This window comes from Variovorax sp. EL159 (assembly GCF_900100965.1).
GTDB lineage: Bacteria > Pseudomonadota > Gammaproteobacteria > Burkholderiales > Burkholderiaceae_C > Variovorax.
On sequence record NZ_FMUJ01000004.1, the window covers coordinates 164537 to 220324 of the forward strand.

Annotated in this window: 53 protein-coding genes (2 of these 53 only partly in view); 36 read left to right on the forward strand and 17 right to left on the reverse strand. The window is 67.0% G+C overall.

Going from position 1 to position 55788, the window contains the following annotated elements; translation table 11 throughout:
- The 7 genes from BLQ28_RS17875 to BLQ28_RS17905 form a co-directional block, all read left to right on the forward strand.
- A protein-coding gene (locus tag BLQ28_RS17875; protein WP_093242181.1) for an acyclic terpene utilization AtuA family protein crosses the window boundary here: on the forward strand, positions 1 to 1389 show its 3' portion. 447 nt of this gene lie to the left of the window's left edge; only the last 1389 of its 1836 coding nucleotides appear in the window; its start codon lies beyond the left edge, outside the window; it ends in the stop codon at positions 1387 to 1389.
- The gene (locus BLQ28_RS17880) at positions 1386 to 2390 is read left to right on the forward strand and encodes a Bug family tripartite tricarboxylate transporter substrate binding protein (RefSeq protein ID WP_093242184.1); all 1005 of its coding nucleotides are present in this window, start codon (positions 1386 to 1388) and stop codon (positions 2388 to 2390) included. The genes BLQ28_RS17875 and BLQ28_RS17880 overlap by 4 nt, the downstream gene beginning before the upstream one ends.
- Positions 2391 to 2745: 355 nt before the next feature.
- Positions 2746 to 3564, forward strand: a complete 819-nt coding sequence (locus tag BLQ28_RS17885) for a GntR family transcriptional regulator (RefSeq protein WP_093243401.1) — start codon at positions 2746 to 2748, stop codon at positions 3562 to 3564.
- Positions 3565 to 3648: 84 nt separating this feature from the next.
- Positions 3649 to 4752, forward strand: a complete 1104-nt coding sequence (locus BLQ28_RS17890) for an alkene reductase (protein ID WP_093242186.1) — start codon at positions 3649 to 3651, stop codon at positions 4750 to 4752.
- Between the two features lie 99 nt (positions 4753 to 4851).
- On the forward strand, positions 4852 to 5337 hold the full coding sequence (locus tag BLQ28_RS17895; RefSeq protein WP_093242189.1) for a RidA family protein: 486 nt from the start codon (positions 4852 to 4854) through the stop codon (positions 5335 to 5337).
- Positions 5334 to 5804 carry a GNAT family N-acetyltransferase gene (locus tag BLQ28_RS17900; RefSeq protein ID WP_093242191.1) on the forward strand — a complete coding sequence of 157 codons (471 nt, stop codon included), beginning with the start codon at positions 5334 to 5336 and terminating at the stop codon, positions 5802 to 5804. The genes BLQ28_RS17895 and BLQ28_RS17900 overlap by 4 nt, the downstream gene beginning before the upstream one ends.
- Positions 5805 to 5815: 11 nt before the next feature.
- Entirely contained in the window at positions 5816 to 6565 is a 750-nt protein-coding gene (locus BLQ28_RS17905) for an SMU1112c/YaeR family gloxylase I-like metalloprotein (protein ID WP_093243403.1), read from the forward strand.
- Positions 6566 to 6578: 13 nt separating this feature from the next.
- On the opposite strand, the gene BLQ28_RS17910 is transcribed toward BLQ28_RS17905, so the two are convergent.
- On the reverse strand, positions 6579 to 7982 hold the full coding sequence (locus BLQ28_RS17910; protein ID WP_256327351.1) for a sensor histidine kinase: 1404 nt from the start codon (positions 7980 to 7982) through the stop codon (positions 6579 to 6581).
- 7 nt (positions 7983 to 7989) lie between these two features.
- Positions 7990 to 8679, reverse strand: coding sequence for a response regulator transcription factor (locus tag BLQ28_RS17915; RefSeq protein ID WP_093242194.1), 690 nt, complete (start codon positions 8677 to 8679; stop codon positions 7990 to 7992).
- Positions 8680 to 8815: 136 nt separating this feature from the next.
- Between BLQ28_RS17915 and BLQ28_RS17920 the strand changes: the two genes are divergently transcribed.
- From BLQ28_RS17920 to BLQ28_RS17940, 5 genes are all read left to right on the forward strand, one after another.
- Positions 8816 to 9676 carry an alpha/beta hydrolase gene (locus BLQ28_RS17920; protein WP_093242196.1) on the forward strand — a complete coding sequence of 287 codons (861 nt, stop codon included), beginning with the start codon at positions 8816 to 8818 and terminating at the stop codon, positions 9674 to 9676.
- A gap of 35 nt (positions 9677 to 9711) precedes the next feature.
- On the forward strand, positions 9712 to 10014 hold the full coding sequence (locus BLQ28_RS17925) for a phosphopantetheine-binding protein (RefSeq protein ID WP_093242199.1): 303 nt from the start codon (positions 9712 to 9714) through the stop codon (positions 10012 to 10014).
- Positions 10011 to 11294: a beta-ketoacyl-[acyl-carrier-protein] synthase family protein gene (locus BLQ28_RS17930; RefSeq protein WP_093242201.1), complete on the forward strand. Its 1284-nt coding sequence runs from the start codon at positions 10011 to 10013 to the stop codon at positions 11292 to 11294. The genes BLQ28_RS17925 and BLQ28_RS17930 overlap by 4 nt, the downstream gene beginning before the upstream one ends.
- A 35-nt stretch (positions 11295 to 11329) precedes the next feature.
- Positions 11330 to 12457 (forward strand): sterol desaturase family protein, encoded by a 1128-nt coding sequence (locus BLQ28_RS17935; RefSeq protein ID WP_093242203.1) that lies wholly within the window; start codon positions 11330 to 11332, stop codon positions 12455 to 12457.
- An 86-nt stretch (positions 12458 to 12543) separates the two neighbouring features.
- The gene (locus BLQ28_RS17940) at positions 12544 to 13026 is read left to right on the forward strand and encodes a GNAT family N-acetyltransferase (RefSeq protein WP_093242205.1); all 483 of its coding nucleotides are present in this window, start codon (positions 12544 to 12546) and stop codon (positions 13024 to 13026) included.
- A gap of 7 nt (positions 13027 to 13033) precedes the next feature.
- On the opposite strand, the gene BLQ28_RS17945 is transcribed toward BLQ28_RS17940, so the two are convergent.
- A complete protein-coding gene (locus BLQ28_RS17945; RefSeq protein WP_093242207.1) occupies positions 13034 to 15280 on the reverse strand; it encodes a heavy metal translocating P-type ATPase in 2247 nt (748 codons plus the stop codon).
- Positions 15281 to 15437: 157 nt separating this feature from the next.
- On the opposite strand from BLQ28_RS17945, the gene BLQ28_RS17950 reads away from it, so the two are divergent.
- Entirely contained in the window at positions 15438 to 15815 is a 378-nt protein-coding gene (locus BLQ28_RS17950) for a nuclear transport factor 2 family protein (RefSeq protein WP_093242210.1), read from the forward strand.
- Positions 15816 to 15827: 12 nt separating this feature from the next.
- Here the strand turns inward: BLQ28_RS17950 and BLQ28_RS17955 are convergent, their stop codons facing one another.
- Positions 15828 to 16628: an MmyB family transcriptional regulator gene (locus BLQ28_RS17955; protein WP_176801156.1), complete on the reverse strand. Its 801-nt coding sequence runs from the start codon at positions 16626 to 16628 to the stop codon at positions 15828 to 15830.
- A gap of 240 nt (positions 16629 to 16868) precedes the next feature.
- Between BLQ28_RS17955 and BLQ28_RS17960 the strand changes: the two genes are divergently transcribed.
- Together BLQ28_RS17960 and cueR are read left to right on the forward strand one after the other, a co-directional pair.
- Complete coding sequence (locus BLQ28_RS17960) at positions 16869 to 17063, forward strand: heavy-metal-associated domain-containing protein (RefSeq protein ID WP_093242216.1); 195 nt, start codon at positions 16869 to 16871, stop codon at positions 17061 to 17063.
- Positions 17060 to 17473, forward strand: coding sequence for a Cu(I)-responsive transcriptional regulator (gene cueR, locus BLQ28_RS17965; RefSeq protein WP_093242219.1), 414 nt, complete (start codon positions 17060 to 17062; stop codon positions 17471 to 17473). Before BLQ28_RS17960 ends, cueR begins: the two co-directional genes overlap by 4 nt.
- Before the next feature lies 1 nt (position 17474).
- On the opposite strand, the gene BLQ28_RS17970 is transcribed toward cueR, so the two are convergent.
- Positions 17475 to 18422 carry a YcjF family protein gene (locus tag BLQ28_RS17970; RefSeq protein ID WP_093242221.1) on the reverse strand — a complete coding sequence of 316 codons (948 nt, stop codon included), beginning with the start codon at positions 18420 to 18422 and terminating at the stop codon, positions 17475 to 17477.
- Between the two features lie 567 nt (positions 18423 to 18989).
- On the opposite strand from BLQ28_RS17970, the gene creB reads away from it, so the two are divergent.
- On the forward strand, positions 18990 to 19784 hold the full coding sequence (gene creB, locus BLQ28_RS17975) for a two-component system response regulator CreB (RefSeq protein WP_093242224.1): 795 nt from the start codon (positions 18990 to 18992) through the stop codon (positions 19782 to 19784).
- Positions 19781 to 21220 (forward strand): two-component system sensor histidine kinase CreC, encoded by a 1440-nt coding sequence (creC, locus tag BLQ28_RS17980; RefSeq protein ID WP_093242227.1) that lies wholly within the window; start codon positions 19781 to 19783, stop codon positions 21218 to 21220. The genes creB and creC overlap by 4 nt, the downstream gene beginning before the upstream one ends.
- Positions 21221 to 21258: 38 nt before the next feature.
- On the opposite strand, the gene BLQ28_RS17985 is transcribed toward creC, so the two are convergent.
- The 4 genes from BLQ28_RS17985 to creD form a co-directional block, all read right to left on the reverse strand.
- On the reverse strand, positions 21259 to 21864 hold the full coding sequence (locus BLQ28_RS17985; RefSeq protein WP_093242229.1) for a hypothetical protein: 606 nt from the start codon (positions 21862 to 21864) through the stop codon (positions 21259 to 21261).
- A 192-nt stretch (positions 21865 to 22056) separates the two neighbouring features.
- A complete protein-coding gene (locus tag BLQ28_RS17990; protein WP_093242232.1) occupies positions 22057 to 24459 on the reverse strand; it encodes a penicillin-binding protein 1A in 2403 nt (800 codons plus the stop codon).
- Between the two features lie 17 nt (positions 24460 to 24476).
- Positions 24477 to 25769 carry a glycoside hydrolase family 3 N-terminal domain-containing protein gene (locus tag BLQ28_RS17995; protein ID WP_093242234.1) on the reverse strand — a complete coding sequence of 431 codons (1293 nt, stop codon included), beginning with the start codon at positions 25767 to 25769 and terminating at the stop codon, positions 24477 to 24479.
- A complete protein-coding gene (gene creD / locus BLQ28_RS18000; RefSeq protein ID WP_093242236.1) occupies positions 25766 to 27229 on the reverse strand; it encodes a cell envelope integrity protein CreD in 1464 nt (487 codons plus the stop codon). Before creD ends, BLQ28_RS17995 begins: the two co-directional genes overlap by 4 nt.
- Positions 27230 to 27432: 203 nt before the next feature.
- Between creD and BLQ28_RS18005 the strand changes: the two genes are divergently transcribed.
- The 5 genes from BLQ28_RS18005 to BLQ28_RS18025 all read left to right on the forward strand — a co-directional run bounded on the left by BLQ28_RS18005 (position 27433) and on the right by BLQ28_RS18025 (position 33111).
- Positions 27433 to 29493, forward strand: coding sequence for a VIT and vWA domain-containing protein (locus BLQ28_RS18005; RefSeq protein ID WP_093242238.1), 2061 nt, complete (start codon positions 27433 to 27435; stop codon positions 29491 to 29493).
- A gap of 37 nt (positions 29494 to 29530) precedes the next feature.
- Positions 29531 to 30460 (forward strand): exosortase Q, encoded by a 930-nt coding sequence (gene xrtQ / locus BLQ28_RS18010; protein ID WP_093242241.1) that lies wholly within the window; start codon positions 29531 to 29533, stop codon positions 30458 to 30460.
- On the forward strand, positions 30441 to 31022 hold the full coding sequence (locus BLQ28_RS18015; protein ID WP_093242243.1) for a hypothetical protein: 582 nt from the start codon (positions 30441 to 30443) through the stop codon (positions 31020 to 31022). The genes xrtQ and BLQ28_RS18015 overlap by 20 nt, the downstream gene beginning before the upstream one ends.
- 97 nt (positions 31023 to 31119) lie before the next feature.
- Positions 31120 to 32298 carry a biosynthetic peptidoglycan transglycosylase gene (locus BLQ28_RS18020; RefSeq protein WP_256327352.1) on the forward strand — a complete coding sequence of 393 codons (1179 nt, stop codon included), beginning with the start codon at positions 31120 to 31122 and terminating at the stop codon, positions 32296 to 32298.
- A 45-nt stretch (positions 32299 to 32343) separates the two neighbouring features.
- Complete coding sequence (locus tag BLQ28_RS18025; protein ID WP_093242248.1) at positions 32344 to 33111, forward strand: GNAT family N-acetyltransferase; 768 nt, start codon at positions 32344 to 32346, stop codon at positions 33109 to 33111.
- Between the two features lie 104 nt (positions 33112 to 33215).
- Here the strand turns inward: BLQ28_RS18025 and BLQ28_RS18030 are convergent, their stop codons facing one another.
- Positions 33216 to 33884: a TetR/AcrR family transcriptional regulator gene (locus BLQ28_RS18030; RefSeq protein ID WP_093242251.1), complete on the reverse strand. Its 669-nt coding sequence runs from the start codon at positions 33882 to 33884 to the stop codon at positions 33216 to 33218.
- A 127-nt stretch (positions 33885 to 34011) separates the two neighbouring features.
- Between BLQ28_RS18030 and BLQ28_RS18035 the strand changes: the two genes are divergently transcribed.
- From BLQ28_RS18035 to BLQ28_RS18045, 3 genes are all read left to right on the forward strand, one after another.
- The gene (locus BLQ28_RS18035; protein WP_093242253.1) at positions 34012 to 35436 is read left to right on the forward strand and encodes a carotenoid oxygenase family protein; all 1425 of its coding nucleotides are present in this window, start codon (positions 34012 to 34014) and stop codon (positions 35434 to 35436) included.
- 73 nt (positions 35437 to 35509) lie between these two features.
- Positions 35510 to 36409, forward strand: coding sequence for a pirin family protein (locus BLQ28_RS18040; RefSeq protein WP_093242256.1), 900 nt, complete (start codon positions 35510 to 35512; stop codon positions 36407 to 36409).
- A 129-nt stretch (positions 36410 to 36538) separates the two neighbouring features.
- Positions 36539 to 37087, forward strand: a complete 549-nt coding sequence (locus BLQ28_RS18045) for a Spy/CpxP family protein refolding chaperone (protein WP_093242258.1) — start codon at positions 36539 to 36541, stop codon at positions 37085 to 37087.
- Between the two features lie 133 nt (positions 37088 to 37220).
- Here the strand turns inward: BLQ28_RS18045 and BLQ28_RS18050 are convergent, their stop codons facing one another.
- Entirely contained in the window at positions 37221 to 37649 is a 429-nt protein-coding gene (locus BLQ28_RS18050; RefSeq protein ID WP_093242261.1) for a serine/threonine protein kinase, read from the reverse strand.
- A gap of 217 nt (positions 37650 to 37866) precedes the next feature.
- Here BLQ28_RS18050 and BLQ28_RS18055 point away from each other — a divergent pair, with 217 nt between their 5' ends.
- The 4 genes from BLQ28_RS18055 (at position 37867) to BLQ28_RS18070 (ending at position 41576) form a co-directional block, all read left to right on the forward strand.
- Positions 37867 to 38649 (forward strand): endonuclease/exonuclease/phosphatase family protein, encoded by a 783-nt coding sequence (locus tag BLQ28_RS18055; RefSeq protein ID WP_093242263.1) that lies wholly within the window; start codon positions 37867 to 37869, stop codon positions 38647 to 38649.
- Between the two features lie 10 nt (positions 38650 to 38659).
- A complete protein-coding gene (clsB, locus tag BLQ28_RS18060; protein ID WP_093242266.1) occupies positions 38660 to 39952 on the forward strand; it encodes a cardiolipin synthase ClsB in 1293 nt (430 codons plus the stop codon).
- Between the two features lie 31 nt (positions 39953 to 39983).
- Positions 39984 to 40931, forward strand: a complete 948-nt coding sequence (locus tag BLQ28_RS18065; protein ID WP_093243406.1) for a lysylphosphatidylglycerol synthase domain-containing protein — start codon at positions 39984 to 39986, stop codon at positions 40929 to 40931.
- Between the two features lie 147 nt (positions 40932 to 41078).
- Entirely contained in the window at positions 41079 to 41576 is a 498-nt protein-coding gene (locus BLQ28_RS18070) for a polyhydroxyalkanoate granule-associated phasin (RefSeq protein WP_093242268.1), read from the forward strand.
- A gap of 39 nt (positions 41577 to 41615) precedes the next feature.
- Here the strand turns inward: BLQ28_RS18070 and BLQ28_RS18075 are convergent, their stop codons facing one another.
- The 6 genes from BLQ28_RS18075 to dnaA all read right to left on the reverse strand — a co-directional run bounded on the left by BLQ28_RS18075 (position 41616) and on the right by dnaA (position 50643).
- Positions 41616 to 42863: a metallophosphoesterase gene (locus BLQ28_RS18075; protein ID WP_093242271.1), complete on the reverse strand. Its 1248-nt coding sequence runs from the start codon at positions 42861 to 42863 to the stop codon at positions 41616 to 41618.
- A 133-nt stretch (positions 42864 to 42996) separates the two neighbouring features.
- Entirely contained in the window at positions 42997 to 43482 is a 486-nt protein-coding gene (locus BLQ28_RS18080; protein WP_093242273.1) for a hypothetical protein, read from the reverse strand.
- 121 nt (positions 43483 to 43603) lie between these two features.
- Complete coding sequence (locus tag BLQ28_RS18085; protein WP_093242276.1) at positions 43604 to 44119, reverse strand: hypothetical protein; 516 nt, start codon at positions 44117 to 44119, stop codon at positions 43604 to 43606.
- Between the two features lie 1157 nt (positions 44120 to 45276).
- Positions 45277 to 47898, reverse strand: coding sequence for a DNA topoisomerase (ATP-hydrolyzing) subunit B (gene gyrB, locus BLQ28_RS18090; RefSeq protein ID WP_093242278.1), 2622 nt, complete (start codon positions 47896 to 47898; stop codon positions 45277 to 45279).
- A 134-nt stretch (positions 47899 to 48032) separates the two neighbouring features.
- A complete protein-coding gene (gene dnaN / locus BLQ28_RS18095) occupies positions 48033 to 49139 on the reverse strand; it encodes a DNA polymerase III subunit beta (protein ID WP_093242281.1) in 1107 nt (368 codons plus the stop codon).
- Positions 49140 to 49263: 124 nt separating this feature from the next.
- Complete coding sequence (gene dnaA / locus BLQ28_RS18100; RefSeq protein WP_093242284.1) at positions 49264 to 50643, reverse strand: chromosomal replication initiator protein DnaA; 1380 nt, start codon at positions 50641 to 50643, stop codon at positions 49264 to 49266.
- 307 nt (positions 50644 to 50950) lie between these two features.
- Here dnaA and rpmH point away from each other — a divergent pair, with 307 nt between their 5' ends.
- The 7 genes from rpmH to BLQ28_RS18135 form a co-directional block, all read left to right on the forward strand.
- Complete coding sequence (rpmH, locus tag BLQ28_RS18105) at positions 50951 to 51085, forward strand: 50S ribosomal protein L34 (protein WP_007834827.1); 135 nt, start codon at positions 50951 to 50953, stop codon at positions 51083 to 51085.
- A gap of 86 nt (positions 51086 to 51171) precedes the next feature.
- A complete protein-coding gene (locus BLQ28_RS18110; RefSeq protein ID WP_093242286.1) occupies positions 51172 to 51615 on the forward strand; it encodes a ribonuclease P protein component in 444 nt (147 codons plus the stop codon).
- Complete coding sequence (yidD, locus tag BLQ28_RS18115) at positions 51612 to 51899, forward strand: membrane protein insertion efficiency factor YidD (protein WP_056574909.1); 288 nt, start codon at positions 51612 to 51614, stop codon at positions 51897 to 51899. Before BLQ28_RS18110 ends, yidD begins: the two co-directional genes overlap by 4 nt.
- Positions 51896 to 53590 carry a membrane protein insertase YidC gene (gene yidC, locus BLQ28_RS18120; protein ID WP_093242288.1) on the forward strand — a complete coding sequence of 565 codons (1695 nt, stop codon included), beginning with the start codon at positions 51896 to 51898 and terminating at the stop codon, positions 53588 to 53590. Before yidD ends, yidC begins: the two co-directional genes overlap by 4 nt.
- A gap of 72 nt (positions 53591 to 53662) precedes the next feature.
- On the forward strand, positions 53663 to 55069 hold the full coding sequence (mnmE, locus tag BLQ28_RS18125) for a tRNA uridine-5-carboxymethylaminomethyl(34) synthesis GTPase MnmE (RefSeq protein WP_093242291.1): 1407 nt from the start codon (positions 53663 to 53665) through the stop codon (positions 55067 to 55069).
- 99 nt (positions 55070 to 55168) lie between these two features.
- Complete coding sequence (locus BLQ28_RS18130) at positions 55169 to 55630, forward strand: Crp/Fnr family transcriptional regulator (RefSeq protein ID WP_093242293.1); 462 nt, start codon at positions 55169 to 55171, stop codon at positions 55628 to 55630.
- Between the two features lie 112 nt (positions 55631 to 55742).
- Positions 55743 to 55788: the beginning of a zinc ribbon domain-containing protein gene (locus BLQ28_RS18135; protein WP_093242295.1), read on the forward strand. 908 nt of this gene lie beyond the right edge of the window; only the first 46 of its 954 coding nucleotides appear in the window; its start codon is at positions 55743 to 55745; the stop codon falls past the right edge of the window.

Genomic DNA, 55788 nt, shown 5'->3' on the forward strand with positions numbered 1-55788 from the left:
GCCCTGCCCGAACGCGTGCTCACCGCCAACGCTTACCTCGGCGCACGGCCCGTGCAGGCCGCGCTCGATGCTGGCGCGCAAGTGGTCATCACCGGCCGCTGCGTCGACTCCGCCGTCACGCTCGGCGTGCTGATGCACGAGTTCGGCTGGCAGCCCGGCGACCACGACCTGCTGGCGGCAGGCAGCCTCGCGGGCCACATCATCGAATGCGGCTGCCAGGCCACGGGCGGCCTTCACACCGACTGGGACACCGTGCCCGACTGGCCCCACATCGGCTACCCCATCGTCGAATGCAAGGCCGACGGCAGCTTCGTCGTCACCAAGCCCGCGGGCACCGGCGGCAAGCTCACGCCCGCGGTGGTGGGCGAGCAATTGCTCTACGAGATCGGCGACCCTGCCGCGTACCTGCTGCCCGACGTGGTGGCCGACTTCACGCAGGTGCGCATCGCGCAGGCTGGCGAACACCGCGTGACGGTGCACGGCGCGCGCGGCCGCGCACCGACGGCCACCTACAAGGTGTGCGCCACGTACGTCGACGGCTTCAAGACCTCCGCGCAACTCACCATCGTGGGCTTCGATGCGGTGGCGAAGGCCCGGCGCACGGGCGAGGCGATCCTTGCGCGCACGGGCGAACTGTTCGCGCAATACGGATTCGGCCCCTACAGCGGCACGCAGCTCGAAGTGCTCGGTGCCGAGTCCTGCTACGGACCCCACGCACAAGCCACGCAAACGCGCGAAGCCATCTTGCGGCTCGCGGTGACGCATCCGCGCAAGGAAGCACTGGAACTCTTCGCGCGCGAGGTCGCGCCGGCCGGCACGTCATGGGCTCCGGGCACCACCGGATCGGGCGGCGGGCGTGCATCGGTGTCGCCATCGATACGGCAGTACGCCTTCCTGCTCGACAAGGGCCGCGTGCAAGCGCGCGTTGTGCTCGATGGTGCACAAGTCGATGTGCCGCAGGCACAGGCTTCATCGAACAACGACGCACCACGCGCGACGAACACAGCAGCGCCCGCGCCAGCCGTCGCAACAACCGACACCGCCGACAGCATCGAAGTCCCGCTGATCCGCCTCGCGTGGGCGCGCAGCGGCGACAAGGGCGACACCTCGAACATCGGCGTCATCGCGCGCCACCCCGCGTTGCTGCCACTGCTGCGCGAGCAACTCACCGAGGCCCGCGTCGCCGAGTGGCTCGCGCATCTGGTGAAGGGCCGCGTCACGCGCTACGACGTGCCCGGCATCGACGCCTTCAACTTCGTCTGCGAACAGGCGTTGGGCGGCGGTGGCATGGCGTCGCTGCGCAACGATCCGCTCGGCAAAGGCATGGGGCAGATCCTGCTCGCGGTGCCGGTGCGCGTGAGCACGGCCTTGCTCGCTTTGCTGCCATGAACACCGCGCACCTCCAGCGGCGCCGGCTCGTGCTCGGCTGCACCGCAGCAGCGGCCGCTGCTGCAACGCTCGGTGCGCCACTGCATGCCTTCGCGCAATCGGCGTGGCCCACCAAGCCCATCCGCCTCATCGTCTCCTTCAGTACCGGCAGCGGCAACGACACCATCGCGCGCGAACTCGCGATCGCCATGACGCAGAGCCTCGGCCAGAGCGTGGTGGTGGAAAACCGTGGCGGCGGTGGCGGCGTGATCGGCACCGAGGCCGTCGCCAAGGCCCCGCCCGATGGCTACACCATCGGCCTGGGCACCAGCTCGCAGCTCGTGATGAACGTGGGCCTGTACCGCTCGCTGCCTTTCGATGTCGAGAAAGACCTGCATGCCATCGGCCTCGTCTCGCGCACGCCGCTCGTGCTGGTGGGCAGCGCGGACATGCCCGGCACTCTGAAGGAACTCATCGCGCTCGCAAAGGCCAAGCCGGGGCAGATCAGCTACGGCTCGGGCGGGCCGGGCTCCATCAGCCACATCGTCGGCGAAGCTTTCGCGAAGGCCGCGGGCGTGCAACTGCTGCACGTGCCCTACAAGGGCAACGGCGCCGCGCTGGTCGACCTCTCGGGTGGCCATGTGCAGTTGCTGTTCGACGGCCTGATCTCGACCACGCCACTCGCCAAGCAGGGCAAGCTGAAGATGCTCGCGATCTCGGGCGACAAGCGCAGCCCGATGGCCCCCACGCTGCCCACTTTCGCCGAACAGGGCCTGCGCGACTACGAGGCCTACACATGGAACGACCTGATGGCGCCTGCGGGTACGCCGCCGGAGGTGCTCGCCAGGCTGAACACTGCGCTCAATCAGGCACTGGCGTTGCCGGCCGTGCAGGCACGGCTTGCGCAGGGTGCCTCCGATCCGCTCGGGCCCACGACGCCCGCGCAGGCCGAAGCCTATGGCCGGGCTGAACGTGCGCGGTGGGTTCCGTTCATCCGGTCGCTGCACATCGACAATCCGTAGGATGACTTTCTGTTCTTCCATTCGTCGGGTTGTGTTTGGAGTGCGCTGTTCAGGGCGCGCTCACGCCGAAGGGGTACCTTGCTCCGCGAATTTCCCCCGGCCTGCGGCCTCCTCCTTTATTTCGCTGCGCAAGGCACCCCATCAGCGTGATCGTTGGGCAGTGCAGTTGTTGATCGGCGAGCACCAGAGCAGCGCTCACTGTGCACAGGGCACCGGGTGCTCCCCGCAGCGAAATAAAGGAGGAGGGGCGCAGCCCCGGGGGACATTCGCGGAGGGGAGCACCCGGTGTCCTGTGCACGCGCCCTGAAGAAAGCCCCGAGCAAGAGCCCAACCACCAAAGCAGTTGAAGACCGACATGAACCCCACAGCCCCGCCCCCCTCTTCCCCTATCGGCGGCGAGCACGGCGCGGGCGTCACGCAGTACCTGCAGCTCGCCAGCGTGCTGCGCCACCGCATCACACACGGTGAGCTGCAAAGCGGCCAGCAACTGCCGACCGTCGCGCAGCTCGCGGCCGACTACAAGCTGGCGCGCGTCACCGTGCGGCAGGCTTATGGCGTGCTGGCACGCGAGGGCCTCCTCACCAGCCAGCGCGGGCGCGGCACCTTCGTCTCGGCGCAGCCCTCCACGGGCGCCGATCCTCTGCTGCTGCGCAACGCCATCAACGACCCGCGTGCGCGCGACATCCGCTTCGACATCCTCGAACAGCGCCGCCAGCAACCATTGCCCGAAGGCCTGGCACGCGGTGGCGCCACCTACGCCGACTACGCCTTCATCCGCAAGATCCACGTGCACGGCGGCGAGCCCTTCTGCCTCGTCGAGATCCACGTCGCGTCGGAAATCCACGCGCTCTTTCCGCCCGATGGCGAGCAGCACCACAAGATCGCCTACCTGCTCGACACCTACGCCGCCGACCGCATGCACAAGGTGCAGCAGACGCTCACGGTCGCACCGGCGGACCTGCTGCTCGCGCAGTACCTGCGCTGCTCCTTTGCCACGCCCATCGCCCACATGGAGCGCCGCATCTTCGACACGCAGGGCCGCATCGCGCTCGCCGGGCGCTTCTGGTACCGGGGCGACCGCTTCGTGTCCGACGTCGAGATGCCCTTCGACACCTGGGCCAACTACCACGGCGCGCTGATCCCCGAGGCGTTGGCGCTCCCGCCGAACGCCTAGCACCAACCGGACAACCCCGTCGCAGCAGGGTTGAGGCCCCGGGCTTAGCCTTCGGCCTGTTTTCACTTCCTTTGCTCTCACACGATGTCAACCCTCTTCGACCCCGTACAGGCCGGCGACCTGAAGCTCGCCAATCGCATCGTGATGGCGCCGCTGACGCGCAACCGCTCGCCCAATGCGATTCCGCCCGACATCGCCGCCACCTACTACAGCCAGCGCGCCACGGCCGGCCTGCTCATCACCGAAGCCACCGCCATCAGCCACCAGGGCCAGGGCTATGCCGACGTGCCCGGCCTCTACGGCACCGAGCAGCTGGACTCCTGGAAGCGCGTGACCGACGCCGTGCATGCCAAGGGCGGCAAGATCGTCGTGCAGCTGTGGCACGTGGGCCGCGTCTCGCACACCGAACTGCAACCCGATGGCGGAAAGCCCGTCGCGCCCTCGGCCATCACCGCCAAGACCAAGACCGTGCTCATCAAGGACGGCGTGCCGACCTTCGTCGAGACCTCCGAGCCACGCGCGCTCGACGCCGGTGAACTGCCCGGCATCGTCCACGCCTATGCGGTCGCAGCCCGCAGCGCGGTCGAAACCGCCGGCTTCGACGGCGTCGAAGTGCACGGCGCCAACGGCTACCTGCTCGACCAGTTCCTGAAAGACGGCAGCAACAAGCGCACCGACGACTACGGCGGCTCCATCGAGAACCGCGCGCGCCTGCTGCTCGAAGCCACGCGCGCCGTGGTCGACGCCATCGGTGGCGGCAAGACCGGCATCCGCCTGTCGCCCGTCACGCCGGCCAACGACGTGCACGACAGCAACCCTCAGCCGCTCTTCACCTATGTGGTCAAGCAGCTCGCCAAGCTCAACCTGGCCTACATCCACATCATCGAAGGCGCCACCGGCGGCCCGCGCGAAATCGAAGACCGCCCCTTCGACTACGAAGCCCTCAAGGCCGCGTACCGCGAAGCCGGCGGCAAGGGCGCATGGATGGTCAACAACGGCTACGACCGACCGCTGGCGGAAGAAGCATTGAAGGAAGGCGACGACCTCGTGGCCTTCGGCAAGCCCTTCATCTCCAACCCCGACCTCGTGCGCCGCCTTCGCGAGAACGCACCGCTGAACGAGCTCGACAAGGCCACGATGTACGGCGGCGGCGCGAAGGGCTACACGGACTATCCGGCACTGGCCTGACAAGGCCCCGCGGGCGCTGCCCAGGCGCCGCGGATGTGAAATGGGCCATGGCAAGATGCGGCGACGCATCCGTCTTCCGACCGAAGAGAAAGAAACGCCATGGCCCGCATCGAACAACGACTGGCCGCACTCGGCCTCGTGCTCCCGCCCACCGTCACGCCGCCACCCGGCGTGGTGCTGCCCTTTCAGTTCGTGCGCATGGCCGGCAGCCGTGCGCTGATCTCGGGCCACGGCCCGCTCAACGCCGACGGCACCATCGCCGCGCCACTGGGCAAGCTGGGCCGTGAACTGACCGTCGAGCAGGGCTACGCGGCCGCGCGCCTCACGGCACTGGCCATGCTCGGCAGCCTGCAGCGCGCACTCGGCGATCTCGATCGCATCACCGCATGGACGCGCGTGTTCGGCATGGTCGCTTCGGCGCCCGGCTTCGACAGGCAGCCTGCCGTCATCAACGGTTTTTCAGACCTCATCCTCGAACTCTTCGGCCCCGATATCGGCGCCCATGCGCGCAGCGCCGTGGGCATGGCGGAGCTGCCGTTCAACATCCCGGTCGAGATCGAAGGCGAAGTGGAATTCGCGGCATGAAGAGCCCCGCCACCTGGACCTTGCGGCGCGCGGATGCCGCCGATGCCGATGCGGTTGCCGCGTGCGCCATCGAAGCCTTCCGTACCTACATCCCGCGCCTGAGCCTCACGCCGACCCCGATGACGAAGGACTACGGCGCGGCCATCGCGAACGCGCAGGTGTGGGTCGCCACGCAGCAGCAACAACAACAGCAGGTGGTGGCCGCGCTGGTGCTCGACATCACCGACGAAGGCTTCCTGGTCGACGTGATTGCCGTGCTCCCGCAGCACCAGGGCACAGGCGTCGGCCGCGCGCTGCTCGAACTTGCGGAGCGCGAGGCACGACGGCAGGGCCACGATTCGATCTACCTCTTCACCAACGAGAAGATGACCGAGAACCGCGCGCTCTACGAACGCATCGGCTATGTCGAATACAAGCGGCTCGTGCTCGAGCAACGCACACGCGTCTTTCTGCGCAAGCGGCTGTGACCTTCAACACCATGCAACTCGAAAAGATCCATCACGTCGCCATCATCTGCGCCGACTACGCGGTGTCGAAGCGCTTCTACACCGAGGTTCTGGGCCTGCGCATCGTCGCTGAAAACTACCGCGCCGCACGCGATTCGTACAAGCTCGACCTGGCCCTGCCCGATGGCTCGCAGATTGAACTCTTCTCCTTTCCCGGTGCACCCGCGCGCCCCACGCGGCCCGAAGCACAGGGTCTGCGCCATCTGTCCTTCGCGGTGCACGACGTGCAAGCCGCCGCCGACGAACTCACGGCGCAAGGCATCGCGGTCGAGCCGCTGCGCACCGACGAATACACGGGCCGGCGCTTCACTTTCTTCGCCGATCCGGACGGGCTGCCGCTGGAACTCTACGAGGCCGCGCCGGCCGAAAACCTTGATGCATTGCTGCTGAAACTCGAAGGCGATCTGCATTTGCGCGAGGTGCGCGCGAGCGCCGCACGGCTCGAAGAATTGCTCGAGGAAGACTTCGAGGAGATCGGTATTTCAGGCACCGCGTGGACACGCCCCACCATCATCGAGGCCCTGCGCGACGAGGCTTTTTCGGAGCGCACGATGTCGGAATTTCGTGTGAAACGCATCGCGCCCGATGCCGCGCTGGTCACCTACCGCGTGCACCGCAAGGCCACCGCAGAGCGGCCTTCGGCGGACTCGCTGCGCAGCTCGCTGTGGCGGCTGCGGCGCGGCCGCTGGCGCATGGCGTTCCATCAGGGAACGCCGCTCTGAGCACCGCGGGCCGTCAGGGCACTTCGCCGAAGGCCACGCTCACGCGCAGGCCGGTGGGCTCGGCCGCATCGAGCCGCAGCTCCGCACCCAGCAGCTCGGCATAGCGCGAGACGATCGACAGCCCGAGGCCCGAGCCCTGTCCCAGCTTTTCACCGGCGGGGCCTTGCGCCCAGCGCTGCATCAGGTCGCGCTGTGCCTCGATGGGAATGCCAGGGCCGTCGTCGATCACGCTCAGTGTCTGCCCCGCCAACTCGACCGTGATGGTGCGGCCGCCATAGCGCAGCGCGTTGTCGATCAGGTTGTCGAGGATGCCTTCGACCAGCGCCTCGTTGGCATACACCACCACGGCATCGTCGAGGCCGCGCGCGCCCAGGTCGACACCGCGCGCATCCGCCCGCATCAGGTGGCGCAGCACCGTCTGCTCGGCCAGCACGTCGAGCCGCACCGGCACGCGGTCCAGGCCCGTGCGCGCCTCTTCGGCGAGCGCCAGCGCGAGCAACTGATCGATCAGGTGGCTCGCACGCGATTGCCGTTCGGACACGCGCTCGAGCTGCTCGCGCCAGACCTTGGCATCGTGTTGCGCGAGCCCGTACTCGGCCAGCGCGCGGATGCCGGCGAGCGGCGTGCGCAGTTCGTGCGCCACGTTGCCCACGAACTCGCGCTGCGCCTGCAGGCTTTGCCCCAGGCGGTCGAACAGCGAGTTGACCGCATTGCCCAGGCGCTGCAGCTCCCGCGAGGTCTGCGCCACCGCCACCGGCGACAGGTCGCGCACGTCGCGCCGGTCAAGCGCGCGCTGCAATTCGGCCAGTGGCCGCAGGTCGCTGCGGATGCCGTACCAGAGCCACACGGCGAGCAGCACCAGCAGCAGGATCTGCGGTGCCAGCGCGTAGCCGAGCAGTTGCCGCACGAGCGCCGTGCGGCTCAGCGTGGTCTGTGCCACCACCACGCGGTAGGGCATGCTGAGGTCGGGCTCGGCGTCGTGCTCGAGCACCACCGCGCGCAGCACGCTGCCTTCGTATTCCACGTCGGAGAAGCGATAGCGCGAACCGTCCACCGGCAACGGGGCCTGCAGCCCAGCCTGGCCCGAGATCAGCGTGCCGTCGAGCCGTTGCACCGCGAAGTACACCTTGTCGACCTGGTCGAAGAGCACGGTGGCCACTTCGCGCGGCGTCAACAGCAGCTCGATGCCGCGCTCGCCCGCCTGCACGTTGGCCGACAACGCATAAGCGTCGTCGAGCATGCCGCGATCGAAAGCCTGTTCCGAAAAGTAGTTGGCGATGACCAGCGCGATGACCGCGCCGACCATCCATGTGAGCGCCAGCGGCACCAGCACATTGCGCAGCACACGCTGCGTGAGCGAGGGCGCCGGGCGCGGCCTGGCGGGCGTGTCCTCGATCGAGGCGGTCGGCTCGGTCACGCGCGGATCACACCTCGGCTTCGAGCAGGTAGCCGATGCCGCGCAGCGTGCGGATGCTCGCGCCGGTGCCGAGCAGCTTCTTGCGCAGGCGCGAGATGAAGGCCTCGAGCGCGTTGTCGCCGAGCGACTCGTCGAAGCTGGAAAGCTTGTCGGACAGTGCACGCTTGCTGACCGTGCGGCCCGGCGGGCTCATCAGCTCCCACAGCACCTCGAACTCGCGCGCCGGCAGGTCGAGCGGGCCACCCGTCGTGGAAAAGCGCCGCGCCTTGCGGTCGAGCTTGAGCTGGCCCAGCACCACGATGTCTTCGGTGCCCTTGGCGCGGCGCACCAGCGCGCGCAGGCGGGCTTCGACCTCGGCCAGGTCGAAGGGCTTGCCCAGGTAGTCGTCGGCACCGGCATCGAGGCCGGCAATGCGCTCTTCGGTGCGGCCGCGCGCGGTGAGCACCAGCACCGGCGTGCGGTCGCCGCGTGCACGTGCCTGCCGCAGCGCCGTGAGGCCGCTGGCCAGGCCGCTGGTCGGGCTTGCGGTGGCGGGCAGGTTCAGGTCGAGCAGCACCGCGTCGAAGGGTTGCACGCGCCAAAGGTGATCGGCATCCTCGACATTGGTCGACACGTCGACCCGGTGGCCTGCATCCGCAAGGCTGCGCAGCATCACGTCGCGCAGTACGGCGTCATCTTCGACAAGCAGAATTCGCATGGTATTTGGTTGGTTGGGGTAATCTGCCCTTACGAATGACGGGTCAGCAGCCGGTCAGTCGCTCCAGCGATAAACGCAACATGAGCATACGACAGCAATATGAAACACGGGCCAATTTCGTGGCCGGCGCGACACGATGAGTGCGCGCGAACCCTCCGATCTGTTGAGCGTGGTGCCTTCCGAGGTGCAACGCACCGCCGTGGTCCTGTTGCATGGTTTATGCAGCACGCCTGACGAGTTGCTGACCGTGCAGTCGGCACTGCGCAGCCGTGGCTACCCGGTGCATCCGCTGTCGATCGAGGGTTACTCGTTCGATGCCAGCGCGCCCCTGCAGCGCGCGGCACCGTACGAACGCTGGCTCGACAACATCCAGGCGCAGGTCAAGGCGCTGCGCGCGCAGCACGACCGCGTGGTGCTCATCGGCATTTCGGCCGGCTCCTCGCTCGCGCTCGGCGCGGCCATCCGCTGCGGCAGCGACGTCGATGCGCTGGTGCTCATGTCGACCACGCTGCGCTTCGACGGCTGGGCCATTCCGCGCACGCAGTTCCTGCTGCCGCTGGCCTTCTACACGCCGCTCGGCCGCCTCTGGCAATACCGCGAACGCCCGCCCTACGGCGTGAAGAACGAACGCGTGCGCGCCTGGATCGAGCGCGAGCTGCGCCACCGCAAGGTCTCGCGCGCCGGCAGCTCGGTGATCGGCGTGGGTCACCTGCGCGAGCACGACCGGCTGATCCGCCACGTGCGCCGCAACCTGAACAGCGTGCAATGCGACAACGTACTCGCACTGCATGCCCAGCAGGACGAGGTGGCCAGCGTGGCCAACCTCGACATCCTGGCGCGCGGCCTGCGTTGCCAGGCTTTCCGCACCGTGGTGGTCGCCAACAGCTACCACATGATCACCATCGACAATGACCGTCAACAGGTCGTTCGCGAAACAGTGTCTTTCGCCGATGCCGTGGCTCATGGCACGATGCCTGAGCATCCCCTGTACGCCTGACCCGGCTCGAACCCGCCTGAAAGGAAAACATCCCCATGTCTTCTTCCGATTCCTCTTCGCCCACTTTCAACAGCATCGCGACCATCCTCGAGACCGACTTCAAGGTCGAGCGCTCGGCCATCTCGCCTGCCACGGCGCTGTCCGACCTCGGTCTCGACTCGCTCGCGCTGATGGAATTCGTCTTCGCCGTCGAAGACGCATTCCACCTGCGCATTCCCGAAGACCGCCTCGACCCGCGCGAAGCCGGCATCACGCTGCAGCGCCTGTGCGAAGTGATCGACACGGAAAGCAGCGGCGCGGCAGCGCCTTCCACGCAGTCTGTTGAAGCTCACGCATGAGCAGCGGAGCCGCCCACGCCGTGCTCGCCGCTTCTGCTGAGCGCGCCGCATCTGCTCCGGTGCGTGTGAGCGGTCTCGGATTCATCACACCCATCGGCCGCACCGTCGAAGCCTTCGACGATGCCCTGTTCGCCGGCCGTTCCGCCGTGCGCGCGCAGACGCTCGAGATCAAGGGCATGGACCCGATGCAGCTGGCCGTCGCCGCCTGCGATTTCGAATCGAACGGCGTGCGCAGCACCTCGCGCCTGCCGCTGGACCGCGGGACCGCCATGGCCCTGGCCGCCGCGCAAGACGCCGCCGCCGAAGCCAAGCTGGACCTAGACACCATCGACCGCGACCGCCTCGGCATCTACTGGGGCAGCGGCCTGGCCGGCGCCGGCACCTTCGACAACACCACCAGCGCGCTCTATGGCGAACAGCGCCGCATGCGCCCGACCACCGTGCTCACCGTGATGCCCAACGCAGCGGTGGCAGAGCTGGCATTGCACTTCGGCGCGCGCGGCGCGGCCATTGCCTACGCCTGTGCCTGCGCCTCCTCGGCCGTGGCCATCGGCGAAGCGATGCGCGCCATCCGCGGTGGCTGGATCGACGTGGCCATCGTCGGCGGCCATGACGCCATGCTCACCCCCGGCGTGATGGCCAGCTGGCACGCCATGCGCGTGATGGCCTCGCCGCCGGCCGATGCACCGTCGTCCGCCTGCCGCCCCTTCTCGGGCGACCGCGCGGGCTTTGCCATCGGCGAAGGCGCGGCTGCGCTGGTGCTCGAATCGGAAGCGCATGCGCTGGCACGCGGTGCCGACGCCTCGCCCTTCGTGCTCGCGGGCTACGCCACCAACTGCGACGGCACGCACATCACCAACCCCGATGCGGGCGGCCAGGTGCGCGCCATGCGTGCCGCCCTGCGCGATGCCGGCATCGAGGCCTCCGACATCGGCCACATCAACGCGCACGGCACGGCCACGTCGGCCGGCGATGCCGCCGAAGCCGCGTCGATCCGCGAAGTGTTCGGCAAGGGTGCACCCGTGAGCGCCACCAAGGCCATCCACGGCCACGTGCTCGGCGGCGGCGGTGCCATCGAACTGATTGCGGCGCTGCGTGCGCTGGCGCGCGAGGCCCTGCCTCCCATCGCCAACCTGCAGACGCCCGACGCGGCTTTCGATCTCGACTTCGTCCAGGGCGAGGCGCGCCAGGCCAAGGGCATCCGCTATGCGCTGTCCAATTCCTTCGCTTTCGGCGGCACGAACGCGGTCATCGTGGCCGGTCGCGCGGCCGAACGCTGAAGATTCGCTGAAGACTTCCTGAAAAATCGAACGCGGTGCACCGGCTGGTCGTTTTCGTCGTGCCCGTGTTCGCGCTGCTCATGGCGTGCGAGTTCGCATGGGGCTGGCTCAAGCGGCGCAACACCTACCGTTTCAGCGACACCATCGGCAGCCTGAGCCAGGGCCTGCTGAGCCAGGCGCTCGCCGTCTGCACCCAGCTCTTCCAGATCGGCCTGTACGCGATGGTCTACCCCGTCGTCGCGATCTGGACGCGCCCCAGCTTCTGGGACAGCGCCATGGGCTGGATCGCCGCGGTGCTGCTGTTCGACTTCTTCGACTACTGGCTGCACCGCGCGGGCCACGAGTCGGCCGTGTTCTGGGCCGCGCACTCGGTGCATCACCAGAGCCAGCAATTCAACTTCTCCACCGCGCTGCGGCAGGAAAGCGCCGTGGCCTTTCTCGGCTGGGCCTTCTACCTGCCGATGGCGGTGGTGGGCGTGCCACCCGAGCAGTTCGGCCTGGCGGGGCTGATCGTGCTGGTCTACCAGTTCTGGATCCACACCGAGCACATCGGCAAGCTCGGCTGGTTCGACCGCGTGTTCTCCTCGCCTTCCAACCACCGCGTGCACCACGCGGTGAACGACGGCTACGTGGACCGCAACTACGGCGGCATGCTGGTGGTATGGGACCGCATGTTCGGTACCTTCGCGGAAGAAGGCGAGCGCTGCATCTACGGCACCCGCAAGACGCTGGCAAGCTTCGACCCGCTGCGCGCGATCCTCGGGCCCTACGCCCCGCTGCTGCGCGACAGCTGGCACACGCGGCGCTGGCAGGACAAGCTCGCCGTCTGGTTCAAGCCGCCGGGCTGGCGCCCTGCCGATGTGGCGGCGCGTTTTCCCGAAGCACCGTTCTCGCTCGAAGAAGCCAAGCACATCCACGACCCGGTGCTGACGCGTGCCCAGGTCGCATCGGCCGCCACCCACTTCGTCGCCTGGGTCGGCGTGACGCTGGCCTTCTTGTGGCGCGCCGACGACCTGGCTTTTCAGACCGGGCTGATCCTTCTGGCCCTGGCCATCGGCGGCTTCTGGACGATCGGTGCGGTGCTCGATTCGCGCCTGCGGCTGCGATGGGCCTGGTGCGCGCAAGTGGCCTTGGTTGCGGTTTCGGCCGTACTGCTGGCCTGAATGGCCTGAGCGGCCTGCGACTTTCCAGCGGCGTTCCGGCGCCTCGCTATGCTCGGGCGCTTCATCGTTCCGAAGCTCCTCTCATCATGCGCAGGCTGGCCACCCCGGAAGACATCGACACCGTCTTTGCTCTCTACATGCACGAGAAGGTCGTGCCCTACCTCGGCTACGACCCGATGCCGCTCGACGACTTTCGCGCGATCTACCAGGACCTGCTCGACAGCCGCTGCTTCTACATCTACGAACGCGACGGAAAAATCGCCGGCTTCTACCGCGCCACCCGCTACCCGGGCCGCGTGCAGCATGTGGCCTCGCTCGGCACGCTCGCGGTCGACCCGGCGCTGCACGGACAAGGCATCGCGCTGGCCATGGTGACCGAAGCCATCGACACGCTGATCGCCGAGGGCGTCAAGCGCATCGAACTCATCGTCGAAAGCGACAACGCGCCCGCGCTGCGCTTCTACGAAAAGCTCGGCTTCGAGCGCGAAGGCACATTGCGCAAGTTCTACAAGCGGGCGGGCGACGCCGAAGCCATCGACGACCACCTGATGGCGCTGCTGGTCGCCTGACAAACCTTCAAGGTTTCCAACGCCGCAGCAGCAGCGCATTCGCCATCACGCTCACGCTCGACAGCGCCATGGCTGCACCGGCCACCACCGGGCTCAGCAAGCCGAAGGCCGCGAGCGGAATGCCGGCCACGTTGTAGGCAAAGGCCCAGAACAGGTTCTGCCGTATCTTCGCCACGGTGCGCCCCGAGAGCTCGAAGGCCTGGGCCACCAGCGCGAGGTCGCCACGCATCAGCGTGATGCCGGCCGCTTCCATCGCCACGTCGGTGCCGCCGCCCGAAGGCGCCATGGCGATGCCCACGTCGGCTGCCGCGAGCGCGGGCGCATCGTTGGCACCGTCGCCGACCATGGCCACCACGTGCCCGTTCTTGCGCAACGCGGCAACTTGCGCGGCCTTGTCGGCCGGCAGCACGTCGGCACGCACGTCCTCGGGCGCGATGCCCAGCCGCGCCGCCATGGCCTGCGCGGCGCGCAGGTTGTCGCCCGAGATCATCACCACGCGCAGGCCGCGCGCACGCAGCGTGCGGATCGCTTCGGCGGCCTGCGGCTTCGGCTCGTCGGCAAAGGCAAGCAGCGCCTGCACATACGCGGTGCCCGCGGCATCAAAGCGCAGCAGCGCGGAGACCGTGGCGCCTTGCGCCTGCAGACCATCGACGTCGGCGGCCTCGGGCATCGCGTCGAGTTCGCGGCACCAGCGCAGGCTGGCGATGGCCCAGGTGGCGCCGTTGACTTCGCCGCGCACACCGCGCCCCGGCATCGATTGCATCGCACCCAGCGGCGGCGCCTGCACGCCCCGTTCGGCCGCGGCATTCAGCACGGCCTTGGCCAGCGGATGCTCGCTGCCGCTCTGCAGGCTCGCGGTGATGGCCAGCAACTGGTCTTCGGTCGCATCGCTGCCCGCCGCCGGCACGAGCGCCGTGAGCACCGGGCGGCCCAGCGTCAACGTGCCCGTCTTGTCGAATGCCACGGTGTCGACGCGGTGCGCGATCTCCAGCGCGCGGGCGTCCTTGATGAGGATGCCGTGCTTCGCCGCCACGCCGGTCCCCGCCATCACCGCCACCGGCGTGGCCAGGCCCAGTGCACAAGGACAGGCGATGACGAGCACCGCGACTGCGTGGATCAACGCGGTCTCGATGCCCGCGCCCGCGATCAGCCAACCCACCAGCGTGACCAGTGCAATCACCAGCACCACCGGCACGAACACGGCCGCGACCTTGTCGACCAGGCGCTGGATCGGCGCCTTGGCGGCCTGCGCATCCTCGACCAGCCGGATGATGCGTGCGAGCACGCTTTCGGAGCCGACCGCGCTCACCTCGATCACCATGCGGCCGTCGCCATTGACCGCACCGCCCGTCAATGCATCGCCGGGCCCCTTGGCCACCGGCAGCGGTTCGCCGGTGAGCATGGATTCATCGACCTCGGACTGCCCTTCGATCACGCGCGCATCGGCTGGCACACGCTCGCCGGGCCGCACCGCGAGGCGGTCGCCGACCATCACCTCGGCGAGCGGTACATCGCTTTCCTTGCCGCGTGCGCCGATCAGGTGGGCCACTTCAGGCCGCAGTTTCTGCAACGCGCGAATCGCCGACGTGGCCTGGCGCTTGGCGCGCGCTTCCAGCCACTTGCCGAGCAGCACCAGCGTGATCACCACCGCCGAGGCCTCGAAATACAGATGCGGCACAACGCCATGGCCCGCGTGCTCGCCGGTGGCCGCGCGCCACCAGAGCCAGAGCGACAGCCCGAAAGCCGCGCTGGTGCCCAGCGCCACCAGCAGGTCCATGTTGCCGGTGCGGGCCTTGGCCGCGTGCCAGCCGGCGCGGTAAAAACGCGCGCCCAGCCAGAACTGCACCGGCGTGGCCAGCAGCAGTTGCACCCAGGGAGGAAGCATCCAGTCTTGCCCGAACAGGTCACCCAGCATCGGCGCCATGAGCGGAATCGACAGCGCAAGGCCCACGGCCACCGGGCCGAAACCGTGCCAGGGCGACAGCGCCGCGGCATCGTCGGCCGCACTACTCGCCGCGCGCGGCTCGTAGCCCGCGGCACGCACGGCACGGCGCAGGCGCACGTCCATGTCGCCACTGTCCGTGGTCACCACGCGGGCGGATTCGGTCGCGAGATTGACGCTGACGTCCTGCACGCCGGGCACGTTCTTCAAGGCGCGCTCCACGCGCATCACGCACGAGGCGCAGGTCATGCCGCCGACCGAGAGGTCCAGCGTGGCGGTGGCCGCCGAGGAGTGTTGCTGCAAATTTTCCATGCGCCAAGGCTAAAGCCTCACACCATGGCAAGGTCAAGCAGATTTTTACGGCACTGCGACCAGGCAGGTAATCGACAGCGCCCAGAGCGCCCGCCAGACTTGCCGGCACGCACCCACACCACCAGGCCGCAAGGCTCTTTTTTGCCGAAAGCACACCATGCCCACACCCGACACCCTGGCCCGATTCATCGCACGCGTCGAACAGAACGCGCATGTGGAAGCCATCGAAGAGTTCTATACGCCCGAAGCCTCCATGCAGGAGAACCAGTCCCCGCCACGCATCGGCCGCGACACGCTGGTCGCCCACGAGCGCAAGGTGCTGGCGCGCGCCAGGTCGGTCACTTCGCAATGCCTGCCGCCCGTGTTCGTCAGCGGCGACGACGTGGTGATCCGCTGGGTCTTTCGCTTCGAGTGGCTCGACGGCTCGGTCACGCGGATGGAAGAGCTGGCCTGCCAGCACTGGGAAGGCGATCGCATCGCGGCGGAGACCTTCTTCTACGACCCCGCGCAGCAGACTCCCGTGCGGCCGCAGTGATGTTGCCCGGGCTCAGCCCGGTGCGACATGGCGCCGCGTCACCTCGGCGGTGTGGCCATCGAGCGGAAACCACAGCTCCATCCGCAGCGAAGCCAGCGTCACGTCCTGGGGCAAGGCGAACACGCTCTGCACATAGAAGTACGAGAGCGTGCCCAGCGCGGTGTCGAAGCTGAGGCTCAAGTACGGCGCGGCATGGTCCGGCGGCTCGGTGCGGCCGGCCGGCCGGTGCCTCTGATTCAGTGCGTCGGAAAAGCGCTGGATTCGTGCCTGCATCGCGGGCGTCGCGCTGGCCTCGGCATGCAGTTGCGCCAGCAGCGCCGAGCCAACGGCCCACGGCTCGCGCATGCGCGACAACAAGCCCTGCGGATGGCCAAGCGCGGCGATCATGTCCATGCCACGCACCTGCCCGCCGGCGCTCGCGGCCAGCTCGGGCATGACCAGCGACCACAGCCAGGTTGCGCCGCTGTTCTGGTCGACGGTGCGCCAGTCGGCGTCGAAGACCAACGCGGGGTTCGGTTCGTGCGCGACCAGCGTATGCCGCAGCGCCTGCAGCGCGGGTGCCAGCGCAGGGCTGTCGAGCGGCATCTTTTCCTGCGGCAGCGCAAAGCCCGCATGCAGCAACGCGGCGTTGCGCACCGAGGTCGGCACTTCCAGTTCCGCCATCCAGGCCAGCAGCAGCTCGCGGCTTGGGCGGGCGCGGCCGGCCTCGATGTAGCTCACATGCCGTTGCGACACGCCGAGCCGCAGCGCCAGTTCGAGCTGGGCGATGTTCCGGTCGGTGCGCAGGTGGCGCAGGAGTTGCGCGAGTTTCAAGCGGGCCTCTGCACGGCCGGGCGGTGGGTGCTCATGGGTTGGCGATTGTGCGCAACATCGGCTGCGAAAGCGATAACGTCGCGGGTTGTTGCCGACGAACCACGCGATGCCACCCGCTGAAAGTGTCCCTTCGCTGGACATTGACATCGTGAGAGAGTTCAAACTGGCGGCTCGCGTTTCCGCCCACCCATTCAATCAATCAACCATTCACTTCACTGAATTCAAGAAGGAGCCACGACGATGAGCCAGAAATTCCAGGTCATGGGCATGAGCTGCAACCACTGCGTGACCGCGGTGCAGAACGCCGTGCAGACGGTCGACCCCGAAGCACAGGTCACGGTCGATCTTCCGACCGGCCATGTCGACGTGCTGAGCGAACAGCCGCGCAAGGACATCGTGGCGGCGATCGAGAACGCGGGCTACACCGTCCAATGACGGGCACCATCGGCCGGCAGGTCGCCATCGGCGAGGCCGCGCGCCTGTCGGGCGTCTCGGCCCGCATGGTCCGGCACTACGAGGGGCTGGGGCTGTTGCCGGCGGTGGCGCGCACCGAGAGCGGCTACCGCCAGTACAACGACGCCGACATCCACACGCTGCGCTTCATCAAGCGCTCGCGCGACCTGGGTTTCTCGATGGAAGAAATTGCGGAGCTGGTCGGGCTGTGGCACAACCGCCGCCGCGCGAGTTCGAGCGTCAAGCGCATCGCGGAAAAGCACCTGGGTGAACTGGAACAGCGCATCGCGGACATGCAGTCCATGCGCAACACGCTGTCCCACCTGGTTCATTGTTGCCACGGGGACGCGAGGCCGGATTGCCCGATCCTCGACGACCTGGGCAAGGTTTAGATCAGGCGCCGCGCACCAGCGAAAGCACCTTGCCCGCATCCAGCGTGCGGGCCTTTTCCTGAATGGCCGGCAGGTACTGCGTCTGCAGGCTCTGCCCTTCCTTCACCACACCCGAGAACGCGTCCTTGAGCATCTGCGTCGAAAGCGTGCGGCCGCCGGCGTAGTAGCGCTTGGCGACGTGGCCCAGCGCGTAGGTCGAAGCGAAGCTCATGCCCGAACTCACGGCCTGATTGCCCAGCCCGCGCAGCAAACCGCCGCCGACCTTGCCCAGCAGGCCGCCGAGCAGCTTGCGCCCGGCCTGCTCCAGGTACTGCGAGGTCAGGCCCACGCCGACCGTCGCCAGGAAATCCTTGATGTGCCCGCTGTCCAGCTGGTAGCCATGGGCCTGGCCGATGCGGTAGACCAGCTTCATCTGCAGCGGAATGATCGCCATGGTCGACAGCGTCTCGGGCAGCAGCTCGAGCGCGCCATTGAGGATGGCGGCGTTGAGGATCGACTTGTCCAGCTCGGCGCTGTCCGGCACGTTGGCCGGTGCATTGGCCGCCACGGCTGTCGATGCCACCGCCGCCCCCACCGGCACCGCCGCGATGTCTTCCGCCTGCTGCGAAAACCCGGCCGCCGACGCATCGAGCCCAAGCGAGGTGCGCACGTCCATCAGGAACAGGCGCTCCGCCTCCGACTGCGTGCCGTCGGCATCGCACACGCACACCGCCATCTCGTAGGCGAGCTGCCTTGCCTCCGTGCTCTTCAGCGCCCCGGCCACCGAGGCCAGCGAGACGCGCTTCATCAGCACGTCCTGGTAGAGCGTCGGCAGGTTCAGCCCGTCGGCTTGCGACAGGCCTTCCGCGATCCGCTTGATCTCGGCGCGCTCGCGTTCGTGCTTTTCGCCGTCGACGAATGCGGCCAGCAGGCTCAGGGTCACGATCGCCGTTGTTTCCGAAGGTGTCATGTTCGAGATTTCGTCATATGAAGGACGAAGTTCGGTTGCCCGACCGCCCGAAGGTTCCTTCGGACGTTCTCCCCACAAATCTTGAGCAACTCTGTGGATAACCCCGGCACTGCTGTGTAGGGGTAATGCAAGTTGTTGATTTGCAAAGGAAATCTACATTCTGCTCAATATTTGGGCACTGAATTTCTTTGCCCGAAAACCGTCTTTCGCAGATTTCCAAAGGGGTGTCAAAGGACAACTCTGGGGACAGTTTTTGCACAAGCCATCGGTTATCCACAGCGCCGGCGGGTTACCCAATGTTGTTCATCGGCCGGGTACATCCTGGAAGCGCGGCTGCGCACAGTGACACAGGCATGACAACTCCTTGTCGCATAACGAAAAAAGTGCCCTGTCCACAGAAGAGTGCTTCCCTTATCTACTACTACTAATTTGAATAAGAAGAATAAGAAATAGGGAACGGGGAAAGCGCCGCGCCAAAAAAAAAGCCGCGAACGGCCGCGCCGGTCTCCGGCGCCTCGGACGAAAAACCGGCCCTTGCGCGCCGCTTCCCCTCGCTAACATCCGTGGATGAGCTTCAAACCCCGGATCCTGATTGCCGAAGACGAGTCGGGCATCGCCGACACGCTGCAGTACGTCCTGAAAAGCGACGGATTCACCCCGGTCTGGTGCGCCACGGCCGAGGAAGCGATCGCGCAGTTCGCCCAGGAAGCCCCCGCGCTGGCGATCCTGGACATCGGACTGCCCGACCTGAACGGTTTCGAGCTCTTCAAACGCCTCCAGGCGCTGAACCAGTCGATGGGCGGCCCGGAGGTACCCATGGTCTTCCTGACGGCCCGCAGCGACGAAATAGACCGCGTGGTGGGCCTCGAACTGGGTGCCGACGACTACATCGCCAAGCCTTTTTCGCCGCGCGAGCTGGTCGCTCGCGTGAGGACCATCCTCCGGCGCAGCGCCAGAAACGCGCCAGGAGGCTCGCCAGCAGCGGCCGGGCCAAACCATGGGGTACCCCATCAAATCGCGCCCCAGGCGCCTTCAGCGACGCCTCAGGCACCTGCAATGCCCTTTTCGCTCGACAACGAGCGGATGCAGATCCGGTATTACGGACGCCTGCTCGAACTCTCGCGCTACGAGTACGGCCTGCTCCGCCTGCTGGTGCAGCGCCCCGGCCGCGTCTTCACGCGCGACGAGCTGCTCGAAATGGTCTGGGACGACGCCAGCGACAGCTTCGACCGCACGGTCGACGCGCACATCAAGACCCTGCGCGCCAAGCTCAAGGCGGTCGCGCCCGATGTGGAACCGATCCGCACGCTGCGCGGCACCGGCTACGCGCTGAACGAAGAACTGCCCACCAAGTCTTCGTGACGAGACGCACGCGGATCTTCATCGGCATCCTGCTGATCTACACGGCGGGCATCGCCTTCCTGCTGTACCGCGTGGTGTCGGACATCGACCCGCGCTACCGCGAGTCGGCCGAAGAATCGCTGGTCGAAACCTCGCAGCTCGTGGCCAGCCTGGTCGAGCAGGACGTGATCGCCGGCGCCATCAACACCGCGCGGCTGGAGCCTCTGTTTCGCACCGTCTACGCGCGCGAGTTCTCGGCCCAGATCTACAACCTGCACAAGAACCGCGTCGAGCTGCGCGTGTACGTCACCGACCGCAACGGCCGCGTGATGTTCGACTCGCTCGGCAGGCACCTGGGCGCCGACTACTCGCAATGGATGGACGTGAGCCGCACGCTCGCCGGCCTGTACGGCGCGCGCACTTCGCGCGACGTCGACGGCGATCCGCGCACCTCGGTCATGTACGTCGGCGCGCCGATCCGCTGGAACAACGAGATCGTCGGCATGGTCAGCGTCGGCAAGCCGGTGCAGAGCTTCGGCCAGTTCGTCGAAGACGCCCGCGCCCGCACGCTCTGGGTCGGCGTCGGCTCCGGCCTTGCACTCTTGCTGCTCGCGCTGATCGTGTCGGTGTGGCTGGTGCGGCCCTTCGGCCTGATTTCAGACTACTGGGCCTGGGTGCGCGCGCAGCGCACCCTAAGCCTTTCGCGCATGGCGCGACGCGCGGTCGATTCGGTGCGCAACGGCTTCGGTGAAATGCGCGATGCGCTTACCGGGCGCAACTACGTGGCCGACTACGTGCAGACCTTCACGCACGAAGTCAAAAGCCCGCTCTCGGCCATTCGCGGCGCAGCCGAACTGCTGCAAGAGCCTTCGATGCCGCATGTGGAGCGCGAACGTTTTCTGAAGAACATCGAACGCGAGACGCAACGCATCCAGGAAATCGTCGACCGCATGATGGAGCTCACCGCGCTCGAAACGCGGCGCGCACTCGATCGCACCGAGCCGGTGCCGCTGGCCTCGTTGATCGACGACATCGCGCTCAGCGCACAGCCTGCGGCGGCCAAGCGAAACATCCGCCTGCTGGTGAACATCCGCGACGAGGCGAGCACCGAAGGCGACCCCTTCCTGCTGCGCCGAGCCATCAGCAACCTGCTCGACAACGCCATCGATTTTTCGCCGCGCGACAGCGAGGTGCTGCTCACGCTGGAGACCACCTCGAAGCTCGCGCGCGTGAGCGTTCGCGACCACGGCCCGGGCATTCCGGACTACGCGCAGGAAAAGGTCTTCCAGAAGTTCTATTCGCTCGCGCGGCCGCACAGCCAGAAGAAGAGCACAGGGCTCGGGCTGGCGTTCGTGAAGGAGATCGCGGCATTGCACCGAGGCCGCATCGAGCTGGGCAATGCATCGCGGGGTGGCGCGGTGGCGACGCTCACGTTGCCGCTGCTGTCACATCACTGAACTGAACGAATGCCGGCGAGGCCGGCAGAGGACAACCCTCAGGAACCGATCAGGCCGAGATAAGCCTCGCGCGTCTCGGGGCTCACCGCGTCGATCAATTGCTCGTACGAAGTCTGGTGCCGCGTGAGCATGCGGGCCGATGCCACGGTCTTCGACTTGCAGTACCAATGGCAGGTGTGTTGCATGAGGAACAGTTCGGCCGACATGGTGAAGGCCTTGGACTTGGCCGAGCGGTTCGCTTCGTTCTTCATCACGCCGGCGATCCCGCGCGCATGGACCATCAGGGCTTGCCGCAGGTCGAAGGTCGCGGCCGGAAAGAGCTTGGTCGAGAAGGGAATCGCGACGGGCAGCTTGCTCACGCGCGTATCGGCTTCCGGCGTGCGCGCGAACTCGGCGGCGAAGCTGTTGAACTGGGCCGAGAGTTTTTCTTCGGTGGAATCGAGCAGGCTCCAGATCTGCTGGCGGCGCTCGGGGTCGTCTTCGCCGAGGCAGCGCAGGTAGCCCGACGTCAGGCTCTCCATCAGCTTCTCGATCTGGTAGCGGCCGAGGTGGCTGCCCAGCAGCGCGATGCGCTGGCGCTGGTCTCTGGACTTGAGGATGTAGGCGCCGGCGGCGATCAACGCCACCAGGGTAAGAATTTCCATGTATGCGTGGGGAGAAAAGAAAAAAGCGGGAAGCAGCACCGAGTGTAGGCACCGCGACCCACCTGCATTTCTCCTTTGGCTGGCTCCCTTCGTGGAACACCGCGGAACCGGCTTTGCCGGGCCGCTGGTGTTGCCCCCGGAAGGGGGTTGGCGCAGCGACACGAAGTGCGCGAAGCTTGGGGGAGAGCTTGATTACCTGAAGAAGTCGAGGATCTTGTTGCGCTCTTCGGGCGGTGGCGGCGCACCGACCGGCGCGCCCGTGAGTTCTTCCACCGGCGGCGGCGTCGCCTCGGCGTTCTCCAGGCCCAGGCTCGCCACGTTGTGGCCTGGTGTGAAGTCGTCGAAGTACCACTCGCCGTCGACGTTGACCACGCCCGGCGGTTCGGCCGGCTGCGTCACGGGCACGCCCTGCAGCGCGGTCTGCATGTAGCCGGTCCAGATCGGCAGGCTCAGGCTGCCGCCGGTTTCGCCGCGCACGCCGAGCTGGCGCGGCGTGTCGTAGCCGACCCATGCGATGCCGACCATGGTCGGCTGGAAGCCGGCGAACCAGGTGTCGAAGGAATCGTTGGTGGTGCCGGTCTTGCCGTAGAGGTCGTCGCGCTTGAGGGCCTGGTAGGCCTTGAAGCCGGTGCCGTTTCGCACCACGCTCTGCAGCAGCGAATCCATGATGAAGGCATTGCGCTGCGGAATGGCGCGGCGCGTTTCGTCGAGCACCGGCGGCTCGGTTTCCATCAGCACCTTGTCGCGCAGGTCGGTGACGCGCGTGACCAGGTAAGGGGTGACGCGGTAGCCGCCATTGGCGAACACCGAATAGCCCACCGCCATCTGCATCGGCGTGACCGAGCCGGCACCCAGGCCCATCGGCAGGTTGGCGGGCTGCTTGTCCTTGTCGAAGCCGAACTTGGTGACCCAGTCTTGCGCGTAAGGCGCGCCGATCGACTGCAGCACGCGCAAGGTCACGAGGTTCTTGGACTTCATCAGCGCGGTGCGCAGTGGCATCGGGCCGTCGTAGGTGCCTTCGAAGTTCTTGGGCTCCCACGGCTGGCCACCGTTGGCGCTGGCATCGAAGTACAGCGGCGCGTCGTTGACGATGGTTGCGGGCGTGAAGCCCTTTTCGAGCGCAGCCGAATAGATGAAGGGCTTGAAGCTCGAGCCCGGCTGGCGCCACGCCTGCGTGACGTGGTTGAACTTGTTCTTGCCGAAGTCGAAACCGCCGACCAGTGCCTTGATGGCACCGGTGCGCGGGTCCATGCCGATGAAGGCGCCCTCGACCTCGGGCAGCTGCGTGATCTCCCAGGCGTTCTTCGGCGTCTTCGCCACGCGGATCACCGCGCCGCGGCGGATCTTGATGTTGGGCGGTGCCTTGTCGGACAGGCCCGACTGCGCAGGCTTGAGGCCTTCGCCGGTGATCTGGATGGTTTCGCCATTGGCGCGCACGGCGCTGATTTCCCGGGCATTGGCATCGAGCACCACGGCCGCGATCACGTCGCCGTTGTCGGGGTGCTCGGCCAGTGCGTCGTCGACGGCTTCATCGATTTCCTTCTGCTCGGTCGGCAGGTCGACGAAGCGCTCGGGTCCGCGGTAGACCTGCCGGCGCTCGTAATCCATGATGCCCTTGCGCAGCGATTTGTACGCCGCCGCCTGGTCGGCCGCGACCAGCGAGGTGTAGACCTTCAGGCCGCTGGTGTAGATGCTGTCGCCGTACTGCGCGTACATCATCTGGCGCACGGTTTCGGCCACGTATTCGGCGTGCAGGCGGTTCGGGTCGGCGGCATCGCGCAGGTGAAGTTCTTCCTTCTTCGCGGCGGCGGCCTGCTCGGCGGTGATGAAGCCGGTCTCCTGCATGCGGTCGATCACGTAGAGCTGGCGCGCTCGCGCGCGGCGCGGGTTGGCCACCGGGTTGTTGGCACCGGGTGCCTTCGGCAGGCCCGCGAGCATCGCGGCTTCGGCGATGGTCACGTTCTGCAGCGGCTTGCCGAAGTAGGTTTCGGCGGCGGCGGCAAAACCGTAGGCGCGGTTGCCCAGGTAGATCTGGTTCAGGTAGATCTCGAGGATCTGGTCTTTCGTGAGCTGCTGTTCGAGCCGCAGGGCCAGCAGGATCTCGTAGGTCTTGCGGCTCATGGTCCGCTCGGAGCTCAGGTAGACGTTGCGCGCCACCTGCATGGTGATGGTCGATGCGCCCTGCTTGCGGCCGCCCTTCAGGCTGGCCACCGCCGCGCGCAAAAAGCCTTTGTAGTCGACGCCGCCGTGGTCGTAGAAGCGCGCGTCTTCCACGGCCAGCACAGCGTCTTTCATGACCTTCGGAATGTTGGCGAAGGGCGTGAGGTTGCGGCGCTCTTCGCCGAACTCGCCGATCAGCTGGCCTTCGGCCGAGTACACGCGCAGCGGCAGCTTGGGCCGGTAGTCGGAAAGCTCCGAGACATCGGGCAGCTTCGGATAGATGGCAACGACGGCGACGATGGCCGCCACGATCACCACCAGCGCGCCGGAGCCCACCGCGATGGCGCCCCATCCGGCGATGCGCTTCCAGCGGCGGTTGCGTTCGTCCGGCGCATTGCCGTCGTCGGGGGTGGGGGAGCTTGAACGTTTGAACATAGAGAAAGAAGGGCTGGCTAGCGAAAGGATTGGAGCCGCCGCGCGTTGCTGCGTTCCAGCATCGCGAGGTCGAGTGCGCCGCGCCTTGCGGCTTGCTGCGCGCAATGCATGGCGTCGAAATACTTGTCGTGGTCGAAGGCGATCAGCAGAAGGTCCACACCGGCGTTCAGTGAGCGCACGGTGGCGTCGCACAGGCCGCGGTTGTAGGCGGCGGCCATCGTGAGATCGTCAGTGACGAGCAGGCCCTGATAGCCCCATTCGCCCCGAATCACCTGCTGCACGATTTTGCGCGAGAAAGAAGTCGGAGCGTCCGCATCGAGTTCCGCAAGGATCACATGCCCGAGCATGATGGCTGCGTCAGATTGTTTCGACACTTCTTGAAATGGTTTCCAGTCATGTGTTGCAAGTCGGGCGACCGGCGTGCGCAGGCTGCCGGCGAAGTGATGGGTGTCTTCGTGCACGCCGGCAAGGCCGGGAAAGTGCTTGAGCGTGCCGCGCACGCCAGCCGACTCAAGGCCTTTTTCATAAGCGAGCGCTACCTGCGCGGTGAGCGCAGGGTCGGCCGAGATGGCGCGTTCGTCGATGCGGGTGTGCAGATCCCAGCGGCCCGGCGCGCGGCCGGTGCGCAGGTCGACCACCGGGCTGAAGTTGAGCGTGATGCCCAGCGCCGCGAGCGCCCTGCCCTGTTGCGCGCCGTAGGCATGGGCGCGCTGCGCGAGGTCTTCGTCGGACACGTCGGCCTCCAGCAGCGTGGCGAGCGCGGGCTGGCGCGCGACCAGCGGCGACAGGCGCGACACCGCGCCGCCTTCCTGGTCGGTCGCGACGATCAGCGGTGGCAGCCCGGCTTCGCGGCGCAGCGCCTGCAGGCCCGCGATTTCATCGCGCAGTTCGGCGGCGCTGCGACCCTGCACGTTGCGCCCGGTCACGAAGATGCCGCCGATCAGCCCCTTGCGCGCCAGCTCGCGCAGATTCTTTGCGTCGTCGTAGCCGACGATGAAGTGCGCGCCGAGCGCCTGTGCCATCGGACCCGATGCGGCATTCACTGCGGCCCGGTGCTGGATCGAGACCGCTTCGCTGCACAGCGCCATCAGCACTGCCGCGAATGCCAGGCTCAATGCCGCGGGGCGCATCCAGCCGCGCACCAAGCGCCAGATGAGCGCGATGCCCACGGCCAGCGCGCCGAGCAGCAGCGGCAGCTCCCACGCACGCATGAAGCGCAGCTGCGGGTCTTTCAGGTGCCAGGCCCAGAACCACAGCGTGGCCAGGGCCAGCCAGCCCAGTGCGCCGAGCGTGAGCCGCAGCAGTTTCATGGTGCTTGCGTGGCGGGTGCCGCTTCGTTGCGCCGCGAGAGCGCATACCAGTCGACCTTGCGCGTGACCAGCATCAGCGCGGCCAGCATGCCGAAGATCAGCAGCGCGCCGAGCAGCAACGCATTGCTTTCGGATGCCAGCAGGCCATAGAGCGCGCCGTAGAGCAGCGCGACGAAGGCACCGAACGAGAAGCCGCGCCGCCAGCCGCCGAGCACCGCGCTGAAGTACACCGCCAGCAAGGCGACGCTGGCCGTGGCGGCGCCGGCATAGGCCATCCAGAACGTGAACTTCTCCGACAGCGCAAGCAGCAGCAGGAAGAACAGCGCGATCGACAGGCCGACCAGCCCGTACTGGATCGGATGCAGGCGCAGCTTGCGGAACAGCTCGAACATGAAGGCCGCCATCAGCACCAGGCCGATGAAGAGCATGCCGTACTTGCCGGCGCGCGTGCTCATCGAATAGACGTTGATCGGTTGCGCGAGCGACACGTCGAAGGTCTGCAGCGGGCCCAGGTTGCGGCGCGCGGTGCCCGCGGCCTGGGTGGTGGCCTGGGCTTCGCCGTCGGGGCCGGTGCCGGAGCCGGACAGCCCCGCGCGCACCTGTTCGCGTGCCGAGGTCACGAGCGACGACACGCGCCAGCGCGCGTCGAAGCCTTGCGGCGTCACGCTGCGATCGACCGCCAGGAAACGGCCGCCGAAGCTGGGGTGCGCCCAGGGCGAGCGGAGGTGCGCGGTGGTTTCCTCGGCAATGGGCGCGATGGCCAGCGTGTCCTGTCCGACCAGGCCGAGCTTCATCTCGAAGGGCAGCGGCGTGCCGGCCTGCCATGCCGCGAGCGCGGCGCCCGTCACGGGGGCGTGGATGCCGTTGGCGAGCCAGGCGTCGTCGGCAATGCCGGGCACGCGCTGCCGAAAGCGCAGCGCCTCGCCGTTCATCACCAGCGCCGGCGAGCCGTCGAGGCCGCGCAGGTCGCTCACGTCGAAGGCAATGAAAGGAGGCTTGAACTCGATCTTCGAATCGGTCTCGCTGTGCGACACGGCCTTCGGATCGAAGGCCGAGAAGCCGCCGCTCAGCGTGGCGTCAAGCGTGTAGAACTGGATCTTGAAGATGCCGCGGTAGCGCTCCTGCGGCGCCATCGTGCCTTCGATGTGCAGCTTGTCGGGGAACACCACATGGGCCAGTTCCTTGCTGCGCGGCTCCTGGCCGATCACCTTGCCCTGTGCGTTGCGCAGCGGCTCGTTCCAGCGTTCGACGTACGGCACCAGCAGCAGCGGGCCGACCATGGTCTGGCGGCCGGCATAGGTGGACGCAAGCTCGTTGGCCGCTTCACGCTGGCTCTCGCCGCGTTCGCGGTTGATCGAATCGATCTCCGCCAGCGGAATGCACAGCAGCAACAGCAGGAAGAACAGGCCGGCCACCTTGACCAGCATCGAACTCTGCAGGGCTTTCAGGAACTGAAGCATCTTTTTTTCTCCTCGTCTGTAGCGAAGCGCCGATGCTCGGTGCGCGACCCGAAGGCCGTGTGAAGCGCCCGTGCCGCCTCACTTCACACAGACTTCACACAGCGGGCCTTTGCGGCTTGCGACTTCAAGGAGCCTTCCAACTGGCTTCTCGTGCGGTGTCGACAGTTGCGGCTGTGCAAGTTCGCACGGACAAGGACCCCGCCATGGATGCCCACACCACCCCACGCCCCGGCCGCTGGCTCTGGCTCGCCACCGTGAGCCTGGCGATCGCGGGCTTCGTCGCGCTGACCGTGCGCCCGCTGCATGCGCAGGAAGCGCCGGTCGGCCCGCGCCAGAAGACCGAGAGCCCGTACTTCTTCGTCAAGAGCGACGACCCGTCGGTCGACCGCCTGCCGCTCAAGGGCACCGAGGTCTCGGTGAAGATTTCGGGCGTGATCGCCGACGTGACGGTCACGCAGACCTACCGCAACGAAGGCCAGCGCGCCATCGAGGCGAAGTACGTGTTTCCCGGCTCGACCAAGGCGGCCGTGAGCGGCCTCAACGTTCGGCTGGCCGACCGGCTCATCACCGCGCAGATCCGTGAGAAGCAGCAGGCGCAGATCGAATACGACACCGCGAAGAAGGAAGGCAAGACCGCCGCGCTGCTCGAGCAGCATCTGCCCAACGTGTTCCAGATGAACGTTGCCAACATCATGCCGGGCGACGACGTGAAGGTGGAGCTGCGCTACACCGAACTGCTGGTGCCGCAGACGGGCAACTACGAGTTCGTGTTCCCGACCGTGGTCGGCCCGCGCTACAACAGCCCGCAGTCCCAGAATGCGCAAGCGAAATGGGTGGCGCAACCCACGTTGCCCGCCGGCACCGCGCCCGCGACCAGCTTCAAGCTCAAGGCCACCATCGACACGCCGATGGGCCTGAAGGAGATCCGCTCGACCACGCACGCCATCGACGTGAAGAAGAGCGACGAAGACCAGCACGCCGACATCGTGCTGACGGCCGATGGCCGCCCCGCCGACAACCGCGACTTCGTGCTCGACTACCGCCTGGCCGGCGAGAAGATCGAATCGGGCCTGATGCTCTACAAGGGCCAGGGCGAGAACGCGGAGAACTTCTTTTTGGCCATGGTCGAGCCCCCGAAGGCCGTGGCCGCCAGCGCGATCTCGCCGCGCGACTACATCTTCGTGGTCGACATCTCGGGCTCGATGCACGGCTTTCCGCTGGACACCGCCAAGACCGTGCTGGAGCGCCTGATCGGCGGCCTGCGCCCGAGTGACACCTTCAACGTGCTGCTGTTCTCGGGCAGCAACAAGATGCTGTCGCCCAAGTCGGTGCCGGCCACGCGCGCCAACATCGAGCAGGCGCTGGCCACCATCCAGAACTACAGCGGCAGCGGCAGCACCGAGCTGATTCCGGCCCTGAAGCGTGTCTACGCCGAGCCCAAGGAAGACAAGGTGTCGCGCACCGTGGTGGTCGTGACCGACGGCTACGTGACGGTCGAGCGCGAAGCCTTCGAGCTGGTGCGCAACAACCTGTCGAAAGCCAACGTGTTCGCCTTCGGCATCGGCTCCTCGGTCAACCGCAGCCTGATGGAAGGCATCGCGCGCGCCGGCATGGGCGAGCCTTTCATCATCACCGACCCGATCCAGGCGCCTGAGCAGGCCGCGCGTTTTCGCCGCATGGTGGAGTCGCCGGTGCTCACGCACGTGAAGGCGACCTTCGGCGGTCTCGATGTGTACGACGTGGAACCGCAGGCCCTGCCCGACGTGCTGGGCGAACGCCCGGTGATCGTGTTCGGCAAGTGGCGCGGTGAGGCGAAGGGCCGCGTGATCATCGAAGGCCAGAGCGCCAACGGCCCGTACCGCCAGGAAGTGCGCATCGACGAACGCACCCGCCAGGACACCGCCGCATTGCGCACGCTGTGGGCCCGCCACCGCATCGAGAGCCTGAGCGACCAGGAAACGCTGGAAGGCGGCGCCGCCTTCAAGGAACGCATCACCGAGCTGGGCCTGAAGTACAGCCTGCTCACGCAGTACACGAGCTTCATCGCCGTCGACAAGGTGGTGCGCAACCTGGCGCCGCAGAACAGCGTGGACGTGAACCAGCCGTTGCCGATGCCGCAAGGCGTGAGCGACCTGGCGCTGGGAGCCGAAGTACCGAGCACGCCGGAGCCCGAGTCGCTGGGCGCCATCGCGGTGGTGCTGTCGATGCTGGCCATGTTGCGCCGTCGAGCGCGCCGCAACGACGCGCGTCGCTTCACGGCCTGAACACGAGAAGACGAAACGGAAAGAAGAGAGAAGAAAAATGTCCTTGGCAACGCTCGCCCACCGCCATCCGCGCATCGTGGACTGGGGCATCCACATCGACCGCACGCCGGCCGCCGGCTGGCTCGCGCTGCAGTTCGTCGCGCTGATGCCGACCTGGGTGTGGATGGCCCAGCGCATGCGCGACGGCTCCGACGATCCGATGGGGCTGCTGGCGCTTGTCGCACTGGCCGCGCTCGCATGGCATCGCCGCCGCGAGTTGCGTGCTTCGCCGCGGCTGGGCTGGCTGGCGCTGGCGGGCGCGGGCACCGTGCTCGCGACGCTGCTGCGCACGGGGCTCGGCTTTGTGCCGGCGCTGCCGCCGCTGGCCGCGGGGCTGGTGGCCGTGCTGTCGCTGGCTTGCGGGCTGCTGGCTTTTCTGCCGCGCCGCGTCGCCGCGCTGCCGGTGGTCGGCCTGGCGGTGCTGGCGCTGCCGCTGCTGTCGTCGCTGCAGTTCTATGCGGGCTATCCGCTGCGCGTGGTGACGGCCGAGGCCAGCCGCTGGCTGCTCGCGCCGGGCTTCAACGTGGCGCGCGAAGGCACCAGCCTGATGGTCGACCGGCGCCTCGTGATCGTCGATGCGCCGTGCTCGGGTGTGCAGATGGTGTGGCTCGGGTACTTCACGGCCTGCGCCGTCGCGCTGTGGGCGCGTCGCAGCGACCACGGCTTCATCGGACGGCTGCCGATGGTCGGCCTGCTGGTGCTGGGCGGGAACATCCTGCGCAACAGCGTGCTGATCGCTTTCGAAGGTGCCGGCCATCCGTTGGCGCCCTGGGCGCACAACGCGCTGGGCCTGGTGGTGCTGGCCGCCGTGTGCGGCTCCATCGCCCGGCTGATGGTGCCGGCGCGGCCCGCGCCCGAACCCCTCGAACACCCCATCGCGGGCCTGATCACGACGCAAGGAGGCCGCCATGTCGACACCGTTCTTTGAACGCTGGTTCGCCAACCATTTCATCAACCGCATCGGCCACAAGACGGCCTTTGCACTGGCGATGCTGTTGTGCATGCTGTGGTCGACCGCGGCGGCCCTGCGCGCGCCGTCCGCGTCCGACGACCAGGTGGCGCAGGTGGCGGCCTCGCACGAATGGCCGAGCCAGTGGGACGGCGTCGCCCTGCGTCCGCTGGCCCTGAGCGAGGTCGAGCAGCGCTTTGCCGATCGCTTCCCCGGCGCCATCGGCCGCATGACCGACGGCACCCAGACCCTGGTGATGCGCGAGGTGAAACAGCCCACGCGCATGCTGCATCCGGCGGTCGATTGCTACCGCGCGCTCGGCTACCGCATCGAACAGGCGCGGCTGGAACGCGATGCGCAGGAACGCCTGTGGCGCTGTTTTGTTGCGCAACGGCACGGCGCGCAAAAGATCCGCGTCTGCGAGCGCATCGTCGACGCCCAGGGCACGGCTTTCACCGACACTTCAGCCTGGTACTGGGCGGCGGCCAGCGGCCAGTCGCATGGTCCGTGGCAAGCTGTCACCGTGGCAAGACCGATCTGAGAACGTGCCTGTGAAGAAGACCCTGAGATTTGTGCTTTTCGGGCTGATGGCCCTCGTTATTACAGCGTGTGTCGCTATCTTTTTGATAGTAAAGCTGGTGCTCGCGCCAGCGGCCGGCGAGTGGAGCACCACGGTCAAGGCCGGCCCATTGAATTTCGAGATCGGCGTGCCGACGGCCGTGCGCCTGGCCACGTCGCCCTGGTTCGCGCCGCGCCTGGACGGCCATTCGCTGGGCACCCGTTTCGGCACCGTGCGCTTTGCCTGGAAAGAAACCGGCGAGCTGCTCGAAATGACCTGCGCGCCCTGCAGCGCCGAAGTGCCGGCGCTCGGCACGCAGCCGATCAAGGTCGAGCGGCTGGTGGCCACCGTGCGGCGCGACGGCAACACGCTGAACGGCACGCTCGAAGCCACGCCGCAAAGCACCGACGCCACTCGGCTCCAGGGCCATTGGGACGGCCGGCTCACGCCGAAGAACCTGCATCTGAGCGCCAACATCCAGGACGCGCCCATCGCCCGCTGGTACGCGGTGCTGGTGCCCACGCTGCCCGAGCTGCAGAGCGCCCGCATCGGCGGCACGCTGGCACTGCATGGCCAGCTGGTGCTGCCCGAGGCGACCTTCTCGGTGCAGCCGAACATCAGCCAGTTCACCGTCGAGGGGCTGGGCACCGAGGCCATGCTCAACGCACGCACCAGCTGCGGCCCGTCGGCCAGGCTGACGAATGACAGCTGGCTGGCCCGCGCCGTCATCGCGGCGGAAGACCAGCGCTTTTTTACCCACACCGGCTACGACCTGACCGAGATCCTCGCGTCGATCGACAACAACCAGAAGCCCGGCCAGCCCCGGCGCGGCGGCAGCACGCTCACGCAGCAGCTCGCCAAGCTGCTGGTGACCGGCAGCGACCGCACGGCCGAGCGCAAGTTGCGCGAGATGCTCTACGCGGTCGAGATGGAGCAGACGCTGGGCAAGGCCCGCATCCTGCAGCTGTACCTCGACAACGCTCCTTGGGGCGGCAACATCTGCGGTGCCGAGGCCGCGGCGCGCCGCTACTTCAAGCGCAGCGCGCGCACGCTGGAGCCGGCGCAGGCCGTCTGGCTCGCCGCGATGCTGCACAAGCCGCAGGCCGTGCTCGAACAGTGGCGGCGCGACGGGCAAATCGACGCCGACCGCATCAAGTGGGTGGCCGAGGGCATTCGCGGCATCAGCCGCAACCAGCGCGAGGCCATGCTCAAGAGCGTGGCCGTCGCCAGATTCACGGCACCGGAGGCCACGCCATGAGCGCGGCGCGGTGCGACGCATGAAAGAAAGCATGAAGGCTTTGCAATGACGATCTTCCTGACCGACTCGGACATCGAGGCCATCGAGCGCGCCACCGTCGCCGCCGTATCGCCCGAGGTCACCGAGGAACTCGACGGCTGGCTGCTGCCTTTCGACGGCGGCACCGTCAAGCGCGCCCGCTCGGCCGTGCCGCTGCATCGCGGCGCGGTCGACCACGGCACGCTCGACCGCATCGAAGACCGCTACGACAGCCGCCGCGTCGCGCCCGCTTTGCGGCTGGCCGATGCGGCCTGTTTCGACCCGCTGCGAACCGAGCTGGAGCGGCGGCACTACACCGACGACAACCCCACCTGCGTGCAGGTCGGGTCGACGCAGCGGATGCGGCAGGTGGTCGCGCCCGGCGTGGCGCTGGCCGATGTCGACCGCACGCCCGACGACGCCTGGGCGGCGCTGTTCCTCGGTGAAGGTTTCGATCCGGTGGACGGCGCGCATCGCGTGCGGACGCTGGCGCGCGCCAAGGGTTCGCTCTATGCCAGCGTGCGCGAGGGCGGCCGCACCCTTGCGGCGGGCGCGATGGCTTTCGGGCACGGATGGGCCAGCGTGCACGGCATGCGGACCGACTTGGGGCACCGGGGCCGTGGGCTGGCCGGGCGCGTGCTGGCCGGGTTGGCGCAGGCGGCGCTGTCGCACGGCTTCGAACGCGTGTTCCTGCAGGTCGATGCGGCGAACCCGCCGGCGCTGGCGCTCTATCGGCGGGCCGGTTTCGAGACCCGGTGGCAGTACCGCTACTGGCAGCGCCAGCAGTGGGGCTGACTCGCCCCCAGGCTTCGCGCACTCCGTGTCGCTTCTCCAACCCCCTGCCGGGGGCAACACCTGAGGCCCGGCAAAGTCGGTTCCTCGGTGTTTCCCGAAGGGATTCAGGTTTTCTGGTTCGTTGTCTCGGCTGAAACGAAGCCAAAGCGCACATCCCGCAGCGCGGCATCGACCAGGTCGAGCGGGTTGTCGAACGCGGGCGTCACCTGCACGATGCCGCCCAGCCGCTGGTCGATCAGCAGGATGGCCAGCCCGTGCACATAGCCCCAGGCCGCGGTGATCCGCATGGCTTCGGCGCTGCCGAGTGACACCGGCGTTTCTCCTTCCGTTTCCGTCCGCGCGCCGATGATCGCGGCCATCACGCGCATGGCCTCGCGGGCCGCTTCGGCCAGCGCGGGGCGGTGCATGTCGATCTTCTCGTTGCGGAACATCAGGCCGAACATGGCCGCGTTGCCATAGGCGAAGTGCACGTAGGCGCGCGCGATGGCGCCGCGCCGCTCGGCCACGTCCGACAGTCCGCCCGCCGCCTCGCGCATCGCGTCGGACAGGCGCCGGTAGCCCACGGCGGCCAGTTCGCTCAACAGCCCGGTCGTGTCGCCGAAGTGGTGCTTGGGCGCGGTGTGCGACACCCCCGCTTCCCGCGCGATGGCCCGCAGGCCCAGGCCGGCAATGCCGTCGCGCAGCAGCACGGCCTCGGAAGCTGCCAGCAGCGCTTCGGGCAGCGAGCCGTGGTGATAGCGCTTGATCGGAACGTCGTCGGCGTCGGTGGTCATTGGAGAAGAAGGAAGGACGGCAAAAATCTTACCACTGGAAAAATTCCTTGACTTCGGTTTCGAGTTCGAAGATATTTCCACTGGAAAGATAAGCCACTACACCCTTCAAAACTCCCGGAGCCCCCCGATGAACGATGCCCGTCCCCGCAGCGCGCCCCCGCCCAACATGGCGCCGATCGACTTCGAAACCGAGGCCGGTCCGTTGCCGCTGCAAGGCACCCTGCCCGCCGGCCTGCGCGGCACGCTGGTGCGCAACGGCCCGAACCCGGTGGTGCCTGACCCGAAGGAGCATTGGTTTTCGGGCGACGGCATGCTGCACGCGTTCAGCCTGGCCGATGGCGAGGTGCACTACCGCAACCGCTGGGTGCGCACCGCGCGCTGGCAGGCCGCCGCCGAAGGGCAAGGCCTGGCGGGCGGCTTCCAGAAGGCGCCCTTGAGCGAAGCGCCCAAGCAGCAGCACGACGACGGCTCGGCCAACACCAACGTCATCGGACATGCCGGCCGCGTGCTCGCGCTCGAAGAGGCGCACCTGCCGGTCGCCATGACGCTGCCTGCGCTGGCCACGCTCGGCGCCACCGACTTCGATGGCGGCCTGCACGGCAGCTTCACCGCGCATCCGAAGACCGATCCGAAAACCGGCGAGCTGCTGTTCTTCGGCTACGGCACGCCGGTGCCGCTGTCGAACGGCATGAGCTTCGGCGTGATGTCGCCGCAAGGCCGCATCACGCGCTTCGAGCGTTTCGAGGCGCCCTACGCCAGCATGGTCCACGACTTCATGGTGACCGACCGCCACGTGATGTTCCCCATCATGCCGCTCACCGCCAGCATGGAGCGCGCCAAGAGCGGCCGCCCGCCCTATGCCTGGGAGCCCGAATACGGCACGCGCGTGGGCCTCATGCCGCGCGACGGCAGTACCGCCGACATCGTCTGGTGGCGCGGCCCGGCCTGCTATGTTTTCCACGTCATGAATGCGTGGGAGGCCGACGGCAGCCTGTTCGCCGACGTGATCCAGTTCCCCACAGCGCCGCTGTTCCCCAAGCCCGACGGTTCGCCCGTGAGCGACGCACCGCCGATCAGCCGGCTCGTGCGTTGGCAGTTCGACCTGTCGAGCCCCGTGCATGAATTCACACAGACCCCGCTGGAAGACTTGCCCGGCGAGTTCCCGCGCATCGACGAACGCTTTGCCGGCCTGCCCTACCGCCACGGCTGGTATGTGTGCCGCGGCACCTCCGGCCCCGGCGAGGCGCCGCGCCTTTATGCGGGGCTCGTGCACATCGACCACACCACGGCAAAGCGCGACATCTTCATGTTCCCCGCGCCCGACGTCGTGTCCGAAGGCGTGTTCGTGCCGCGCGCGCCCGATGCCGAAGAAGGCGACGGCTGGCTGCTGGCCACCGTGTGGCGCGGTGCCACCGACACCAGCGACCTTGTCATCTTCGACGCCCGCACGCTGGCGGCGGGCCCGCTGTGCGTGGCCTCGCTGCCGCATCGCGTGCCGGTGGGCTTTCATGGCAACTGGTTCGCGCAAGGGCAGCAGCAAGCGGGGGCATGAACGACCCCGCCGCGGGTTGTCGGCCGACAGGCCACGGGTGGCGCGGCGGCCGCGTTAGTGCCAACATGGACGGATGACGAACGCCAACCACCATGCCAACCACCCCACCGATCCCGTGGCCACGCCGCGCGGCATCGACCACATCGTGGCCGGTGTTTCCACCAGCGATGGCGACGGCGTCAAACTCACCCGCGTGCTGCAACAGCCGCTGCAGAAGCGGCTCGATCCGTACTTGATGCTCGACGCCTTCGGCAGCGACAACCCGGGCGACTACATCGGCGGCTTTCCCAACCACCCGCACCGCGGCTTCGAGACGGTCACCTACATGATCGCGGGCCGCATGCGCCACCGCGACAGCGCCGGCCACGAAGGACTGCTCGAAAACGGCGGCGTGCAATGGATGACCGCCGGCCGCGGCCTCGTGCACAGCGAGCTGCCGGAGCAGGAAGAAGGCCTGATGGAAGGCTTTCAGCTGTGGCTCAACCTGCCCGCCAAGGACAAGATGCGCGAGCCCTGGTACCGCGACATCCAGAGCGAAGAGATCCCCGAATACACCACTGCCGCAGGCGCGCACGTGCGCGTGATCGCCGGTGCGAGCCACGGCATCGAAGGCGCGGTGCGCCGCGAACACACCGAGCCGCTGTACCTGGACATCACGCTGCCGCCGGGCGCCGAGTTCGCGCAGCCGCTGCCGGACGACCACAACGTGCTGGTCTACGTGTTCCGCGAATCGCTCTGGATCGCCGGCAGCGAAGTGCCCACGCGCCGCATGGCCATCCTGGCCAACGACGCGGGCAGCGATGGCGTGGTGCTGCGTGCCGGCGCCACCAACCACAGCCCCGCGCGCGCCCTGCTGATTGCGGGCAAGCCGCTGCACGAGCCCATCGCGCAGTACGGCCCCTTCGTGATGAACACGCAGGAGCAGATCAAGCAGGCCGTCCACGACTTTCAGAACGGAAAGCTGGGCGGATAGAGGAAGGGCGGGTTCACCGTTCTTTACGCAAGCTCACTTGCGGCTCACGGTGGCGATACAGAGGGCTTCCACACTTCGTCTCACCTGTTGCCCATCGGTGGCAGGCTTCTTCGAAAGGAAGCACTTCTCATGATTTCTCTTCGCCAACGCATCGTCTGGGCCAGCCTGTTGGGTTCGGCCGCTCTCGCCTCTTCGGGCGCCTTCGCTCAGGCGCCGGCCGTTTCCGCTGCTCCCACCGCTGCGGTGGCGCAGGCCGACACGGCCGCTGCTCCCCAGGCGCAGCACAAGCGCATGGATCCGGCCCAGCGCATGGAGCGCATGCAGGAGCGCCGCGCCAAGCGCTTGGCCGCGCTGAAGGAAAAGCTCAAGCTGACTTCGGCCCAGGAAGGCGCCTGGAGCACATTCACCGCCGCGAGCCAGCCGCCCGCCGGCCCCCGTCCGCACATGGACCGCGCCGAGTTCGCCAAGCTGACCACGCCGGAACGCCTGGAGCGCATGCAGGCCCGCCAGGCCGAGCGCAGCGCCATGTTCGCCAAGCGCGCCGACGCCACGAAGACCTTCTACGCCACGCTGACGCCTGAGCAACAGAAGACCTTCGACACGGAAACCGCGCACTTCGGCGGCCACGGCCATCGCGGCCACGGTGGCCAGCGCGGCACGGCACCCGCCAAGGGCTGATCGCAGCCTTCAGGGCGCCGTCGCCGGCGCCTTCGAACAAAAAAGCCCGCAGCGCGAAAGCACTGCGGGCTTTTTTCGTTCACCGGCACGCGGCGACCAAGCGGCGGGCCGATGGCGACCCATGGCGATCGGATCACTTCGGCGTGCCGGTCTTGTCGGTCGGGTTGGTCACGACCTCCGGCCGCTCGCCCTTCTGGCCGAACTGCGGCTTGACCTTGCGCGCCTGCTGGTTCACCTCGGCGCGGGACATCTCGCCGGTCGGCTGCGGCATGGCGTTGGGCTGGTGATTGACCGTGGTCGTCGCCTCGCCCTTGGGCACCGTGCTGTTGTCGTTGTTGCGGTTCTGGGCGCGTGCCTCGGCCTTCACGGCTTCGCGGGACGCGGGCATCGAGTTGTCGGGCTGCTGCGGTGGATTCGCCACGCCCGCCGGCGACATCGTGCTGGCCTGGCCGCCCACCGCCGGATCGGGTTGGGCGGGAAGCGATGTGGTCTGGGCCAGTGCCATGCCGGCCGTGCCCATCAGCGCGGCAAGGGCCGCGGCGCGAAAAATGACTTGCTTCATGGGGTGCTCCTTTGTGTCTTGTCTCGGTTCAAACGGATGAAAAAACGGGCCGTTTTCTCCAGGCCCTGAGGTCACCGTAGGAGCACCGAAAAACACGCCATGTGGGGGCGCGGCAGGCCTGCCTGTAGGAGCCGGCCGCCCAGGGATGAAAGCCGGCGAAGAAGGTGGCGCGTTCCTACAGGCGCGGCGGGCGGGGCAACGTACAACCCGCACAACGATGTCTTCTTCCCCCATTCCCGATGCGGCCGCGGGGCCGGCTTCGCTCAAGGTCATGACGGTGAACACCCACAAGGGCTTCACCGCGCTGAACCGCAAGTTCATCCTGCCGGAGCTGCGCGATGCGGTGCGCACGGTGGGCGCCGATGTGGTGTGCCTGCAGGAAGTGCTGGGCACGCATTCGCGCCACTCGCGCAAGGTGAGCAACTGGCCCGATGCGCCGCACTACGAATTTCTGGCCGACACCATGTGGCCGCAGTTCGCGTACGGGCGCAACGCGGTGTATCCGAAAGGGCACCACGGCAATGCGGTGCTGTCGAAATTTCCCATCGTGCATTTCCGCAACCACGATGTGTCGGTGAGCGGCCCCGAAAAGCGCGGCCTGCTGCATTGCGTGCTGCGCCTGCCGGGCCGCGTCGTCGACGTGCACGTGATCTGCGCGCACCTCGGGCTGGCCGAGGCGCATCGCGAGCAGCAGCTCGAGCTGCTGTGCCACATCGTGCGCGACGAAGTGCCGATGGAGGCACCGCTGATCGTGGCCGGCGACTTCAACGACTGGCGCGGCCGCGCGCACGGCGTCCTGGCGAAAGGCGCCGCGCTGCGCGAAGTGTTCGTGCATGCCAACGGACGCGCCGCCAAGACCTTTCCGGCACGCTTTCCGGTGCTGCCGCTGGACCGCATCTACGTGCGCAACGCCGGCGCGCATGCGCCGGTGGTGCTGCCGCGCAAGCCGTGGTCGCACCTGTCGGACCATGCACCGCTGGTGGCGGACATCGATCTGTGAGCGCCCCGCCATGAGCAGCAACAGCAACAGCAACAGCAACGACAACCACTGGATCGGCGGCAACCACATCGAGCTGCTGGAAAACGGCGAGCAGTTCTTCCCGCGCGTGTTCGACACCATCCGCCAGGCGCAGCGCGAAGTGATCGTCGAGACCTTCATCCTGTTCGAGGACAAGGTCGGCCTGCAACTGCACGCCGCCCTGCGCTCGGCGGCCGGGCGCGGTGTGAAAGTCGACCTGATGATCGACGGCTTCGGCTCGCCCGATCTCTCGCGCGAGTTCATCGAAGGGCTGACCTCGGCCGGCGTGAAGGTACGGGTGTTCGACCCGGGCCAGCGCTTCATGGGCCAGCGGCTCAACGTGTTTCGCCGCATGCACCGCAAGATCGTGGTGATCGATGGCGAGCGCGCCTTTGTCGGCGGCATCAACTATTCGGCCGACCATCTGCTCGACTTCGGCCCGAAGGCCAAGCAGGACTATGCGGTCGAGCTCACGGGGCCGATCGTCGCGGAGATCCACCAGTTCGTGCTGCGCGCCATCGCGCTCGGCGGCAAGGGCGCGGGCTGGTTCCGCCGCCGGTTGCGGCAGGCGCCGCGCGTGGCCGGCAGCCACGCTGGCGAGGTCGACGCGATGTTCGTCACGCGAGACAACCGGCGCCACACCAACGACATCGAGCGCCACTACCGCGCGGCGATTCGCGCCGCGCGCGAACGCATCGTGATCGCCAACGCGTACTTCTTTCCGGGCTACCGGCTCATCAAGGAGCTGCGGCGCGCGGCGCGGCGCGGTGTGGATGTCCGGCTGATCCTGCAGGGCGAGCCCGACATGCCGATCGTCAAGACCGCCGCGAGCATGCTGTATCACCACCTGCTGCACGCGGGCGTTCGCATCTACGAGTACTGCGACCGGCCGCTGCACGGCAAGGTCGCGCTGATGGACGGCCAGTGGAGCACCGTGGGGTCGAGCAACCTCGACCCGCTGAGCCTGTCGCTCAATCTCGAAGCCAATGTGGTGGTGCGCGATGCGGCCTTCAACGGTGTGCTGTGGGAGCGCATGGACCGGCTGATGCAGCACAGCTGCAAGCAGATCGACACGGCGGACCTGGCGAGCGAATGGAGTGGCTGGCGACTGGTGCGCAGTTTTTTCGTGTTCCACATCCTGCGCTGGTATCCGGCGCTGCTGGGCCGGCTGCCGCGCCACGTGCCACGCCTGACACCCGCCGAGGCCACCGACCTCGCCAGCCGCCGCGACACCGGCACCAGCACCCCGGCCGGCGGTGGTGCCACGCACACGGAAGCGGCCTGACGCGGACGCCGGATTCGACATGAGCGCGGCGATGGCTCTCACCCGCCGGTCGTGGTGGCCCTGGGCCCGCCGCGCGGCGATGTGGGGCTTCTTCGGGCTGATCGCATGGCTGCTCGTGAAGCAGGCGCGCACCATCGCGTGGGACGAGGTGCTCGATGCGATCCGCGCGCTGCCCGCATCCACCTTGTTCGCAGCGGGCGCATTGGCGGCCTGCAGCTTCGCGCTCTACAGCACCTACGACCTGCTGGGCCGGCACCTGACGAAGCACGGGCTCGGCACCGGCACGGTGATGGGCGTGACCTTCATCAGCTACGCCTTCAATCTCAACCTGGGTTCGCTGGTCGGCGGCGTGGCGTTTCGCTACCGGCTCTATTCGCGCCTGGGGCTGGGCAACGAGACCATCACGCGCGTGCTGGGCTTCAGCATGCTGACCAACTGGCTGGGCTACCTGGTCGTGGCGGGTGCGGCTTTCTGTTTCTGGCCGCTGGCGCTGCCGCCCGACTGGAAGATCGACAACGAAGGGCTGCGCGTTCTCGGTGCCATGTTGCTGCTGCTGGCGGTTGCCTATGTGGCGCTGTGCGCTTTCTCAAAGGGGCGTGTCTGGCGCGTGCGCGGGCATGAATTCCGTGCGCCAGGATTGTCGATGGCGCTGCTGCAGCTGGCGATGTCGTGCCTCAACTGGTCGCTGATGGGAGGCGTGATCTGGCTTCTGCTGCAGGGCCGGGTCGACTATCCGCAGGTGCTCGCGTTGCTGCTGGTGGCGGCGGTGGCCGGTGTCGTCACGCATGTGCCGGCGGGGCTCGGCGTGCTCGAGGCCGTGTTCGTGGCGCTGCTGTCGCATCAGGTGGCCGAAACGAAACTGCTCGGCGCGCTGCTCGCCTATCGCGGCCTTTACTACCTGCTGCCGCTGGCCGTGGCCACGCTCGGTTATCTGGTCACCGAAATGCGGGCCAGGCGGTTGCGCGCGGGCCATTCGTAACTTTGTGAGCCGGCAGCGTGCGATCAGCGCGCATTTGGGAGCCTGAAATGCACGACTTGTTCACTGAAAACGAGCGTTTTTATTGCGCTGCAGCAATCGAAACCCACGAAGCCTATAGTGGGTCCACCTCCACGCGCCACGCCTGCCATGTCATCTCTTACTTCTGCTGCCCGCCTTGCCAATCCGCTGATGCAATGGGCCGATCTGGCCATCAAGACCCACGAGATGCTGCTCTCTTCCGGCTCGGTGATCCGCATGCGGACCGAGCGCATCGCCCTGGCCGGGCTCACGCCCAGCGCGGCCGACCTGGCGGAGTTTCAGCTCATGGGCCAGGAGAAGCTCGCGGCCGCGAGCGAGTCGGGCATGGCGATGGCCAAGCAGTGGCACAACAGCCATTTCTCGCTGGCCAACCGCGCCTTGCAGCAATGGCTTCAGAGCACGACGGCTTTCTTCTCGATGGCCGGCAGCGTTACGCCGGCGCAAGCGGCCGCGCGCAGCGACGCTTTCGTGCGGGCCACGACGCGCACGGCCACCACGGCGGGCCAGCTGTCGGGCGCTGCGGCCCGCATCGCGCGCGAAGGACTCAAGCCGATCCACGCAGCGGCCACGTCGAACGCGCGGCGTCTGGCCGGGCTGCAATCCTGACGGAGAAGAAAGAAGAGGCGGAGAGAAAGACGACGACGCTCAGGCCCGCGCAGGCACCAGCGTCAGCAGCGTGATTTCAGAAGGCGCGCCAAAGCGCTTCGGCGGGCCCCAGTAGCCGGTGCCCCGGCTCACGTAGATCCACATGTCATGCAACCGGTGCAGGCCCGCCGTGAAGGGCTGCTGCATCGGCACGAAGAGATTCCACGGAAAGAACTGGCCGCCATGCGTGTGGCCCGACAACTGCAGCTGGTAGCCCGCCGCTGCCGCGAGCGGCGCACTGCGCGGCTGGTGCGCGAGCAGCACGCGGGTATGCACCAGCGGCGGCGCGTCGAACAGCGCAAGGTGCGGGTCGCTGGCGTGCGCCGCGTCGAAGTGCCCGGCGGTGAAGTCGGTTACGCCGGCCAGCACCAGCGCGCTTTCGAACAGCTCTTCGTCGGTCTGCGCGCCGCGCACGTTGCGCGTCTGCAGCACCACGTGCTCGTTCAGCAGCACCTTCAGGCCGAGCCGGCGCAGCTCGTCGATCCAGGCGTGCGCACCCGCGTAGTACTCGTGGTTGCCCGTGACCACGAAGGTGCCGTGGCGTGCGCGCAGCCCGGCCAGTGGCGCGATGTGCTCGCGCAGCTCGGGCACGCTGCCGTCCACGAGGTCACCGGTGATCGCGATGGTGTCGGCACCCAGCCGGTTGACCGCGTCGACGATGCGCTGGATGTAGGCGCTCTTGATCGTCGGGCCCACGTGGATGTCGCTCAGTTGCGCGATCGTGAAGCCTTCCAGCGCTTGCGGCAGGCCGCGGATCGGCACGTCCACCCGCTTCACGCCGGCGGTGCGGCGCGCATTGATGAAGCCGATCAGCGACGTCGCCGTGGCCATGGCCAGCACCGCCAGCGCACTCCACGGCCGCAGCGCGTTCCACGGCACCTGCAGGCCGCCCAGCGCGCTGGCCAGCCATGCGAGCAGCAGGCCGCCATCGCGCACCAGCGTCAGCACGAACATCGACGAGAACCAGCCCATGCTGATCAGGCCGACCCACTTGAGCACTTCATCCGTCGACCCGCGGCGCCCGATGCGGCGCGACACGAAGGGCAAGGGAATCGTCGCCGCCGACACCACGAGCGCGAGCAGCGCCAGCGGCCATGCGGGCGTGAGCACGGCCAGCGCGGGCAGCAGGCGCAGCGCGATATAGACGTGCAACAGCGCGGTCAGGGCGCTCAGGGGACGGATCGGCATCGGGGCAATGGGTTCGGGCACTGCCCGGGATACACCATCTGCAAGGCGCATGCCGCGCATTCAAGGCGCCCGAAGGCCCTGCAATCGCTATTTTTTCTATAGCGCAAGGCGCCCGGATAGCGGGCGTTGTAGCCAGAGAAAGCCCATGGGCCGGCATCCGCAAGAACCGATGCCTGCGCCCACTTTCGCCACGCTACTGCACCGCGCGCGTGCCGGCCGAAGCCATGTCGGTGCCCGCCGGCCACACGAACGTGGCCTTGGCGGCGGCGCCCGGCAGCACGTGCAGCGGCTGCTTGAGCACCTGGCTGCCGAGCCGCGCCTCGACCTCGTAGTTGCCCGGGTCCAGCCGCGCCACCATGAACGGTCCGCCCGACACTACGTTGTCGAGCAGCGCCGTGCCGCTGCCGTCGCGCACGGTCACGTGCACGTTGGCCGCGAAATCGGCGCTCTTGTGATCCTTGACCGCGAACTCGAAGGTCGCGGGCCAGCGTGGCGACACCGTTTCCATCAGCTGCGCTTCATCGCTGCCGATGCCGCCGCTCATGTATTCGACGCCGTGCGTCATGTAGATCGGCGGGTTCACCGTCGCGTGGGCCGACGAGAGCGCTCCCAGCAGAACGGCGCCGAACAGCATGGCAGCCGCCAGCGGCCGCGTGCGCGATGGGAAACGGGAGGTCATGGTCTGGATCCTTTCCTTGTCTTTGTGGCAAGAGGCCACGTCGCCACTGTGCGGCGCACGGCTTAGGAAAGTCTGACCGACCGCAGGCACGCCGCGCGGGCGCGCCCGGGTCACTGCTGGATCAACGTGCGGCTGTCTGCGCCAGCGCCTGCGGCAGCGGCGGCGTGACCGAGGCCATGTCGAAATTCGACGGCCAGACGAAGGAGGCGCGCGCCGGCATCCCGGCAATCACCACCAGCGACTGCGTGAGCGTCAGCCCGCCCAGCGTCACGTTCACGTCGTAGGCGCCCGGATTGAGGCGCGCGAGCATGTACGGCCCCTGCGATTGCACGTCCATCACGACCTGGCCGGTGTACTTCTGGCGGACCTCGATCAGTGCCTTGGCCGGAAAGCCCGGCTGCTGCGCGCCCTTGCCGTCGCTCACGCCGAATTCGATGGTGGCGGCCCAGCGCGGCGACACCATTTCCATGAAGGCGGCTTCGTCTTTGGCGGTGCCGCCGCACATGTATTCGATACCCTGCGCCACCTGGATGGGCGGGTTCGAGAACGCGTGGGCCGAAGACATGGCCCCGAGGAATGCTGTTGTACCGCCCAGTACCAGCGCGGCCAGAGGCCGCCGGAGACGCGATGGGTTCATTGCTGTGTGGTCCTCGATCTTGCGTGACGTGAAATCCGTCGAGGATTTTGCTTAGCAAGAGTCGGGCTAGATATAGCGTTTACGAGGAAGGATCCTCGGTCGAAAGTTGAATGCTATTGTTTTCATAGCTGGTGACGACCGTGTGACGGGGGAGAAGTCAATTTCATGACGGTCACCTCACGGAAACCCTGAGACGCGGTGTTTGGGGTGCGATTCGGGGTTTGCGCATGGATCCGGGCTTGCGGCGGTGCATGGGGCGCGGGCAAGAGGGGACTCGGGCGCAGAAAAGAGGCTGTCGCCCGGTCTTTGGATCGACGGCGAAGGCGTTCAAGAAGGCGGGCGCCCGTGGGCCAGCTCCGACGCGCGCTGAAGCGTTGGCTGGCCCCGTCTTGCGCGGCGTCGGCGAGGTCGCATCAGCGTAGATACTGCAAGGCCATGAGCCCCGAAGACCAACCCGATCCGCTGCAAGAGCGCCGCGAGGCGATGACGGCGTGGGAACAGCGCCTGCGGCCGAAGCCGGAGCGCCATGGGGTGCTGTGGCTGGTGCTGGCAGTGCTGACGGTGTACCTGCTCTATCTCGGCGCCGAGTGGTTGTTGGCGCAGCAGCGCGCGGTGCGACCGTCGGGTGCGTCGACCGCAGGTTCTCCGGCCGAGAGCCCGACCTCGGCAACGGCACGCTCCGTGCCCACCCCGCCCGAGACCTCCCCGCGTGCCGCAACGCCCGATGCCTTCGAAGTGACCAAGTGCCTGACGCCATCGGGCAAGGCCGCCTACTCGGACGGCCCCTGCCCCGAAGGCTCGCGCGCGACGACAGTCTGGCTGCAGCGCGACGTGAATCTGGCGGATGGCATGAGCCTCGAGCAGCGCGAGGCATCGAACCGGAACAACGCGGCCATCGCCGCGCAACAGCTGCAGTACGAGCGGCAAGTGGCGCAAAACGCTGCCAACGCGATGGCCGAATGCAGCGGCCTTGCCGAACGGATCAAGTCGATCGACGCCGCCGCGCGCCAACCGCAGGGCACGTACTCGCAAGACTGGCTGCGCGATGAGCGCAAACGCCTGCGAGACAGGCAGTTCAGGCTGGGCTGCCCGAAACGGCGGCGACGTTCAGCTGAAGGCGACCCGGTATGGCCGACCGGGTCCAGCCGGCATCCGGATCAGACGTCGATGTTCGCAGCCCGCAGCGCGTTCTGCTCGATGAACTCACGGCGCGGTTCCACTTCATCGCCCATCAGCATCGTGAACACACGGTCTGCTTCGATCGCGTCGTCGATCTGCACGCGCAGCAGGCGGCGCACGGTCGGGTCCATGGTGGTTTCCCACAGCTGCTCGGGGTTCATTTCGCCCAGGCCCTTGTAGCGCTGGCGCGAGGTGGCGCGTTCGGCTTCGCCGATCAGCCACTTCATGGCCTGGCGGAAGTCGTCGACCTTTTCTTCCTTGGCACGCTCGCCCTCGCCGCGCTTGACCAGCGCGCCTTCGGGGCTCAGCAGGCCGCGGAAGGTGTTGGCGGCCTCGGCCAATGCCGCGTAGTCGGCGCCGTGCACGAAGTCCTGCGTGAGCACGCTGCTCTTGATGTTGCCGTGATGGCGGCGGCTGATGCGCAGCAGCGGCTTGTCGGTGCGGGCGTCGAATTCACTCGTCACCTCGGCCGGCACGCCGGTGGTGTTGAGCTCGCGCAGCTTGGCCTGCAGCGCGACGGCCGAGGCTTCGGCCGCGGGCGTGGTGTCGAGGTCGAGCGCCACGCCATCGGCGATGGCGCGCAGGGCTTCGGCGTCCATGAAGTTGCGCAGGCGCGCGATCACGGCTTCGGCCACCTGGTGCTTGCGCGCCAGCTCGCCCAGGGTGTCGCCGCTCAGCGTGGTGGAATTCGTGCCACCGGTCTGGAGGCTCGCGTCCTTCAGCGCCACCTTGAGCAGGAAGGCGTCGAGCGCGGGGCCGTCCTTCAGGTATTGCTCTTCCTTGCCGACCTTCACCTTGTAGAGCGGCGGCTGCGCGATGTAGATGTGGCCACGCTCGACCAGCTCCGGCATCTGCCGGTAGAAGAAGGTGAGCAGCAGCGTGCGGATGTGGGCGCCGTCAACGTCGGCGTCGGTCATGATGATGATGCGGTGGTAGCGCAGCTTGGCGACGTTGAAGTCGTCGGCGCCGCCGCCCGCCGTGCTCGCACCGGCGCGGCCGATGCCGGTGCCCAGCGCGGTGATCATCGTGAGGATTTCGTTGCTGGTCAGCAGCTTCTCGTAGCGTGCCTTCTCGACGTTCAGGATCTTGCCGCGCAGCGGCAGGATGGCCTGGAACTTCCGGTCGCGGCCCTGCTTGGCGGAGCCGCCGGCGGAGTCACCCTCCACCAGGTAGACCTCGCACAGCGCCGGATCTTTTTCCTGGCAGTCGGCCAGCTTGCCGGGCAGGCCCATGCCGTCGAGCACGCCCTTGCGGCGTGTCATTTCGCGGGCCTTGCGGGCGGCTTCGCGGGCGCGGGCGGCCTCGATGATCTTGCCGCAGATGATCTTGGCGTCGTTCGGGCGCTCCTGCAGGTAGTCGGTCAGCAGGCGGCCGACGATGTCTTCCACCGGCGCGCGCACTTCGCTGGACACCAGCTTGTCCTTGGTCTGGCTCGAGAACTTGGGCTCGGGCACCTTCACGCTCAGCACGCAGCACAGGCCTTCGCGCATGTCGTCGCCGGTCACTTCGACCTTGGCCTTCTTGGCCAGCTCGTTCTCTTCGATGTACTTGTTGATGACGCGCGTCATCGCGGCACGCAGGCCCGTGAGGTGGGTGCCGCCGTCACGCTGCGGGATGTTGTTGGTGAAGCACAGCACCTGCTCGTTGTAGCCGCTGTTCCACTGCATCGCGACTTCGACGCCGATGTGCGTGCCGGGGATGCCGCCGTAGGTGTCGGCCGGCTTCTCGCCCGCCGCGTAGAACGAGTTCGGATGCAGGACGGTCTTGCCCTTGTTGATGAACTCCACGAAGCCGCGCACGCCGCCGGCGCCCGAGAAGTCGTCTTCCTTGCCGGTGCGCTCGTCCTTCAGGCGGATGCGCACGCCGTTGTTCAGGAAGCTCAGCTCGCGCAGGCGCTTGGACAGGATTTCGTAGTGGAAATCGTTGTTTTCCTTGAAGATTTCCGTGTCGGGCAGGAAGTGAACCTCGGTGCCGCGCTTGTCGGTGTCGCCGATGATCTTCATGGGCGAGACCTCGAAGCCGTTCACGGTTTCGAGCAGGCGGTTCTGCACGAAGCCGCGGCTGAATTCGAGCTCGTGGATCTTGCCTTCACGGCGCACGATCAGGCGCAGCTTCACGCTCAGCGCGTTCACGCAGGACACGCCCACGCCGTGCAGGCCGCCCGAGACCTTGTAGCTGTTCTGGTTGAACTTGCCGCCGGCGTGCAGTTCGGTGAGCGCGATTTCAGCGGCCGAGCGCTTGGGCTCGTGCTTGTCGTCCATCTTCACGCCGGTGGGAATGCCGCGGCCGTTGTCGGTGACCGAGATCGAGTTGTCGCTGTGGATGGTCACGACGATGTCGTCGCAATGGCCCGCGAGCGCTTCGTCGATGGAGTTGTCGACGACTTCGAAAACCAGGTGATGCAGGCCGGTGCCGTCGGAGGTGTCGCCGATGTACATGCCGGGGCGCTTGCGCACGGCCTCAAGCCCTTCGAGGATCGTGATCGAGCCTTCGCCGTAGCTGGTGTCGGCGGGTATGCCTTCGGGCGCCACGACCTGGATCTCAGGGGTGTAGACCGGCTCGGTGTGCGGCACTTCGGGCTTGTTTTCTTCTGCACTCATTCGGATATTCCTCTATCTCTCACGGCATTCACGTGATTTTTCGGGCTCTCAAAAGCTCAATTCGCCGCCTCTTTAAAGCGCAAACCCGCGGAGGGCCGCGGGCTGTGTGCGCAAGGCGCTGTGTGGTGTGTCTTCTAGATACGCATCGGCATCACGACGTACTTGAAAGATGCGTTCTCGGGGATGGTTAACAAGGCCGAGCTGTTCGAATCGGCAAGGTCCAGCTTGACCATGTCCTGGTCCATGTTCGACAGCGCGTCGATCAGGTAGGTCACGTTGAAGCCGATCTCGATGGCGTCGCCGCCGTAGTCGATGTCGAGTTCGTCCTGCGCTTCTTCCTGCTCGGCGTTGTTCGATGCAATGCGCAGCGTGCCCGGCTCGATGTTCAGGCGCACGCCCTTGAACTTTTCGCTTGTCAGGATGGCGGTGCGCTGCAGGCTGGCCAGCAGCGGCGCGCGGCCCAGCGTGACGGTGTTCTTGTGGTTCTTCGGAATCACGCGGTTGTAGTCGGGGAACTTGCCCTCGACCAGCTTGGTGACGAACTCCATGCCGCCGAAGCTGAACTTGGCCTGGTTGTTCGCGAACTGCATCTCGATGGCGCCTTCGGCGTCGGACAAGAGGCGCTGCATTTCGAGCACGGTCTTGCGCGGCAGGATCACTTCTTGCCGTGGCACTTCGACGTCGAGCGTGGCCGACGAGAAGGCCAGGCGGTGGCCGTCGGTGGCCACCAGGCTCAGCTGCTTGCCTTCGGCCACGAACAGGATGCCGTTCAGGTAGTAGCGGATGTCGTGCACGGCCATCGCGAACGAGACTTGCGAGAGCAGGTCTTTCAGCGTCTTTTGCGGCACGCTGAACACGGGGCCGAAATTGGCGGCCTCTTGCACGAGCGGAAAGTCTTCAGCGGGCAGCGACTGCAGCGTGAAGCGGCTCTTGCCACCCTTGAGCACCAGCTTGCTTGCGCTCGATTCGAGGCTCACGGTCTGGTCCGAAGGCATGGTGCGCAGGATGTCGATCAGCTTGCGCGCGCCGATGGTCGTGGTGAAGTTGCCTTCGTCGCCACCGAGTTCGGCGGTGGTGCGGATCTGGATTTCGAGGTCGCTGGTCGTCAGCTGCAGCTGGCCACCGGTCTTGCGGATCAGCACGTTCGCCAGGATCGGCAGGGTATGGCGCCGCTCCACGATGCCCGCCACCGACTGCAGCGCGGCGAGGACTTTGTCTTGGTTTGCCTTCAAAACGATCATGTCTGCTTACCTCTTCTCTTTATCTCTTTGAATCTGCCTGGTGGTCGTAGATCGAGGCCTCACCCGCCCCGTCGAAGGCGCCATTCTCCGCTGTCCGAAGGGACACTTTGAACGACATCCGGCTTCAGCCCTTGAGCGTCTGTTCGAGCACGTGGAGCTGCTGGTTGAGTTCGGTGAGCTGCTGGCGCTCGCCCGAAATCTTGCGCACCGCGTGCAGCACCGTCGTGTGGTCGCGCCCACCGAACAACTCGCCGATTTCCGGCAGGCTTTTCTGCGTGAGCTCCTTGGCCAGGTACATCGCGATCTGCCGTGGCCGCGCAATGCTGGCCGGGCGTTTCTTGCTGTACATGTCGGCGACCTTGATCTTGTAGTAATCGGCCACTGTCTTCTGGATATTTTCGACCGAGATCTGGCGATTCTGGATCGACAGCAGGTCGCGCAGCGCCTCGCGCGCCAGGGCGATCGAGATCTCTTTCTGGTTGAAGCGCGAGTAAGCCAGGATCTTGCGCAGCGCGCCTTCGAGCTCGCGCACGTTGGAGCGCACGTTCTTGGCGACGAAAAAGGCCACTTCTTCCGGCATTTCGGCCGATTCGGCGCGCGCCTTGTTGATCAGGATGGCCACGCGCATTTCGAGTTCGGGCGGCTCGATGGCGACCGTGAGGCCCGAATCGAAACGCGAAACCAGCCGCTCGTGGATGTCGGCCAGGCCCTTCGGGTAGGTGTCGCTGGTCATCACGATGTGCGATTTCTTGGCGAGCAGGGCCTCGAACGCGTTGAAGAATTCTTCCTGCGTCCGGTCCTTGTTGGCGAAGAACTGCACATCGTCGATCAGCAACAGATCGAGCGAGTGGTAGCGCTCCTTGAACTCATCGAAAGTCTTGCGCTGATAGGCTTTGACCACATCCGACACGAATTGCTCGGCGTGGATGTAGAGAACTTTGGAATCCGGCTTGTCGGCCAGCAGCCGGTTACCCACAGCGTGCATCAGGTGGGTCTTGCCCAGGCCGACGCCGCCGTAGATGAAAAGCGGGTTGTAAAGATGGCCCGGCATGCCGGCCACGTGCATGGCCGCGGCGCGCGCCATGCGGTTGGCCGTGCCCTCGACCAGGGTGTCGAAAGTGAGGCCGGAATTGAGGCGGTTCTTGAACCCGGCAGCCGCCGGTTCTTCGCCGGGGCCGGCCACGTCGCGGGGCACGTCCGTTTCGGTCATGACTGCCACAGGGGCAGAACGTACGGGCGCTTCGCGAGGAGCAAGCGCTAACTCGACGGCCACCGGCTGGCCATACATCTTCTCGGCCATGGCGGCGATCTTGCCGGCGTACTGGGCCCGGATCCAATCGAGCTTGAAGCGGTTGGCAACGAACACCGTCATGCGCGAAAGGTCGTCGGCGACCTGCGCTGTCAGGGGTTTGATCCAGGTGTTGAACTGTTGCTCGGACAGCTCCTGCGCGAGCTGGTCGACGCAGGCCTGCCAGAGGCTCTCGCCGATGCCGTCAGTTGACATGGGCGCTTGAAAAAGTGAGGAAACCTTCGGGCATTTCTTGGTATAGGTATTGTGGATATTCTCTGCTGGAAGGCGCTCGGCATTCTAACTTGTCAAAACCTTATCCACACGCTGCCGAAGATGGTGAAAGGCCCGCAAATCCAGTCGAAGATTGTTCCGGGCGCCAATGTTTGCGATAATTGCGGGTTTCCCTGAAAACCTCTTGCGTCTTTCGGGGGCCATCCCAAACACGCTCCCCCGGCGCCCCGCAGGTTCTTCATGCTTTACATGCGAAGGATCAGCGTGAACAGGGAATTAGGAAATCACCATGAAACGCACTTATCAAGCTTCCAAAGTCCGCCGCGCCCGTACCCACGGCTTCCTGGTCCGCATGAAGACCCGCGGCGGCCGTGCCGTCATCAACGCACGCCGCGCCAAGGGCCGCAAGCGCCTGGCTGTCTGACGGCAGCCCACCTGCCGTTGCCAGCAGCCGACACGCCAGCGCAGGCTCCCGCAGCCAACGCGTCCGGCGTGCCCGGCCCGGCTTCCATGCAGCGGCTCAAGACCCGCGCGCAATTCCAGGCCGTCCTCGCAGGTGCCACCGTGGCGCGCACTGCTCATTTCGCATTGCACCGCTGTGCGCTCGATCTCGCATCGAGCGCACAGCCGTTATTCGCGTCCGACGATGTCTGGTTGGGCGCCATGGTGCCCAAGCGCTGGGCGCGTCGCGCGGTCACGCGCAACGCCATCAAGCGCCAGATCTATACCGTGAGCGCCGCGCCCGACGTCGGCCTGCTTCGTGCCGCGCACGTGGTGCGGCTGCGCGCGGGCTTTGATCGCAAGGAATTCGTGAGCGCCTCTTCGGACAAGCTCAAGGCCGCCGTTCGCGCCGAACTCCAGCAGTTGCTGGCGCGGGCCGCCCGGCCGGCGCCCCCGCCGCGCGAGCGTTCCGAGCGCCCCCCGTCCGCGCCTTCTTCTTCCTCTTCCTCATGAAACGCCTGCTGATCGGCCTCGTGAAGGGCTACCGTCTGCTGCTGAGCCCCTGGCTCGGCCAGTCGTGCCGCTTCACGCCGACCTGCTCCGTGTATTCGATCGAGGCGCTAGAGGTGCATGGCGCGCTCAAGGGCAGCTACCTCACTCTGCACCGCATCGCGCGCTGCCAGCCCTGGTGCCAGGGCGGCCACGATCCGGTTCCACCGAAATCTCAGCGTCGCACTGACAAGTCAGGATCGCTGTTTTCGTCTCTTCTCTCCTCCGACAAGAAGTCTTCGTCATGAACGATATCCGCCGCACGATCCTGTGGGTGATTTTTGGGTTCTCGCTGGTGTTGCTGTGGGACCAATGGCAGGTCTTCAACGGCAACAAGCCGACCTTCCTGCCGTCGAGCAAGCCCGCCGCGGTGGCCGCCGCCCCGGGCAGCACGCCCGCCGCCAACAACGGCGTGCCGACCGCCTCCGGAGCCGCCGGCGGCAACGCCGGTGCCGTGCCCACGCAAGCCGCTGCGGCCGCTCCCCGTGAGCAGGTCACCGTGACCACCGACCTGTTCAAGGCCACGATCGACAGCGAAGGCGCCACGGTCAACCACCTGGAGCTGCAGAAGTACGACGAAGCCGACCGCACCAAGCGTGTCGTGCTGTTCGAGAACGGTTCGGCGGCCACGCGCTATGTGGCGCAGACCGGCCTCCTGAACCAGGTCGACACCGGTGAGCGTTTCCCCAACCACCTGACGCCGATGACGCCGAAGGCCGGTCCGCGCGAGATGGCCGACGGCCAGAACACGCTGGAAGTGAGCTTCGAGAGCGCGCCCGTTGGCGGCCTGAAGTACATCAAGACCTACGTGTTCCACCGCGGCGACTACGTCATCGGCGTGCGCCACGAAGTGATCAACGTGAGCGACCAGCCGCGCGACGCGCAGTTGTACCTGCAGTTGCTGCGTCACGGCACCGTGGCCGCCGGCACCATGTTCGGCACCAACACCTTCACCGGCCCGGCCGCGTACACCAACGAGAAGAAGTTCCACAAGCTCGACTTCAAGGACATCGCCAAGGGCAAGATCGAACCACCGCCGCCGGCCAACGACGGCTGGATCGCGATGGTGCAGCATTACTTTGCGTCGGCCTGGCTGCTCAAGGGCGACCCGGCCAGCGAACAGCTGCGCCGCGAATTCCGCGTGAAGGACCTGGGCGACAACCTCTTCACCGTGGCCATGGTGGCCACGCTGCCGAAGATCGCCCCGGGTGCCACGCAGGTCGTGAACAGTGCGCTGTTCGCCGGTCCTGAAGAAGAAAAGAAGCTCGAAGCCATTGCCCCGGGCCTGGACCTGGTGAAGGACTACGGCATCTTCGCGATCATCTCCAAGCCGCTGTACTGGCTGCTGACCCAGCTGCACGGCATCCTGGGCAACTGGGGCTGGTCGATCGTGGCGCTGGTGGTGCTGCTGAAGGCGGCCTTCTACTGGCTCAACGCCAAGGCCTACGCCAGCATGGCCAAGATGAAGGCCATCAACCCCAAGATCATGGAAATGCGCGAGCGGCTGAAGGACAAGCCGCAAGAAATGCAGCAGGAGATGATGCGGATCTACAAGACCGAGAAGGTCAATCCGATGGGCGGCTGCTTCCCCATCGTGATCCAGATCCCGGTGTTCATCGCGCTCTACTGGGTGCTGCTGTCGTCGGTCGAAATGCGCCATGCGCCTTGGATTCTCTGGATCACCGACCTGTCGGCACCGGACCCCTGGTACATCCTGCCGATCGTCATGACGGCCACTTCGCTGTTCCAGACCTGGCTCAACCCGACGCCACCCGATCCGATGCAGGCCAAGCTGATGTGGATCATGCCGCTCGCGTTCAGCGTGATGTTCATCTTCTTCCCGGCCGGCCTGGTGCTGTACTGGATCACGAACAACGTGCTGTCGATCGCGCAGCAGTGGTTCATCAACAAGCGGCTGGGCGTGCTGGGCACCAAGTAGTCGCCGCACACCTCTCCAGCCATCCGACAAAGGGCCGCGTAAGCGGCCCTTTTTGCTGAAAGAATCCGCACCATGCTCGCCCGCACCACCGATCCCATCGTCGCCATCGCCACCGCCTCGGGGCGCGGGGCGGTCGGCATCGTTCGCGTGTCGGGTGCACGGCTGGCACCGTTGATCGACGCCCTCTGCGGCCGCGCGCTCAAGCCACGCGAGGCCACGTACCTGCCCTTTCGGGGCGCGGACGGCGAGCCGGTCGACCACGGCCTGGCGATCCACTTTCCGGCGCCTCATTCCTTCACCGGCGAAGACGTGCTCGAACTGCAGGCCCATGGCGGCACGGTCGTCTTGCAACTGCTGCTGTCACGCTGCCTCGAAGCGGCCGCTGAACCCGATGCGATCACGGGCCGGCCACGCCTGCCCGGCCTGCGCGTGGCGGAGCCGGGCGAGTTCAGCCAGCGCGCCTTTCTCAACGGCAAGATCGACCTGGCCCAGGCCGAGGCGATCGCCGACCTGATCGATGCGAGCACCGAGGCCGCCGCGCGCAGTGCCGGGCGCTCGCTGTCAGGCGCGTTCTCGCGCGAGATTCACACGCTGCGCGATGCGCTCATCCACCTGCGCATGCTGGTCGAGGCCACGCTCGACTTTCCCGAAGAAGAGATCGACTTTCTGCAGAAGGCCGATGCGGCCGGGCAATTGGTGAAGCTGCAATCGCAGCTGGCAGCCGTGCAGCTGCGTGCGCGCCAGGGGGCGCTGCTGCGCGAAGGCATCAAGGTCGTGATCGCGGGGCAGCCCAATGCGGGCAAGAGTTCGCTGCTCAATGCGCTGGCCGGCGCCGAGCTGGCCATCGTGAGTGCGGTGGCTGGCACGACGCGTGATGTGGTCTCCCAGACCATCCAGATCCACGGCGTGCCGCTGCATGTGGCCGATACCGCCGGCCTGCGCGAAAGCAGCGATGAGGTCGAGCAGATCGGCGTGGCGCGCGCCTGGGGCCAGATCGAGAGCGCCGATGCCGTGCTGTTCCTGCACGACCTGACGCGCGCCGACCTGCCCGACTACGCCGCAGCCGATGCCGAGATCCTTCGCGGCCTGCGCCAGAAGCTACCCGCGAGCGTGCCCGTGCTTGATGTCTGGAACAAGCAGGACGCGGCGCCTTCAGCCCAGCCGGCGCAGGGCATCGCGTTGTCGGCCAAGACCGGCCTCGGCATCGAGGCGCTGCGCGATCAATTGCTCCGGATGGCCGGCTGGCAGGCCGTGCCCGAGGGCGTTTACCTTGCACGGGCGCGCCACGTGCAGGCGCTGGGGCGGGTCGAAACGCACCTCGCACTGGCCGCTGGCCACCTGGCGGCGCAGGCCCAACTGCTCGATCTGCTGGCCGAAGAGCTGCGCCTCGCGCAGAACGCGCTCAACGAGATCACGGGCGAGTTCGGTGCGGACGATCTGCTGGGCGTGATCTTTTCGCGCTTCTGTATCGGGAAATAGCGACACTTGACGACAGACGGCCGGCAAAAACGTAAACAGTTGTAGCCGAATCTCATGGCCATCGCGGATACTTCGGCACAGATGCGGGGTTGAGAAAACATGTCCATCCAGAACCTGAGCCGCGCCATCGCGGAGAACACGAGCCTCGACGCTTTCGCGTTGACGTTCAACGTCCAGCAATGGGAGACCCTCGCGGGCTACCTGCAACCCATCGAGACGAGCGTCGGCGACGTGCTGATCGAGCAGGGCACGCCGGACCGCTCGGTGTTCTTCATCGAGAGCGGCGCCATCAGCGTGCACCGCGTCAGCAGCAAGGAGCAGATGCGCCTTGCCGTGCTCACGCCGGGCTCGGTGGTCGGCGAAGGCTCGTTCTTCTCGCGACAGCCGCATTCGGCCAATGTGGTGGTGACCGGCGCGGGCCGTGTGTGGCGGCTCAACGCGATCCGCTTTGCGGAAATGTCGAACCGGCAGCCCAACATGGCGCTGGAAATCGCGATGGCGCTGGGCGCCGTGATCGCCAAGCGCATGGGGCACCGCTCCAAGCGCGTCGCCGTGACCTGAGGCCTCGCGGCACATCGCCAGCAGACCCACCCGCGATGCAGGCCGCATCCGCCCGCAGCGGCAGCCGTCGCTGGTTTCGTTTTGGATTCCGAGAGTAGTCAGTAAGTAAGCCATGGCCTTGATCTGTCCGGTCTGCAGCACGGAAAACCGTGACGGCG

What these genes read in the sequence shown, in the direction of transcription:
- BLQ28_RS18045 (WP_093242258.1), top strand. Translation starts at nt 36,539, where the DNA reads ATGATTTCTCTTCGCCAACGCATCGTCTGGGCCAGCCTGTTGGGTTCG.
- BLQ28_RS17990 (WP_093242232.1), bottom strand. Translation starts at nt 24,459, where the DNA reads ATGTTCAAACGTTCAAGCTCCCCCACCCCCGACGACGGCAATGCGCCG.
- BLQ28_RS17930 (WP_093242201.1), top strand. Translation starts at nt 10,011, where the DNA reads ATGAGCAGCGGAGCCGCCCACGCCGTGCTCGCCGCTTCTGCTGAGCGC.
- BLQ28_RS17885 (WP_093243401.1), top strand. Translation starts at nt 2,746, where the DNA reads ATGAACCCCACAGCCCCGCCCCCCTCTTCCCCTATCGGCGGCGAGCAC.
- gyrB (WP_093242278.1), bottom strand. Translation starts at nt 47,898, where the DNA reads ATGAGTGCAGAAGAAAACAAGCCCGAAGTGCCGCACACCGAGCCGGTC.
- BLQ28_RS17940 (WP_093242205.1), top strand. Translation starts at nt 12,544, where the DNA reads ATGCGCAGGCTGGCCACCCCGGAAGACATCGACACCGTCTTTGCTCTC.
- BLQ28_RS17985 (WP_093242229.1), bottom strand. Translation starts at nt 21,864, where the DNA reads ATGGAAATTCTTACCCTGGTGGCGTTGATCGCCGCCGGCGCCTACATC.
- BLQ28_RS17880 (WP_093242184.1), top strand. Translation starts at nt 1,386, where the DNA reads ATGAACACCGCGCACCTCCAGCGGCGCCGGCTCGTGCTCGGCTGCACC.
- BLQ28_RS18130 (WP_093242293.1), top strand. Translation starts at nt 55,169, where the DNA reads ATGTCCATCCAGAACCTGAGCCGCGCCATCGCGGAGAACACGAGCCTC.
- BLQ28_RS18085 (WP_093242276.1), bottom strand. Translation starts at nt 44,119, where the DNA reads ATGAACCCATCGCGTCTCCGGCGGCCTCTGGCCGCGCTGGTACTGGGC.
- BLQ28_RS18055 (WP_093242263.1), top strand. Translation starts at nt 37,867, where the DNA reads ATGTCTTCTTCCCCCATTCCCGATGCGGCCGCGGGGCCGGCTTCGCTC.
- clsB (WP_093242266.1), top strand. Translation starts at nt 38,660, where the DNA reads ATGAGCAGCAACAGCAACAGCAACAGCAACGACAACCACTGGATCGGC.
- BLQ28_RS18040 (WP_093242256.1), top strand. Translation starts at nt 35,510, where the DNA reads ATGACGAACGCCAACCACCATGCCAACCACCCCACCGATCCCGTGGCC.
- BLQ28_RS17890 (WP_093242186.1), top strand. Translation starts at nt 3,649, where the DNA reads ATGTCAACCCTCTTCGACCCCGTACAGGCCGGCGACCTGAAGCTCGCC.
- BLQ28_RS18035 (WP_093242253.1), top strand. Translation starts at nt 34,012, where the DNA reads ATGAACGATGCCCGTCCCCGCAGCGCGCCCCCGCCCAACATGGCGCCG.
- creB (WP_093242224.1), top strand. Translation starts at nt 18,990, where the DNA reads ATGAGCTTCAAACCCCGGATCCTGATTGCCGAAGACGAGTCGGGCATC.
- BLQ28_RS18030 (WP_093242251.1), bottom strand. Translation starts at nt 33,884, where the DNA reads ATGACCACCGACGCCGACGACGTTCCGATCAAGCGCTATCACCACGGC.
- BLQ28_RS17950 (WP_093242210.1), top strand. Translation starts at nt 15,438, where the DNA reads ATGCCCACACCCGACACCCTGGCCCGATTCATCGCACGCGTCGAACAG.
- xrtQ (WP_093242241.1), top strand. Translation starts at nt 29,531, where the DNA reads ATGTCCTTGGCAACGCTCGCCCACCGCCATCCGCGCATCGTGGACTGG.
- BLQ28_RS17925 (WP_093242199.1), top strand. Translation starts at nt 9,712, where the DNA reads ATGTCTTCTTCCGATTCCTCTTCGCCCACTTTCAACAGCATCGCGACC.
- BLQ28_RS18065 (WP_093243406.1), top strand. Translation starts at nt 39,984, where the DNA reads ATGGCTCTCACCCGCCGGTCGTGGTGGCCCTGGGCCCGCCGCGCGGCG.
- creD (WP_093242236.1), bottom strand. Translation starts at nt 27,229, where the DNA reads ATGCTTCAGTTCCTGAAAGCCCTGCAGAGTTCGATGCTGGTCAAGGTG.
- mnmE (WP_093242291.1), top strand. Translation starts at nt 53,663, where the DNA reads ATGCTCGCCCGCACCACCGATCCCATCGTCGCCATCGCCACCGCCTCG.
- BLQ28_RS18080 (WP_093242273.1), bottom strand. Translation starts at nt 43,482, where the DNA reads ATGACCTCCCGTTTCCCATCGCGCACGCGGCCGCTGGCGGCTGCCATG.
- BLQ28_RS17960 (WP_093242216.1), top strand. Translation starts at nt 16,869, where the DNA reads ATGAGCCAGAAATTCCAGGTCATGGGCATGAGCTGCAACCACTGCGTG.
- BLQ28_RS17945 (WP_093242207.1), bottom strand. Translation starts at nt 15,280, where the DNA reads ATGGAAAATTTGCAGCAACACTCCTCGGCGGCCACCGCCACGCTGGAC.
- BLQ28_RS17920 (WP_093242196.1), top strand. Translation starts at nt 8,816, where the DNA reads ATGAGTGCGCGCGAACCCTCCGATCTGTTGAGCGTGGTGCCTTCCGAG.
- BLQ28_RS18075 (WP_093242271.1), bottom strand. Translation starts at nt 42,863, where the DNA reads ATGCGCGGCATGCGCCTTGCAGATGGTGTATCCCGGGCAGTGCCCGAA.
- BLQ28_RS18050 (WP_093242261.1), bottom strand. Translation starts at nt 37,649, where the DNA reads ATGAAGCAAGTCATTTTTCGCGCCGCGGCCCTTGCCGCGCTGATGGGC.
- BLQ28_RS18015 (WP_093242243.1), top strand. Translation starts at nt 30,441, where the DNA reads ATGTCGACACCGTTCTTTGAACGCTGGTTCGCCAACCATTTCATCAAC.
- dnaA (WP_093242284.1), bottom strand. Translation starts at nt 50,643, where the DNA reads ATGTCAACTGACGGCATCGGCGAGAGCCTCTGGCAGGCCTGCGTCGAC.
- BLQ28_RS18005 (WP_093242238.1), top strand. Translation starts at nt 27,433, where the DNA reads ATGGATGCCCACACCACCCCACGCCCCGGCCGCTGGCTCTGGCTCGCC.
- rpmH (WP_007834827.1), top strand. Translation starts at nt 50,951, where the DNA reads ATGAAACGCACTTATCAAGCTTCCAAAGTCCGCCGCGCCCGTACCCAC.
- cueR (WP_093242219.1), top strand. Translation starts at nt 17,060, where the DNA reads ATGACGGGCACCATCGGCCGGCAGGTCGCCATCGGCGAGGCCGCGCGC.
- BLQ28_RS17900 (WP_093242191.1), top strand. Translation starts at nt 5,334, where the DNA reads ATGAAGAGCCCCGCCACCTGGACCTTGCGGCGCGCGGATGCCGCCGAT.
- BLQ28_RS17995 (WP_093242234.1), bottom strand. Translation starts at nt 25,769, where the DNA reads ATGAAACTGCTGCGGCTCACGCTCGGCGCACTGGGCTGGCTGGCCCTG.
- BLQ28_RS17915 (WP_093242194.1), bottom strand. Translation starts at nt 8,679, where the DNA reads ATGCGAATTCTGCTTGTCGAAGATGACGCCGTACTGCGCGACGTGATG.
- BLQ28_RS17895 (WP_093242189.1), top strand. Translation starts at nt 4,852, where the DNA reads ATGGCCCGCATCGAACAACGACTGGCCGCACTCGGCCTCGTGCTCCCG.
- yidC (WP_093242288.1), top strand. Translation starts at nt 51,896, where the DNA reads ATGAACGATATCCGCCGCACGATCCTGTGGGTGATTTTTGGGTTCTCG.
- yidD (WP_056574909.1), top strand. Translation starts at nt 51,612, where the DNA reads ATGAAACGCCTGCTGATCGGCCTCGTGAAGGGCTACCGTCTGCTGCTG.
- dnaN (WP_093242281.1), bottom strand. Translation starts at nt 49,139, where the DNA reads ATGATCGTTTTGAAGGCAAACCAAGACAAAGTCCTCGCCGCGCTGCAG.
- BLQ28_RS17905 (WP_093243403.1), top strand. Translation starts at nt 5,816, where the DNA reads ATGCAACTCGAAAAGATCCATCACGTCGCCATCATCTGCGCCGACTAC.
- BLQ28_RS18025 (WP_093242248.1), top strand. Translation starts at nt 32,344, where the DNA reads ATGACGATCTTCCTGACCGACTCGGACATCGAGGCCATCGAGCGCGCC.
- BLQ28_RS18110 (WP_093242286.1), top strand. Translation starts at nt 51,172, where the DNA reads ATGCAGCGGCTCAAGACCCGCGCGCAATTCCAGGCCGTCCTCGCAGGT.
- BLQ28_RS17970 (WP_093242221.1), bottom strand. Translation starts at nt 18,422, where the DNA reads ATGACACCTTCGGAAACAACGGCGATCGTGACCCTGAGCCTGCTGGCC.
- BLQ28_RS18070 (WP_093242268.1), top strand. Translation starts at nt 41,079, where the DNA reads ATGTCATCTCTTACTTCTGCTGCCCGCCTTGCCAATCCGCTGATGCAA.